Genomic DNA, 57,671 nt, shown 5'->3' with positions numbered 1-57,671 from the left:
CGTTTTAAAGCGCCCTAGCTTGGTATCGTCAAACTTAAGCAGATCAGCTAGGTAATCAAACAACCCAAGCGTGACACCAAGGAATGAGCTGGCAACCGCAAAGTTAGAAAAGAGAGTCAATAATAAGCCCAGAGCAGAACTGTTCAATCCTCCACTTAATGATTGAACTAAAACATCAATATTGCCCCCCTTTGCTATGATTTCGGCAAAATCAAGCCGGGAAATATTTCCCATTGTTCCAATCAACCAGATCAAATAAAGCACCAAGGCCATTGATGTCCCAATAAACAGGCATCTCTTTATTTTTTCTGGCTCTTTTCCATAATACTTCATCAGGCTAGGAACATTGCCATGATATCCAAAGGAGGCCAGACAGAAAGGTAAAGTCATTAATACATAAGGCCAGTAAGTCGGATTTACTTCAATTGTATTAAATAATACCGCCGGTTTAACGTTATAAACCAAACCGCCAAACGTCATAAAGAAAGTTAATACCTTAGCACCAAGAATAATCGATGTTATCCGACTGACAGTTTTAGTACTTAACCAGACAATAAATGCAACAACAAGGGAAAATAAAAAACCAGCAAGCCCAGGTGAAAAATCTATCGATACTTCTCGCATAGCATGTTGAATAATCGATCCGCTCGCGGAAATATAAGCGTAAGTCAGTATATATAAAACAAAAGCAAGGGTAATACCATTAATGATATTCCAACCATTGCCTAATAGATCTTTTGTTATAGTACTGAAACTTGAGCCAATTCGATAATTAAGATTGGCTTCCAATATCATTAATCCTGAGTGCAACATGCAAAACCAGGTAAAAATCAAAGTGGCAATTGACCAGTAAAACCATGCTCCTGACATGACAACCGGTAAAGAAAACATGCCCGCACCAATAATCGTTCCACCAATGATCATGGCGCCGCCAAATAGAGATGGAGACGATTTTTTTATCGGCAAAGTAGCCATATATGTTACCCTAGCGTGGCTTTATATGATAGGAAGTATAATGGAGGATGCCCTTAAACAAGAAGCATCCCGATTTTTATTATTTAATTGGTTTTAATCTTGCAACGAAATGCCGTAATACGGATGGCTCATAAGTAAACGTTAATCCTTTAATCTGAGGAATTCGCTCCTTCAAGGAAATAAAAGCTTCTACAACATAATCCATATGATCATTAGTATAGACGCGACGAGGAATCGTTAATCGCAAAAGTTCCATTGGTGATGGTTTCTGTTTTCCAGTTGTTGGATCACGACCCAATAACAAAGAACCAATTTCCACACTTCTTATTCCCGCCTCCAGATATAATTCATTATTCAGTGCATGAGCTGGGAATTGTTCCCCTGGAATATGCGGTAATAATAATTTAGCATCAACAAATACAGCATGACCACCGGTTGGATATTGAATAGGAATACCTGCATCTCTTAATCTATTACCTAAATAAGCCACCTGATTAATACGATATGCCAGATAATCCTCATTCATCCCCTCTTCAAGACCAATTACTAATGCCTCCATATCGCGTCCGGCGAGACCGCCATAAGTCACAAATCCTTCCATTGGCACACAGCGGGTACGCACTTCATTAAAGAGATCTTCATCATCACGAACACAACAAAGACCACCAATATTAACCAAGGGGTCTTTTTTAGCTGACATTGTTAACATATCGCCATATTGATACATCTCCTTGACGATCTGTTTAACGGATTTATTTTCATAGCCCTTTTCTCTTTGTTTAATAAACCAGGCATTTTCACAGAAACGGGCTGAATCAATTACCACAGGAATATCATGTTGCTTTGCAATCTCATATACGGCTTTCATATTAGCCATAGAGATTGGCTGACCACCAGAGCTATTACAGGTAACGGTTGTAATAATCGCGACAACATTATCAACGCCATGTTCTGCTATCGTTTTTTTCAATTCATCAATATCAAAATCACCTTTCCAATCATAATAGGTGGTGGTATCAAAGGCTTTTGGTGTAACAACATTAATCGCTTTCGCGCCATTTAATTCCACATGAGCCGCAGTCGTATCAAAATGGAAATTAGAAATAAAGACCGGATGCGTTGCACCACCTTGTGCTTTTTTACGGGCAATTAATGTCGGAAATAAAATCTGCTCTGCTCCACGCCCTTGATGGGTTGGAATAGTATATTGATAACCAATCAGTTCATTAACTTTATCACATAGACGATAATAGTTACGGGAACCTGCATAAGCCTCATCCCCCATCATCATCCCCGCCCACTGGCGATCGCTCATTGCTCCGGTACCAGAATCTGTCAGCAAATCAATATAAACCACATCACTGGGCAATAGGAATGGATTATATCCGGCTTCTTCCAATGCTTTTTCACGTTCGGCACGAGTAGTCATGCGAATATTTTCTACCATTTTAATACGGAAAGGTTCTGGAATACGTTTCATATATATATTTATCCAATAGTTGGCTATATTGCATTATTCAAGCAAATTTCCAAAAACAGACAGAAATACGCCAAAATAAATGTAATGATTAAAATATTTAATTTTAAATATAACCAAAACAACTAATCAGGGATAAAATGAGAAATACGGTGATCGACATTAAACCATGCTTGCATATTACAAGAACAAATAAAATAATAACGTAAAAATATATAAATCATAAAATGAATTTATTCCCTGATTAAAATCAGCCATTAAGATATAGATAATATTTAAATTATCCGTGACCAATTCCACAAAAATAGAAAACATCAGAAATATAATTTTCTATATAGATTCAACTTAATGAATCAGATAAATCAATAAGAAAAACAGATAATAAATTGATTTTAATAAATATATACCTTATGGATTTCAAGATGCATCGCGACGGCAAGGGAGTGAATCCCCGGGAGCATAGATAACTATGTGACCGGGGTGAGCGGGGTGAGCGAGTGCAGCCAACAAAGAGGCAACTTGAAAGATGACGGGTATAACAATACAATTAACCATATCAAATAAATATCCCCGCCGCAAGCAGCGGGGTATTAAAATATGAAATCACCCGCTTCGCATCGTTCAGTTTTTATTTATTCGTCGCAAGCGACGGGGAATTCAACCCTGAGAGATTAAATAAATTACTAACACAGAAAACTACCCCATAAGGGCTTAAAAGAACAAGTTAAATAACATAAAAATTAATAGAATTATTTACCAGATTTTTACGGGAATAAAAAATAGCTTTATTAGACTAAGAGCCTATCCCAATAGGCTCTTAGTCAATTAACATGAAAAATATAAACCTTGATAGCTAAAATATACCTCACAATTTACTCTATTTTTAAATCATATACCCTATGGATATAAATCACTTTATAAAATCCCGCCCTTTATTAAAGGGCGGAAAATAGGAAAAAAAGAGGCAGAATTCTGCATAACGCAATAATGTTAAACAATAGTATTACACAATAATTATACTAACTGAATATTAATAGAATTCCATTTTCGATTAGCTATTTTTTTCAGATCCAATAGACATTGGATAATTAGAAGCTAAATGATTAGGCGCTTGAGAACCGATAATACATGTTGCAGTATGAGATGAAAAAATAACACATTTTGCCGCACATATAGGAAAGTGCGGGTACAATATACAAGCATGGATAGATGTAGAAAAAGCAGAAAAGAAAGTCAATGTTAAAAGGGCCAAAATTAACTGGTGTTGTAGCCTATTTATCATCATATCACCTCGTTGAATGGTATATTTTCATTTCCCTATATTCGATTCCTTTAAATTAATTATAGAACAAAATTTAACCACAAAAATTTTTCTATCACTTCGTTGATAAATCGTTTAAGTTATTATAAAAAATTGAATGATCAAATTTGTCCCCCATAATCCAACAAAATTATTCATCAATATCAAACCATAAATAATATTTAAATAAAACCCTATAATGATTCATTAAGTATGCTTATTATATAGATATCTATAATTGACCAATTTGATATCCTATAAGCCTCAATAATACATTAAAAAATTATGTAAAATATTTTTAACACTGGAATTTGAATTTTTTATCAATTCAAATACTCATTTAAATATCTTAAGTATTTACGACTAAATGTATTTACTTACCTATTGGTTTACACTCCCTGGCAAAAAATGTACCGGCAGTATCGTAATGGCAAAACCAACCTGATGTTCATCTTGTCTCTGTTAACGGATAAATAAACCATGTACAATACCTGAATATTTCCTGAGTACGCCGCCATCTCAAGAAACAATTTAATTTACCTTTTTCAATAAGCAGGTTTTTCAAATGCATCAAACTGATGTTACTGAGCGCTCGCTCTTTTCGCTAAGCTGGCCGATTTTTATTGATATTCTTCTCCATCTGGCCACTTTATTAATTAATACTTATATGGTGAGCCATGTTTCTACTTCTTATCTGGCTGCTATGGCTGTAGGTAATCAGGTATTTGATCTGTTTATCACTATCTTCAACTTTATCAGTGTTGGTTGCAGTGTCGTTATTGCTCAATATATTGGTGCAGGCAAACGGGATAAAGCCAGCCAGGCGATCCATATTTCTATTGCATTCAACTTTTTGCTTGGGTTTAGCTGTGCGCTGATTACTATCTTCTTCGGCTATAAGCTCTTATCTATCATGAATATGCCGGAACATCTGATGGAAGATGGTTTTAACTATCTGCACATTCTGGGTATCTGTCTTATCCCCGAAGCTATTTCGATTATTCTGGCTGCTTGTTTGCGGGTTTATGGGAAATCAAAACCGGCAATGTATGTTACTTTGATTGCTAACTTGCTGACAGTGCTAGGTAATATGATCGTCCTGTATGGTTTCTTCGGATTACCTAAATATGGTCTGGAAGGTGTCGCCTGGTCTACAGTCTTTGGCCGGATTGTTGCCGTGATCCTATTATTCTGTCTGCTCAGTTATGGCCTGCGGATCAAATTTACGCTGGCAGGTTTCCTACGCTGGTCACAGGGTATGTTGGGCAAAATCTTATATATCGGTTTACCCGCTGCGGGTGAAAACGTAGTGTGGATACTGCAATATATGGCGGCCATAGCATTCATTGGACTGATGGGTGAAATTCCACTGGCAGCACAAACACTCTATTTCCAGCTATCACTGTTTGTGATGTTATTTGGCATTGCCACCAGCATTGGTAACGAAATTATGGTTGGCCATTTGGTCGGTGCGAAGCGGTTTGAAGATGCTTATATTCGTGGCATTAATAGTCTGAAAATCGGCTGTATCGTCACTATTGGCGTGGTCACTGCTTTCTGGCTGCTCAGAATGCCGATTCTGCATTTTCTGACGCAAGATGAAGCCATTATCAAACTGTTGTTACCACTATTCTTGCTATCCGTTTTTCTGGAGCCAATCCGTACCGCAAATATTGTTATGGTGAACGCATTGCGTGCTTCCGGTGATGCTCGTTTCCCACTTTATGCAGCCATATTCTTTATGTGGTGTATTGCTATTCCAGTGGGGTACTTTTTAGGGATCAAAATGGAAATGGGCATTTTAGGTATCTGGATCGGTTTCTTCTGTGACGAATGGTTGCGTGGACTCACTAATATCTGGCGTTGGAAATCTAAAAAATGGCAAACTAAGCGACTCGATATTTGAATGATTAAAATAATTGTTCAACCAGTCGCCTTAACGTAGTTTCTTCCCGTTAAACTCCCACAACAAGAGGTACCCAATAGGTGCCTCTTGTTAATTTAAAGTCATAAATAAGCACTATCGCCAACGTCCAAAATAGTCAGTCATTAAAGAAAACCAATTCTCAGAGGTTTCTCAGAAGCTGACTGGTACTATTATTGAATAATAACCTCAGGTTAATAAGCGAAATTCTACATGCTAAATGTTGCGATCAATATCATTGTAAATATACAACCATATAGAATCACCGATAAAATTATATTATAAATTATTTTTACCAACAATAAACCATTTTATAAAAACCGCCTATGCAACATGCATATATACAATATAAAAAATAATTCCACAGAATGAATAGTATGTAATTACATATTAATCATCGTTACTATTTTAAACTCTCGGTAATTATATTTCCATTATAACTAAAATTAACCAATCTAATAAACTCAATCATTAATTACGTTTATTTTATATAAATCAGAATATATTATAATAATTACCTAAAAAAACAGATTTATATTATTCTAAATAATTAAAATATTAGATAAATAACACGAAATTTTCCCTATCAACATTAGCGGAATTCATTTCCGACATTCTCTATTCACCTCCCCCTAAATTAACTCTTCTTAAGTAAACATAAGATTAATTGGCTGAACAAAGTTATCCAAATTGTTATATTTAGCTAATAACCTTATTGAGAAATTTTTTCTTTTCACTATTATGAATTAATGAATGGTTATTAAGCTCATTAAATTAACCCCTCTATTCCTGGGCATATTTATTGTGTTACAACTTGTAATTTCATTAATCACAAATGTAATTAATTTTCAAATAATTAATTAGGATCATTTAGGTGCGTTCAATGACAAGTAAGGAAACATTTGAGATATTTCCCTCTGTGGATATTGTTGACGGAATAGCAATGACATCGAATTCCGCAATTCGATTAACCCGAGGTGAAAGCCCAACATTACGGAGACCTTTAGGTACCCCGGCAGAAGTAGCACTAGCCTGGCAAAATGCCGGGGCAAAATGGATTCATGTTGTTGATCTTGATGCTGCGTCAGGGCGTGGCTCAAACAGCCATCTTATTGCCGATGTCCTGGCTGCGGTCGATATTAACGTACAAGTCTGTGGCGGAATCAGAGATGAAACCATCTTGCGCAAAGTATTAGCAACTGGATGCCAGCGAGTTAATTTGGGGACCGCAGCATTAGAAAATCCAGATTGGTGTGCCCGAGCCATTGCAGAATATGGCGATAAGATCGCCATTGCTCTGGATGTAAAAAGCACATCGGAAGGTTATCAACTGGCAACACATGGATGGAATGTCAGCAAAGGTAATCTCTGGGATCTCCTTGAGCGCCTCGACAAACAGGGTTGTCAGCGCTACGTCGTAACCGATGTTGAACGGGGGGGCATGATGAGTTCGCCAAATTTCACGCTATTACAGGAAGTCTGCACGAAAACGTCATCACCCGTTATTGCCGGCGGTGGAGTATCAAGCCTGGATGATCTCCGCGCGTTAGCAGATCTGTCCACTATCGGTGTTGAAGGTGCCATTCTTGGTCAAGCGCTACATATTGGTAAGGTTCCTCTCGAAGATGCCCTTGCTGCAACGCAATCATCGAGACGCTAGATATGCCTGAATATTTATCTCCTGCTTTGGATCTTTGCTCTATTGGTTTACTGGGCGAATTGCGTGGCGTACCTGAAACACGCTATTTAACGAAAGAAGTGATGGCGTTGCCTGGCTTACTCACAGAGAAGCCAGCATTCGTCGGTTCCCGCGGTATCGCCTATTACGAACAAAAACCGTGTCATGAGCTACTGATGACGGCGAAATATTACACAGAATACATCTCTCAACTTGAGTGTAGCGATAAGCTGTGTACTGCCCCATCAAAATATATATTGGCCGATCATAGTTTGGCAAAATTGCTCAGAATTGTTGATAGCTTATTAAGTTCTCCACAGACGGTTAACGAAGATATTGTGCCATTCATCGATGGGATCAAAGAGTGTGCAAAAATCGTCAGTTCAACGCTGATGGGCACACCATTTACTTTTTCACCCTCGCCAATCCATGACCTGAAATTGCCGTTGGCTACGGAACACACCGTGCCCAGACCATTTATTGAAGGAGATAATCATCTGTTAACTTTGGCCGCAGCCCAAATTGACAGATGCTCCAACTCCTCTGTCGTTGGCATCATGTTAGGAGGATCAGCGGCAGCCGCAGTCACAGCCGCAGCATGGAATAGTGAGCTCAATTTAGTGAAAGTTTCACGTTACGATGATACGTCTTGCAAGAGCAATCATCTCTGGGGGCGCAAAATTCCATCAGGGCGAACCGTGACAATTATTGATGATAATTGCGGAACAGGCGACACCTTACGTCAGGCAATCGATCTGGTCATGGCCCAAACCGGACAACGTCCAAAGGCCCGAGCCGTCGAACTACATTGGGAAAAATTATTACGTACTCGCGTTTATGGGCATGCTGATCGTGTATTCAACCCTGAAACTTTAGATGTCTTGACGCCTTGGTGTTTCAGACATCATAAGGTCCTGAATCGCTTAATTGATCAGCCTTTCTCTGATGATAAATATGCTCATACGACCACAGCGGATTGGGTTGCCTATTCATATAGTTTATTGTCCGTCCTTCATGACACCCTGACAGACTCAACATGGGCAGCCAAATTATTGCGTTTTTTATTAAATCTAAAAGCACAAACACCGCTGAATTATGAACAGCCAATTGATGCATTTAAGGCCCTGGCATATCAATGTCCTGAATGTTCAGCTCGAAAAAGTTAGTTTGGAAAAAGGGGATTAACTGATTATGACAACAGCACATATTATTTGGGATTGGAATGGCACATTACTTAATGATGTCAATGTTTCATTGAGTGCAACCAATTTCGCATTGGCGGAAATTGGTATTGAACCACTGACGTTGGAACAATATCGGGAATATTATTGTGTTCCAGTACAAACTTTCTATAAACAAGTGATTGGCCGTGAACCTTCATCTTCTGAATGGTCAGTGATCGGAAAAACATTTAATTTTCACTATCGGCCAGGTATTCAGAAAGCCAGTTTAACGGAAGGTGTGAGTCAGCTCCTCGCTTCCCGCTATGAGACAGGTGCAACTCAGTCATTATGTTCACTGATGGAGCATAATGAATTGGTCCCTATGCTTGATAATCATGGTATTGGTAAATTCTTTACCCAAATAGATGGTAGAAATACGCCATTATTGATAACCGGCAAATCAGAGCAGTTAGCTAACCATCTCAAAAAACTCAATGTTTCTCCTGAGCAAAGTGTGGTTATTGGAGACGCTACCGATGACGCAATCGCCGCATTAGCAACAGGAACTCATGCCATTCTTTATACCGGCGGAACCCACAGTCGTGTCAGTCTTGAAACTGCCGGTGTTCCCATTGTTGATACATTAAGAGAAGCCCTATTAATAGCGGATTCTTTGGTCCGTCAACAGTAATAAAGAAGCTGTTCAACATAATCCGATAAGATAAAGGATAATTTATAACGGTGTACGAATAGATATTTAGCACATTAGTTTTAAAAGAACAGCTTAGTATTTAAAAACAGATTATTCATTTAAAAAATCATCAAAGATAATGATTTAACTACTACTCAAACTAAATCAATAAATAATAAGGAATAGATTTATGTTAACTGCTGTAGTTGGACTCCAATTTGGAGATGAAGGTAAAGGAAAATTTGTTGACTATTTATCTGGCAACATTAATAACATTGCTAGATTCAATGGCGGCGCTAATGCGGGTCATTGTGTGCAACATGGTGATCTAAGAGGCTCATTTTCTCAATTACCGGCATCACTCAACAAAAAGAATTTATATATCTGCCAAGGCGCTTTAGTCAGTCTTCCTGTGCTGGTTAAAGAGATCGATTTTATACAAAAAGAAAAAATTGATTCCAATATATTTATCGACCCACGATGCCATATCGTCTTACCATTACACTCCGAGTTAAATAGAGCATCAGAAAAATACAAAGGTAAACAGAAGATAGGTTCAGTTGGTGTCGGTGTGGGAGCCTGCGTTGAAGACAAAGCCAACCGTCATGGCATTCGGCTTATTGATACCCTTGATAAAGAAAAATTAAGGAGTAAATTAGAATTTCTTTGGAGTATCAGGGAAAAGCAGATTAACCATGTTTTTAATGAACAAACTACGTTAGATTTTGAAGAGATGTTAGAAACAACGCATCAATATGGCAAGAGGGTAGAACCTTATTTCACGTTCACTAATGAAGTTATTGGTGATTTACTTAATTCTGGAGAAGATGTTTTACTTGAAACATCACAAGCCACGTTCTTAGATAATAGTTTTGGCACTTATCCCTATACCGTGGCATATCAGACATTAGTGCAAACCTGCTTTGCCATGATAGGGATACCGGCACAGAAAATACATATTGTCGGTGTGATGAAATCCTATATGATCCGTGTCGGTAATGGGCCATTCCCCACCGAATTATCGACAGAACAGGCTGATTATATTCGAGAACGCGGAAACGAGTATGGCACCGTTTCAAAAAGGCCAAGGCGTTGCGGCTGGCTGGATTTATCCCTGATTAAACACGCAGTGAAACTCAATGGCGTAACAGAACTCGCTATAACGAATGTTGATGTTCTTGCTGATTTACACGAAATAAAAGTCGCTATTGCCTATGAAATGAATGATAAGCTCGTCTGTTGCGATGACGCATTATTGCAGCTCGATAAAGTCAAACCTATCTATAAGACATTTAAATCCTGGAGAGCACTTAACTCATCATATACACATTTAACGGAATTACCTATTGAGCTGATTGACTTCTTATCTTTTATTCAAGACTATGCTGGGGTCCCAATCAAATATATTTCCTATGGGCCAGACAGAAATCAGACATTAATCATGAAATAAAAGCGGGGGGAGAAAATAATGATTAACTATGTAACAGGGTTTATGTTTTCTAAAGATAAAAAACATGTATCCCTGATTTCAAAATTACAACCCAGTTGGCAAAAAGGGAAACTTAACGGGATTGGTGGAAAAATAGAGGCTGGTGAAAACCCTCAACAGGCAATGGCAAGAGAGTTTGCTGAAGAAGCCGGCATTGCAACACGTCCTGAAGAGTGGCGATTATTTACTGTCTTAACCCGCCCTGACGTTTATCAGGTGAATTTTCTCTATATGTATGATGATCGTGTCTATTCTGTCAATTCTATCGAGAAAGAGATCGTCAATATCTATGAAACAAATTCATTACCCGATAATGTGATCTACAATTTACGTTGGTTAATTCCAATGGCGGCCGATGAACATTTACGTTTCGATAAAGAAATAGAGATAACAGAAATGCGAGACTAAATACGATATAGCAAATACTGTATCTAAGCGCTATGCAAACACAGAAGCACCTATACCCAATGGATTTCAAGATGTATCGCGACGGCAAGGGCTTGAATCCCCGGGAGCATAGCGAACTATGTGACCGAGGTGAGCGAGTGCAGCCAACAAAGAGGCAACTTGAAAGAATGGGTATATACCTGAAATAGGTGCTTCTGTGTAGCAAAAAACAGCAGCGTCCCTCGACGCTGCAATAATCGCAACAACTAAGCCGACGGTTCGATGAAGTTAACATCCGACCATACTGAAATAACCGCGACAGCTCTGGCTTGCCCTCCGGCGCCGTCAGTCTTCAACAGGATCGGCTCCACAGACAGTTGCGTTGAGGCGGTATAACTATCGTCCCCGAACTTAACGTATCTCGCGTTCTCCCCTGTACCTCGGTGCCCGGTACTGAGTGATAAGGGTTTATTGGCAAAATCGAAGAACGCGAAGGCAACCTGATCTATTGATGAAGCCAGCGCATTCGGTTTGCCCGGCACGAATGGTCCATCGATCCGGTAGAGCAGACGTGAATTTTGGAATACCTCATCATCGCCAGAACAGGTACTGCTTATCCCTATCTGTCTGGCCGGCGCCAGGGAGTCTCCCACCCGTTTACCCGCTCTTTTCACCGTTCCCCAATCCACCGATGAAGGCGTCAGGACAACCGCACAGGTAGACGGCTTTTTAACTGGTGAAAGAATAACCGTAGTCCACAGGGGTTTCAGCATCCCGTCAGAACCTGAGATGGCCGCGGGAGTCCAGCCGATCGCGCCCACTGACAAATGACTTCCACCCAGTTTCACATTGAAATTGCCGTCATTGTCCGGGTAAATCTCCCCTGTCACAGTACGAACACTGATATCAACCAGACCGTTAGCATCGGGAACACAGGGAATATTAACACCGGCATTCCCCCCGGCCAGATTGGCTGAACGATAGGTACCAGATGAACCATGCGTCTGGCAAGAGAGTGAAGATTGTCCGATATCAACCATAAAGTCACCAGGCAGCCCCACCCGGACGCGACCCGATAACAACGAAGAGGTTGATGAGTTCGCTCCAGACGCCGCCGTGTAGACCATAAACTGCGTTCCAGCCGGAACGCGACAGGTTGTTGACCAGTCAAGAGGACCACTGGTGGTATAACCCACTATCTCATCCCGTGAATAATCACGTTTATCTTTGTTGTTTGGCATCATGGCATAGCCGGTTACGGTGACATTGCTAAGCTTACTCATCAGTTCAGCCTCGCAGTCCTGATAAGTCTCTGCTGCCTGGAGGGGCAAAGCGGTCAATAAAAAGAGCAGTGATACCCCCAGGCCCATGAGGGTTGGAACGGAGTTTTCTACATTACCGCCCCACAAACGTTCAGTGTTTAACATTCTTCTTCTCTCCAAATTACTCATCTGTTCAAATCGCTTATTTCACTACCGGGATAACTTCACTTCTGGCGGTGCCCCGGAGGCCAAAGCGAGACAGGTGATATCTCACCGGGCGCGCCTGTCACGGCGCCCATATAAAGGTAATGCTTACAGACACACGGCATCGGCCTGCACCAGTTGACCGGGAGTATCGGACGACACCTGATAACGCGTGGTGCATTGTTGATTTGCCCCGTTTCCCCATTTAACTTTCACACGACCGGCAGAGGGCATGCCGCTGAGATAAACCCGGCCGTTATCGCCCACAATGCCGCCGCCGGCCTGAGTGGCATTCCCTTCCAGTGTCGCGGTGGCGCCAAAAGGCACCGGTTTGCCATGATGGGTCAAAGTCAACAACAACTGGCTGCCTAAACGAACCTGATAATTGGCCAGCGTCACTGCCCCTTTGGTCGGATAAACGTTCCTGCTGGTCTGGTCAATATCCACCCCGTCCGGCAAGGTGGATGGATCAAGATTGATGGTGTTTTTGTGATATACCGAGCCGCCCGGCAGTACGGCGTAGCCGCGCCAGTCAGTCTGCACATTGCCGTTACTGACCGTGACCCCTTTCGCGCCGGGCGCACGGACTAACACCGCTTCACCACCCAGTGAGCGTGACAGCGTCATGCCGTAAGGATGGATTAGCAGGGCGCCGGAAGCCCCGTAGGTGACATGCTGGCTATTTGCGCTGTCGTTGTAGCCCAGATTAACACTCCCCTGACTGCCCTGATAACCCAGAGACAGGGATCGGCTGTTTTGCTGGCCGCTGTTCCCCCAACCTTGCTGGAGGTTATAATTCAGGCGATTATCCCATAACATGCCGCTGATGCCGGTCTGCTGAGTGGTGTTGCCTTGTGAGTCACGCGAGACCGTATAGCGGGTGTAAACGCCCTGTAATGCCGACGATGACCCAAAGAGACTGAGCGGGACCTGCATATTGAATGACACCTGACGGTTCTCCGGCCAGTGGCCCGCCCCTTTTACGCGATAAATGTTATAACTCAGGTTATAGCTGATCCCCATCAGCATGGCGTTGTAACCCAGACTCAGATTGTTGTCGGTACGGCCATTCCAGTAATCATTGCGCGTCCCGGAGGCGTAAAGACTGCCCCAGCGTCCCAGTGTCTGACGCAGATTGACCTGCCAGGTGCTTTGACGCCGGTCAAGCGCCCACGGCACCTGATAGTCATTCAGGCTGTATCCCATGCTGTTAACATCACCGAAACTGTAATAATGCTGAGTGGAATAGCGGTAGGCGGCCAGATCAATGCCGGTGCCGGTACTGATCAAGTTTTTGGAGTATTTCACCCGATAAGATTGGCCCTGTTGCTGGTTATCTTCCTGCCCCTTAACCCCTTGTAACCGGGCGCGGGCAAACGTCACATCCGCAGACAGGGCGCCGAAAGCCCCCAGTGACACGCCCGAGCCTAATACACCCGACTGGTAGTTGCCTGCGACCAACCCACCGCCGTACAGGGTGATATTGTGTGGCAAACCATAAACCAGCGTGCCCAACGCAAATACCGGGGAACGGCTGCCATCAGTGAGGTTGCCGCCGTGATATTGACCGGCCGTCAACTCATATTTCATGCCGCCGGGCCGCTGCATCACCGGAACAGATGAAGAAGCGAGGGTGGAGACCCGGGTCTTGCCATCTTCCTCTTTGATGGTGATCGTCAGGTCGCCCGCGCCCCCGGTGGTGTACAGATCATTGAGACGAAATGGCCCCGGCGCTACCGTGGTTTGATACACGGTATAGCCATTCTGGGATACCGTCACCTGCGCATTGGAGTTCGCCACACCGGTTATCGCCGGGGCAAAACCGCGCTGACTGTCAGGCAACATAGCATCCTCAGAAGCCAGCTTCATGCCCCGCAACGGGATGCTGTCAAAAATATCCCCACCGGTATAGGTTTCACCGGCGGTGAACTCGCTACGCAGTGACTGGATATCACGTTGCAGGTAGGTATTACTCACCTGCCATTGGGTCTGCGCGGAAGGAGAAAAACCGGCGGGTCCCTCGTTACGCTGACGGTTGTAACTGTAAGTTTGTGTGCTGCGCAGACGCCACGGGCCCAGATTCAACCCATTGCGAAAAGAGGCGAACAGATTGCGGGAGCGTGATCCGCCGCCGCTTCCCTGACCGTCATAACGCCCTTCTGAGCCGTTCACGTTGTAGTTCATCAAAAAGGCTGGTATCCCGTTATCCCACAGTGACGGATCGACCATCCCGGAATGGTGGGGCTGCATGGCGACCTGCGGGACGCTCAAATCCAGACGCAAACGGGCAAAATCCAGGGTCGCGCGGGCATGAGGGATCTGTTTCGTCAGATCCGTAATGGAGCTGTCGCTTTCTTTTCCCTGAAAAGCCGGTAACCCACGGGTATTAACCCCATACTCTTCGAGCTGCGCAACGGTTAATATCGGTTGCAGATGGCCGTTGACCAGCCTGAATTCAATCTCGCGGTTATCCACCTTATTCTGGTTCATGTAGACATCCACCAGATAGCGTCCCGGCGCGACATACCCCGCATTTTCATACGCCGAGAGATCGACATGACTGTGTTCACCGTCAGCGCCCATCAGGAACGCGGGATTAAAGTATTCCCGCGCGGAGGCGGATAGGGTTGTCGCCGTCAGTGAACACAGCAGACATACGTATACCGGACGGGGCCGGAAACTGCCCGGTTGACCGGACGTGCGTTGGTTACCCGCCCGCAGCGCAGACGGAAATAAAATGTTTATTGCCATAGCTCATCTCTGCTTCTAATTAAGCCAATGTTGTTAATCTTGAGGTCACTTTGCCGGTACACCGTCCGCAGGGCGGATGGGTCATAACGGGACGTGGCGATCCTGACTGTCGCCGGGAAAACGCCAGACCAGTGGTCCCGGTGTCCCGGCGGTAAATGAATAGGTTTGCATGCCTTTCGGGGGCACCATTGCCTGACGGGTGTGGTCATCTGCCTGTTGACTGCCGACTTTCAGAACAGAAAAGGTCAGAAAATAGGGCGTGGGATTGTCCACCCGCAACTGCGTCCCTTGAAGGGAAAATTTCACCTGTTTAGCTACCGTGGCGTTATCCCGTGCAGGGATCCCCTGAGGACGATAAAACAGCCGGATATTCATCTGTAGGGCGACCTGCACCTGCGACGCTTTGCCCGTCTGACGGCTGAATGCCGGTGCCTCGGCGATATCCGGTACAGCGACGCCCGGGATAGCCCGCAGCGAGACCACGAAGGCCGATTCCCGATCCTGCAGTAACTGCCCGCCAAGCTGGCGAATACGGAAGGAAAATTTCCCCCCCGCCTCGACCCGCTTTAACGGCGGCAGGACAACAAAAGGCGGGACTGACCCGGTTTTGGTGTCAAAGCGCCCGGTATCCGGGTCCATCGGGCTGACAAATCCCTGTACCAGATAGCCTTGTTCTGTGTGATTGGTCATGCTGAGAGTTACACCCCCCGGGCTATCTTTGGCGACATAAGACAGCCGCATGGGGGAGAACGATAGTCCCTGATTCTCCGCCGCCTGCGCCTTGAATAGATTCCCTACCAACAGAGCGAAACCGAGGGAGGAAAGCATTAACCCCCAGTGTGTCCGCCCATGCTTGTTACTGACTCTCTTCACTCTCCACCTCCATAATTCTCCACCTCCATAGAAAACAAGGGTGGATTTAATGCGCTACCCTAGCGGTAAATAGGTTTGAAGCCCCGCCGTAATCATTAATCATCGACCAGCTCACTGATTTTTTGCCCCCTTGTTCGACATAGGTCACACAGTCCTGCGGCGCTATCATGGAGGGATAGCGGTTCAGATCGAGCGCCTGTCCGTCCAGCGTGAGGCTGTCCAGTGACAGGAAATAAGGGGTGGGATTGCACGCCTTAATGCCATCGGGTTGCGATTGGAAGCGAAGCTGTCCATACGCCTCTTCCGGCAACATCGGCAGGTCACGCGGTCGCCAGAAAAACTTGATCCGCATCCCCACGCTCATCGACGCTTGCTCCCGAACAGGCTCATCCGTCACCGACGGAGTCGCGGGGATAGCGTTCATCTGCACATACCGGAGCGATTCCCGATCCATCGGAAAAGGGGGCCGATTAAACGTCGGCAAAATACGCAGGCTGTTCTGACTGTTGGCCTCCAGCCTGAACAGCGGCGGCGTCACCACAAACGCCGGTGCGGTTTTTTCCTGATCTCCCGTGATCCTCACCTGCACCAGCCACGCCTGAGATGTGGTGTTGACCACCGTCAGCGTTTGCGCCCGTTCCCCCTGGGTAAAAATCACCCGGGTTTTATTCAGGCTGATACCGGCTGCCTGACAGGGTGCTGTGCCGGTCATCCCTAACCCTAGCCAGAACAATAGTGGCACCAGCCTGTATCGCGTTGTGCGTAACCGACCTTTTTCCACAACGCCTCCTGAAACCTGTTACTTGAGCTGCACTCAGTGATAATCAAATTGAAATTGAATGTGCGCGGTCAATTCACCAGGGGTCGGCACCGCCGCGCCAGATTCATGTCGCATATCCATCAGGAAAGTGATTTGACTGTCTTTGGCGGCGTTACCCGGTTGGGCCAAGTCCACATAATCGCCATTTTTCAGGTAGCTCCCCAACCCGCCTCCCGGCGATTGATAGCGCAGGCCAAATCCCACGTTTCCCGCCGCAGTGGAGGCTTCATCCCGAAATAACGTCGGGTGGTTTTCTGGTGTAGGGCCGGCTATTTTAATCGCCGGGGTACGGCCCGCTCTGGCTGATCCCGCGCAGCCTGACAACGCCAGCGTAACAGGCTTGTTGTCCGCTGCGGCGATATGTTCCGCGCTGCGCTGCACTTCATTCAGCGGTATGGATGAAAACTCAACACGGGATGTCTGTACGTTAAGTTCACAGGTTGGCTGTTCCAGCGTCAGCGCCAGCATCAGTTCTGCCGTGTTGAGGCTCGCTCCCCCGGGTAGGGATGCGGTACAGAGCAGGCCAACCAGGGTTGTCTGTCTGATAAGGGGCCACGGTTTTAACATTACGGTATCTCCCCCTGATAGGATGATTCTCCGCCGAGGTCATTAATCACTGTCCAGCTCACTTTGGCCGGGTAATGTGCCCCTTTGAGCGGTAAAGCCAGAGCAGAGAAGGGGGATACCATGTTCTCTTTCTGTTGTTTCGTCATCAGTTCCTGTCCGCCCACTTTCAGGGAGGTGAAGGTGATGTAATAGGGTGACGGATTCGTGACCGTTATCCCCTCGGCTGTTGATTTGAAGCGCAGTGAACCAAATCCCTGTTCCGGTAAAACCGGCAATCCTGACGGGCGGTACATCAATTTAATCGTATGCGCCAGAGCAATCTGTATTCCGCCGGAGACACTCTGCCGGGAATGTTTGTCGGATTCGGTGCTTAACGGGATGGCCTGCGCGGTAAACCAGAACAGGGATTCTCGGTCGGCAGGCAGCGCCTGGCCGGTTTTGATAATACGTACCTGATTCTGGCTGCCCGGCTCCATACGAAACAGGGGCGGCGTCACCAGAAACGGCGCGGACTTCTTCTGCGCAGGATCGGCACTGACCGCCACCTGCATCAGATAGACGGCCTCCTGACTGCTGTTGCGCAGTGAAGCAGTGGCGGCGTGACGGTCCGCCGGGTAGATAATGCGGGTGGCATCAATACTCACCCCTCCCGCTTTCGCAGCGGTGACCGCACCGCCTAACAGACCGGCCACCATCATTGCTGTCATCAATCTTTTCACTGAGTCACCTGAATGTGTCTGGTTTGGTGTTAAGTAAGTAAGAATTGGACTTCCCTGTCCAATTCCACGGCTATGTGTTATTGGTGCCTAACGGCGTTGATTATTTATACTCTATCCCTACAGTCAGGGCCGCAGTGGAGTTTCCTGCTGTTACCACACTGTCACCAATCTTAACCAGCCCTGCCTTAAGTGTGATAGTATTATCCTTATCATCGGCTAGCGCGGCGTTCCCTTTTAGCTCAATCCCTGTGTTTGGTACCACTTGTTTATTATCAGCCTTCAGGCTAACCGCATAACTATCGATTGGAGTACCACTTCCACTCTGAAGCTGAAAGTAGTCGGTTGCTTCTGCTGTACCCTTAACCCTCAACTCAACGCTTGTAATGTTGCTATCACTCTTCCAGTTTTGACTACCAGGGCAATTTTTCACTTTAATCGGGACATCTTTCTCTGCTACTACAGCATCTTTCACACTAATGTTTGATGTCAGAGCTGTAAGATCGACAGCAGGCATTGCGCTAAACTCACAAGTCCCTGAGGTCACTGTTGAGTTCACTGTCAGAATACCAACACCACTAACCATATCAGCCATAGCCTGCGACATTCCTCCCAAGCACAGTGCCGCTGCCACACAAGTCTTCAAAATTTGCTTTTTCATTTCATCTATTCCTTATCTACATCTATTTACATACATTTTGCCTAAAACAACATCACGACAGATTAAACAGACAGGCCGCCAACGCGGTGCGTTTACTAGTCATTTAGAGTTATTTTGTTCGGTTATTAACTAGATGAAATATTTACAAAAAAATATTAACGTCACGAAATGACTTCTGACTTATATCGTTTGGTTTGAGGATTTCAGCCTTTATCATCGGGAAATGAATATCAAATCGCTCAAAAAATAACCTTTAAACGACCTACAATATTCATAATGTAAGAAATAATTTCTCTTTGAAATCAAAAAATTAAGTAATTTTTTACAAAAAAATACAAAAAATCTCTTTTAAGTTATGAAATTTTCCGTATACTGCCCCGGCAGTTGAAGATAACCGAACAAAATAACTCTAAATGTTCGGTTTTTTATCCTACATCAGAAATTGATGTCATCGAGAACTGTGTCGCTACCTTGAGTAACATTTTTCTTTGCGTTCCCTCCCTCTTATCACTGTCCAAAAACCAAACTCCCCGGAATCGAGAAAAAATAAGTTAATTGTTCTTATGAATTTTCGATATTGAGTGTGATTGATTAAGCCTGATATTGGGTTCGTTTTGAGCGTTCATCTTCAACTCACGCTGATTGAAACTGCCCGTCATTGAGCAGGCATATTGAGCTGTGAAAGTAGTTCTTATTTCAACGGACAAACTGACTGTTACATGATTGAACGACTATCTGAATTCTAAGAACTTTTTCAAAAGATGAGATGGATTAAGAATGGGCTATTTATTGGCGGTAATAACGTTGTGGTAATAACATGGCAGACAGAGACATCATAAAAGTGACCGTTCCGTCGGTCACGAAACTCAGTCATCAACTGGTTTATAGATCCCCCGATTGGAGCCGAGATCAGTTAACATCCAAATTTACCCAATGTAGCCTCCGCAATAGGGATATATTGGTCTGTTAATTTATTGATGCTGTTATTGGTTGCAGGATAGTTACAATCAAGGAAAAACCAGTTTATCGGTGTCTCCAATATTGAAGCGATCTGCACCAGATGGGATAAATTAATTCGGTTTATCCCTCTCTCATAACGTGAGAGTTGTTGCTGACTAATACCTATTTTTTCCGCCAATTTGGCGGCAGTCATACCCAACTCTTTCCTTCTTTTTTGAATACGCTTCCCTACTAATAGATGATCTTGTTTCATTTTCATCCCAGCCTTTAAATTAAAAAAACACCTTTTTATGGCATCGCCAAAATTATTGCCCCTGATCCTGAGAAAGGTCCTGCCTCTACTCTGCCATTTTTTTGTAAAATTGATTTCACTGTAACGGGTACATTTCCGCCAGCCGGTACAAACACAGCAACACCATCTTCACCATTTTCCTCATTTAATAGCAATTTAGCTTTCAAGCTACCATCACTTCTTAAAGGTACTAATCCCCTATCAGGACCCGTCGCTGTAACGATAATCTCTATGTCTACATTGCAGGTCACATTGATATTTTCCGCTCTGGTTGCGCCTTCCAGTTTTGCTTCATCAATACTACCGTAATTAAGTTCAACGGAGCCTTCTCTGACCTGACAAAATCCTATCGGTGGTGGTGCAACGCCACATAAAGATCCAGGTAATAATCTTCCATGAAAACCATTTTGATCGGTTTCATAAAATAGCCCGACACACTCCTGATGCGATCGAATCGCAGGGCCGAAATGTTTTGCAACGCCGGTGATCGGAAAACTGGTATATTTCAATATCTCCGCCTGAACTTGTTTCATTGTCTTAAATCTTTCCACGCGAGTATTAAATAGCCTATAGGGCTGCCCTGAATAACCATCAGCAAAATGGCGATGGTTAACCGATATCCAACATGCAGAATAACCATAACAAGGATTTGGCGTAAAATCGTTTTCTGGGTCCCAACGTTCAATGACAAAAGTATAATAGGCATTTGTAGGAATCCCTTCGGATTTAGTGATATATGAAAATATCGATGCAGCCGCACTTGATGAAAACAGCAATAAAAGTACCAAGCAAACAGAAAATAACTTTTTCATTTAAGCTACCTAATAAAACTGTGCAAATTAGTCATAATTTAGATTAAATGTCGCAATCGCATGAAATGCGCCTCGCTTAATCGTCTGGTTAGCTAGTGCAATAGGTTCTGCCTGCACATATGCTTGCAGTGCAATCAAGTTTTCACCCTCTTTTAACGGATAGGCATCTCCCTGTTTATTCAACGACAACCGTTTGCCTTCTGCCGTTTCTATACCAATGGCAATCCCAGCGGCTTGGCTCCCAGCACTTAACGCTAATAAGCCCGGCAATTGCGTATTTTCCATGCCACTGAATGTCAGTTTAATCGATTTGCCCACACTCATATCGCAACCAGATAATCTGAGCAGAAAAGGTTCGCTATGGGTCCTACCATGCAGATACAAATATTTTTCAGAAATTGTTGCAAAATCGAGCTGGATATCTTCATCACCCGATTTAATCGTGCAAGGTTCTTTAACCAGCGCACCGTGAAAACGCATATTATCCGCAGCCTGTACCCCTTGATGACTATAAACCGTGGCAGCAATAACCATAAAACCAACACACAACACGAATAATTTTAAATATTTCATTAAGTTTCCTTTCACTGGTATTCCGCCAGCAATGTCGCCGTCACTTCAAATGCCCCTTCCGGCAACGTACTTCCTGGTTTTTTCACCGGCACCGCTTGTATTACCGGCTGTTTCTGTGATGTCACCGGAATACGCTCATTAAGGGTGAATGCTTTACCATCCAACGTCAGACGAATGCCTAAATCCGTAATATTGGTTTGCAACGCAGCGGCATCAAATGAGGTTGGTGGGCCAATCACTGTCAATCCTAAACTCCAACCTGAGATATTAGGCGCACATACCAACTGGTAATTCACGGGCTTGGTATAATTCACCCCGTCCACCTGATAGATGCCAACATTGTGACCAAAATAGACATCAATCATATTACCGTCATTAATAACGCAAGAAGGCGCTTCAAGCAGTGTGCCGTGAAACCACATATTATCGGCTGCCCGTCCCGGCATCACACTGATTAATCCCAAGCACGCACCCCAGAAAACACGATAGATCAAATAGTTCATTGCATGTCTCCCGTTCACTGGTATTCAACCATCATGGTCGCACCCGCGCCAAAGTCGCCGCCTTGCAATACCGCAGCCATATCTTTTACCGGCACCGCATGTAATTCAGGAAAATCAGGATAGTTAAATTTCATCCAGTCATTGACGGGCAATTTTCGTCCGTTATGAATGACAGCGATACCAAGCCCAGTGTGATTGGTTTGCAACACCGCTGGATCAAAACTGGCAGTGTTACCCGATATCATCATTTTCATTGCATTAGCTGGCATTTTTTCACATTTCACGGTGTATTTGACGGGTTGCATATAATTAACCCCATCAATCCGAGTAATCATCACGTCGCCAAAATTTACATCGATAGTATTGCCATTATTAATCACACAAGGTGGAGGTGCGATAACCACGCCGTAAATATTGACCGGTGTTTTACCCGAAAAATTGCTGACAGGTCTTGCTGCTATATTTCCCCTTTTTGTCAGCAAATCAGCCTGAGCATTTACACTTAACAAACAGCCAAGCAGTAATACACTCCATTTTTTCTGCCTGCGATACTGTCTTTTTATTCGCAGAGAACACAGAGAAAGAGAACACAGAGAGTTAGTCATAATTCACCCTGAAATCCACCACCGCGCGATATTGCCCAATCCCCAGCGCTCCCGGTGTCCGCACTGGCGTCACGTAATATTCCAGGCTGTCCTGTCCCGCTGCCACAAAACGTGGGCGTCCCCGCTCTCCCAACCGGATATCATTGTTAGCGGTATCTGTTATCTGTAACCCCAACCCGGTGATACCGGTCACCCGCACCAGATGTGGATAATCGCGATCCGCCGGCGCCACAAAACTGACTGTCACCACCGGCTGTAACTGATTCCACGTCAGATTGCCGGTCCGACTGTCACCTACGGCCCCTTTGGTTCTGAGACAGTCACGAAACTTCAATGTGAACGGTATCGGTGTCCCTTTATCACCTGGCTCGCGTAAGTCACTGTTTGGCGTGCTCCCCAAATTCACCTCCTGCCATGCAGAGGTCATGTCCAGTCGACAAGCCGCCTCAGTCAGCCCACCAAACACATGCAGTTCGCCGTGCAAACCTTCGATATCTGCTGCTCGCTTTTCCACCGCCTGGCTCTCTATCACCGGTATCAGCCAGATCGCCAGTGTCAGTCCACAGCCTATCCGCTTGATGTTCATCGTCGTTCCTCCCGGCTTCGCCCGTCACGACGAACGTTTGGTCACCTGACAATGGTTGCCTGCACAACTAAAAGTTAATTGCGGCCGGCCACCATAATCATTGACATACGTCAGTACCGGCGCACTCCCTAATGCCCCTGCACTACCACTCAGCACCGCATTACTTTTGGGCGCTATCATAAATGGCTTAAAGTCTGCCACCGTTTTACCCTTAAGCTGGCTTGCTGCATCCACCACGGTGATGTAATAGGGTGTCGGGTTGTTCACCTGATATCGGTCCCCCTGACACGTCAAAGTCATCTTCTCTTGCCACGGATTATCCAAATCGGTACGGCTGGCAAAAATGGCTTTCGGACGATAGAACAGCTTGATCCGGGTTTGTAGCGCAATCTGCAAGGTATTCGGTTTCTTGCTGCGTGGCGGAATTTCACGCAAATTAAAATAGAACAAGCTTTCCCGATCCTGTGGTAACTGCGCGATTGTTGGCAATGACTGTATTTTCACCTGGCTCTTAGCGCCCGGCTCTACCCGCTGCACCGGTGGCGTCACCACTAACGGACCATTGATTTTGTTACCCTGTTCATCTTCTATCCATCCCTGCGCCAGATACGGCAACTCTTTGTTCTGGTTGCTAATATCCATACTGGTGGACTTATCCTCACCGTTAAACACGATCCGGGTACGATCCAGCGCAATCGCCGCCATTGCCTCACTGATCACCGACAGACTTAGGATAGCGATCGTGACTACATTGATTGTCTTCTTCAATTTCATGCTCTCAATTACTCATTCTTAGAATAATCATTACAGGTCACCGCGATACACTTCGGTGACAGCAACAAGGTTTTTACTCTGCCAGTCAATGAAAGTTATGGCTGTTTATTGCCGTCGGCTAACTGGCAGAGCAGTAATAACGAAGCCATCTCTTCTACTTTTGGTAATTGATGTGGCAGCTCAATCACACATTGCAATTCCCCATCCCAACGCACATCCAGTTTCTCTCCCGGATTGATCCCACTCAAATAGGTGTTCCCACCATCACTGACAATACCGATCTCCCGTTGATCCTTATTCAGTACCGTTGCCCCAAACGGCGGCGTGCTACCATCCGGCAAGCGGATCATACCCATCGCTTTTTCACCGGATATCACTTGGAATTTACGATAACCTATCGCCCCTTCCGTCAGCGTCGCTTGTTGTACCGACCGGATTGCCTCCACATTGTCCGGCAGTTTGTTCAAATCAATACTCGCACTGTTACGGTAATAGTTGTTCACATCAGAGATCACCGCTTTACCGAACATATTGGTATGGGTAATCGCGCCAAAGCCTTTCACCGGTACGCCACCGACACCATCGGTATCCACCATCAAACGGGTGGTACCCGGCATATTAATGCGATGCAATGCCGCGCCTTTCGGCGTCACGGTCATCCCCCCCTGAATAGAAAGCGCTCCCGTGGTATAACGCCCATCCTGATAACTTGCACTGGTCGTTAGTTGAGCACGATCGCCGTAATGGGTTAAATAACCGTTAGCCGCAGCCTTGCCATCAATACTGGTGCCAGCCGCTAAACGATAGTTACTGTTTTCATTAATTCGGTCGTAATAACCTACCGTGTGGGAGTTACCTTCCCGGTTGACCATTGCGTTATAACTGACAGTTCCTGAATTACCCCACGGCAGGGATAATGTCATATACATCCCGTCGTCGTTTTTACCTTCATATTTATTACGGTAAGCAGACAGATTCAGGTTAATATTCTTATAACTTCCAATATCAAAATAACGTGATATCGATAAGTTATAGCGATCGTTATTCGAACGGTTCCAATAAGTCTGGTGGCTGTAATTTAAGTAGATACTGGTACCAATATGCGTAAACTGCTTATTCAACATAATGGTGTAAAGTTCTTTATTACTCTCCGCATCACCATCGTGATAACGGCGATCCAGATACTGGCTCATGCTCATAAAGTCACGTTCCGAGAAACGGTAACCGGCAAAAGTCACCTGACTGTCATACTCCTCAAAACGCTTGGAATAACTGAGACGATAAGAGCCACCAGTCAACGTTTGGTCCTCAGCCGGTAAATGGGCGCGGGATTCAGTGACATCAAAGGAAAGAGCGCCAAAAACCATCAGATCACGCCCAACCCCCAATGACAACGCGTTATAATTCCCGGCCCCCAATATCCCACCGTACAGCGACCAACCATTGTTTATTCCCCAGGAAAACTCACCAATACCAAAGCCCGATCCCTCACTGTGATGTTTCCAGTTAGTCGGCTTACCCGCCGCCAGTTTGTACTGAACCCGGCCCGGACGAGTTAAATAGGGAATATTCGCAGTATCGATCTGAAATTCCTGTAAACCGCCATCCTGCTCCTCTACCCGCACATCCAGTTTGCCGCTCACTGCATCATTGATGTCCTGAATACGGAATGGACCTGGCGCAACTTGGGTCTCATACAACACCCGCCCCTGCTGACGAATAGTCACTCTGGCATTGGTTTTCGCTACCCCCGTCACCTCTGGCGCATAGCCTCGCAGGTTCGGAGGCAACATATTGTCATCCGTCACCAGACTCAAACCGGTAAAACGGAAGCTGTCAAAGATATCTGAATTAAGGTAATCCTCACCCAACGTTAGCTTAGCCTGCCAATGTGGTATTGCCCGGTACAAGTAATAACGGCTCCAATCCCAGTTTTTTTCTGTGCTCCCTGCCCGCCCCGTGACGTGGTTATACTGTGATTGCCAGTCTGCCCGCAGGCGCCACGCCCCCAAATTTATCCCAGTCGTACCATTAGCACTGACATTCTGATTTGCACTTCCCTTCGCCGGCTTAGAGATCTGAGCATTGACGTTATAATCAAACATCATTCCGAAAATCCCCTCATCCCAACGTGACGGCGGGTCCCAGTCTGGTGAGTTATATTCGAGATAGGCTTGAGGCACACTCAGGTATAACGTGTCACTGCTCAGATCACCGCGCACTGTCATGCCAGGCAGCGTTTTAGTCTCCAGACACTGGTTATTGTTCCACCAGGTAATCTTTGATTCCCATTCCGCCCGCAGCCCCAACTGCTTGACCAGCTCAGGCGGCAAACACGCCACACTCTCCTTCGGATCATCCGGTGGTACCATAAAAGTCACAGGCATCTCCGGCAGTTCGCTTTTATTCAGACGCACCGTCATCTGATAATTCCCCGGCATGATATAACCCGCACGGGAAAACTCTTTTAAATTAATCCGAGAACGATCCTGAACATCCAACACGTCCGTATTAAATTCAATTTCCTCTTCCGCATACACCGCATGAGTACCCATTAAAGCAAGCAGTACCGAAACAATAAGAGGTTTCAGGACACACCGAACCGAGACCACCCTGTCATATTCAGTGGTCAAACCCAAAAACAAAGCCATAACATTCCCAGATCGATGATTAGTGATAATCCAGCCTGAACCGAACCGTGGTTCGATACTGCCCCGCTTGCAATAACTGGTGATTGCCCACCAATCGCATCACGTAATTAAGCTTCATCTGCTCTGCCTGTAAGTCCCCCACCGGTAGTGGAGTTCCCGGATACGCCTGATTGCCGTATATGTCTGTAATTTGTAATGCCACTCCTTGAGCCACACCAGATAACCGGAAATTGTTCCCATCCGGCACGCCATCAAACATCACCTGAAAGTGGCGCCAATCGGGTTTACCCAAGGCGGCAGAAGTCAGTACACAGTTAATCAAACGGATGGAAAAGGGGCGCACGGCTCCCTGTCCATCATGCATCATCCGGCTTACCGGGATTGTGGCTAACTCAATCGTCTGGTCACGGCTACCTGCATCAATCGCACAGGCCGTATCAATGATGGTGCCTTGCATGCTAACGCGACCATATCCTTGCGTTCCTTGTGGAGCAGCCGTTTCAGCTTCAATAACACAGGAAAACATTAACAGGCAGGGCACTACAACAACGGCAGAATATCGGCTCATGACTTCTCTCCAGCTAAACTTATTCAAAACTTTTGATTAGGAAACGCCCGCCTCCTTGTAAGCGTTTCCGTGCATGAAAAGACTTATTGGTAAGTCAGCTGGAAGTTGGCAATGCCGGTGAAATTACCCGGAACAACGGCATCAGGTGAAGTATCACCCTGAAGATAGGCAGCAAAATGCAGATCATTATTACCATCATGCAGAGCTACAGCCGGTGAGGGGGTACCTAGTTTTATTTTGTTACCGCCCGCATCAGTGATCGCAATACCCGCACCTTTAGCAATTCCTTCGATACCCAGCAAACCATCACCGCCGGCGATGCTAGATTTGGCGCCAACAAACGTCGTGGTGACTGTACTTATCGTTTCAGTCGTACAGTTATCTAAAGAAATTTTGAATGGCGTGGAAGAAGAACGGCCACCGTTTTTCAAAGATGCGCTAGAAATAGAGCCCATCGGTACTACCTGATCAACCGTTTCCGGGGTGATAGAACAAGGCGCATCAGTAATAGACCCGGTAAAAGTCACCGTTCCGTGACCTTGGCTAGGATTCGCTGCATTTACCGAACCGGCAGCCAAAGCCACACCTAACCCCAGGGCCATAACCAATTTATTCAATCTCATGTGAACTAATTCCTTGAATTTAAGGATAAAATACCCATAACCATAAAAAAATAACCGTGCAGGACTCCAGCCCCATGCACCTAATATTCAGCGCAAAATAGTTTAAAAATCTCGGATTAATATTTTCTAAACCAAACAAAATGCACCAAACTGTTTTTTTCAGTCAAAAAAACTAAGAATGCATGATATTTCGGAGTTAATATTCTAAAAAAGACATTAATTTGAACTTATAATCTAATTAATGAATTAATATTTGATTGAATTCAGATGAACCCACTAATTTTTTACAATAATTTGATGGTAAAGTATGAAAAATAGTAAAAAATAATGAAAAAAAGCCATATATTATAAATAGTTAAAGATTAGCAATTTGGAATTACACAAAATTTGACTTAATCAGTCGTTTTATAGGAACATATTTACAGTTTGGTGCATTCTGTTTAGTTTCTTTTTGTTGTTAAATAATTTCCAAATATATAATTGCAAAGCTTACAAGCTGATATTTTCTATTAAAAAATGGCTATTTATAACTATCTAAAAACGGTATTTATAGATTTTTGCCAAAATAAATAGAGTTATCAGCTAATAATTTTATAAAAGTTCTATTAATTGATATATTCCGGTAGATTAATATTATTTCTCTACCTATAACTATCCGCCCCAATTTCACAGGAATTATTTTCATGAAGAAACGTAAGTTTTTAACCAGATATGAAATTAATGCGATTTTAGAAAAAGCACGTCAAGGATATCATGCCGAGCGAGATTATTGCATGCTACTAATGTGCTTCATTCATGGATTTAGAGTGAGCGAGTTATGCAATCTAACGTTATCCGATCTTGATCTTAACTCAGAAATTATTCATGTCAGACGATTAAAAGGAGGATTATCAACAACACATCCACTAATACCAGAAGAAATTAAAGCTTTAAATCAATGGTTTAATATTAGAAAGAGTTGGAGAGAATCAGATACAGAGTGGGTCTTTTTATCACAAAAATCAGGTGCTATTTCACGCCAACAAGTTTATGGTTTATTAAAGCGTTATGGCAAACAAGCATTAGTCAATATTTCACCTCATCCACATATGTTAAGACATTCCTGTGGTTATGCTCTCGCTGATTTAGGAAGAGATACACGCCTTATTCAAGATTATCTCGGTCATCGAAATATATCCCATACCGTTATTTACACCGCAAGCAATGTAAAACGATTTTTCAAAATATGGGAGGCTCCTGCAAAAGGACTCGATTAATTTCAATATCTCTTTTCTATGTAAGACATGTAGTATGAGAAACTATTTCTCTCTAAAACAAAAAAATCATCCAATCATTCGATTATAAAAATCCTTGTCCATATACTGATGAGGGTTTTTATCCGATAAAATGGTTATTCACATTATAAGATCTACCCATTATTTCTTATAATTACTTTTAAAATAATTTTCTTGGAAATTAAAAGATAAAACAATTAAATAAAAACGTGTATTTAATGAGAGTTTTAATAAAAAATTCCATTATTACATGAATGGATACTTTCTCAGGAATGAAGAAAATAAAATCACTGGAAATTATACCCTGTTTTCCAGTGATAGCCTGCTGACTTTTAATATTTCATGGTTGATTTATTAAATTTTCAGGTAATGTTAAATTTAATCAACTATTTGGATATTTGGAGAATGAGCGAGATAGCCAACAAGATTACCAATATTGTCTTTAACATTCCATCTTTCAAAAATGGATATATACCATGAATACTTGGCTGTACCTGGAGTACGTAATTTAGATCCTTGATTGAAAATATTACGAGTTTCCAGCACTACAGGATAGTCTTGGTTAGTCCCTAACGTTGCCTCTTTACTTGGGGCCGCAACTTGAGATACAGCCGAAGTTAGAGTTGGTGGCGAAACTAGTGATTGGGCACCTACTCCTGCCATATGATATAGAAATACCTGATCATCAAATTGAGCCGATAAAGTTGAAGCCCGCCATCTAATTATATCCCCTACCTTACCTTGAATTAAAAGTGTACCTTGAGCATTATTTTTGGGAACATAGATATTATTTTGAGAGGTAATGTAATAAATGTATTTATCATCCATTACCGTTGGTTTGCCAGAGTCCTTACTAATAGAATTGCCGAGATCATTTGTGATAGCTTTTACATCAACAATAGCAAGAACATCAATCAGTTGTACACCAACAATGGACCTTGCATCATCCAGTTCTGTATATTCAATATTATTCATAATACTATTCCTATTTTTATATATTAGTTTTCTAAGTATTTAGTCATCTAGAACTCTAATGAAAGGATCATGACAGACATATCCAATGAGTTGTTTTTTACGATATATTTTTATATACCAAGTATATTGACCGTACCCCTCTCTTTGAGCCGTTGATTGATGATAATATCGTGTTATTAGTCCACCATGACTTTCTCCATCTCTTTTATATACCACACTATTGATATTATTATTATCAGCCTTAGCCAAATAAGGAATAGAAATATCACCATAATCAAGTTGCGGTAATGTTATAAGCGTAACATCATTACCGCTAATCGCGGTTCCTTTCATGTGGCATAAAAGTACTGTATATTCAAATTGCTGTGTCAAAGACATTGGCCTCCATCTAATGTCATCAGCAACATTGACTGTTATCTCCAATTCTCCTTGAGCATTATTTTTAGGAGCATAAAGATTCCCAGTACTTGTTATATAATAAAAGTAATTATTAGATACCACTTTCGCAGTTTCTAATGTTTGTGATTTACTTAAATCATAATGACTAACGATAGCTTCTGCATCGACACAAATCAGAATATCCACAACTTGATATCTAGAACTCTCTATAGCGTCACTCATTATCTATTCTCCTTCACAATAAAGTGTTAGATTGTTTAACAATCATCTTTTATATTAATAATTAAGATCAAAAAAACCACTAATATAAATCATAGTTTTTAAAATAAAATTACTTGTATTTTTACAATAAATTTTCAACATATAAATGAAATTCATATTAATATTGAATCAAAAAATTATTATTTTTAGTATTAAATCACAATTTGTAAACATGAGTAATTCAACATTTTCTTTTGCGTTAAAGTGATACTTTCCTGATATTTAACTACGCTCCCGGGGATTCGCTCCCTTGCCGTCGCGATGCAACTTGAAATCCATAGGGTATATATCATTTAGTTGAATAATTAGATGACGATTAATCATCGTAAATAAAGTAAAATCACTGGAAATTATACGCTGTTTTCCAGTGATTACTTACCAACTTTTAATATTTCATGGTTGATTTATTAAATTTTTAAGTAATGTTAAATTTAATCAACCACTTGAATATTTGGAGAATGAGCAAGATAACCAACAAGATTACCAATATTATCTTTAACATTCCATCGTTCGAAAATGGATATATACCATGAATATTTGGCTATACCTGGAGTACGTAATTTAGATCCTTGATTGAAAATATTACGAGTTTCCAGTACTACAGGATAGTCTTGGTTAGTCCCTAACGTTGCCTCTTTACTTGGAGCCGCAACTTGAGATATAGCTGAAGTTAGAGTTGGAGGCGAAACTAGCGATTGGGCACCTACCCCTGCCATATGATATAAAAATACTTGATCATCAAATTGAGCTGATAGCGTCGAGGCCCGCCATCTAACGATATCCCCTACCTTACCTTGAATTAAAAGTGTACCTTGAGCATTATTTTTGGGAACATAGATATTATTTTGAGAAGTAATGTAATAAATGTATTTATCATCCATTACCGTTGGTTTGCCAGGGTCCTTACTAATAGAATTACCGAGATCATTTGTGATAGCTTTTACATCAACAATAGCAAGAACATCAATCAGTTGTACACCAATAATGGACCTTGCATCATCCAGCTCTGTATATTCAATATTATTCATAATACTATTCCTGTTTTTATATATTGGTTTTATAAGTATTTAATTATCTAGAACTGTAATGAAAGGATCATGACCAATATATCCGATGAGTTGTTTTTTACGATATATTTTCATATACCAGACATACGAACCACGCCCCACCCTCTGCGCTGTTGATTCATGATAATATCGTGTTATTAGTCCACCATGACTTTCTCCATCTCTTTTATATACCACACTACTTATATTATTATTATCAGCTTTAGCCAAATAAGGAATAGAAATATCACCATAATCAAGTTGCGGTAATGTTATAAGCGAAACATCACCACCGTCATCAGCTTGTAATCTCATGCGGCATAAAAGTACTGTATATTCAAATTGCTGCGTCAAAGACATTGGCCTCCATCTAATGCTATCAGCAACATTAATAATTACCTCCAACTCTCCTTTAGCATTATTTTTAGGAGTATAAAGATTCCCATTGCTTGTTATATAATAAAAATATTTATTATGTACTGATTTTGCCGTCCCTAGTGTTTTTGATTTACTTAAATCATAATTACTAAGAATAGCTTCTACATCCACACAAATAAGAATATCTACAGTTTGATATTTCGAAATCGCTATAGCGTCGCCCATATCTATTCTCCTTCACAATAAAGTGTTAGATTGTTTAACAATCATCTATTATATTAATAATTAAGTTAAAAAAAACCACTGATATAAATCATAGTTTTTAAAAATAAATTATCTATATATTTGCAACAATTATTCAATATATAAATAAACTTCATGTTAATATTGAAATGAGTAATTATTATTTTTAGTATTAAATCACCATTTGCAAACATGAGTAATTCAACATCCTCTCTTAAGTTAATATTATATTTTTGTGATATTTAACTGTAAAATTAATTTTTTATTGTTATTTATAATAAATTAACAATAAAAACATGTAGTAAAAAAAATAAAATACCGAATAATTAATTTAACTATAAATTTCTAGTTTAATAATAAAATGAAAATAAATTTGATATATTTATTAAGTAATATGGCAGTGAAACTTTTAATTTTTATATTAAATGCAATTCTGCCTATCCTTGGCGTAACACGTATATTAATTCGACAAATTAAAATACTAAGTTACATTAGCTGGTTAAATGGTTAAATTACAATTAATCCTCAGAAATAACGATACTCGTTAATGGCGTATGATAGCAATAACCAACCAGCTTATTTAAGTCATCATAGATAGATATATACCATGCATATTGAGTTATACCTGGGCTACGCAGCGTAGATTTTTGATAGTAAATATGTCTTTTTTCATAGATAAAATCGGATAAAGGCGCTTGTGGCAATTCAATAATATCTTCTTCTGGAGGTATTAGCGCTTTTTTAAGCTTAGGGACAACAACATTAGTTAATGTATATACCGTCATTGGTTGAGAAATGCAATCATTAGCATCCTTTTTTTCCATACGATATAAAAACACCTTATGGTTAAATTGAGCAGATATGCTAGAAGATTGCCACCTAACTACATCACCTACCTTACCTGTAACCTTAAGTGAATTTGTAGCGTTTTTCTCGGGAGAATACGCTTGATTCTCAGTGGTAATATAATATAACAAGTTATCATCAATTTTAGTCGGCTTTTTATAATCCTGGCTCAGACTGTCAAACTTATTTAAGATAGATTGCACATCGATACATATTAAAATATCTATACTCTTAGAAAATTCAGCATTATCAGTAGTATTCATAATGTTATCCCTATTATCTTATATTAATTTTGTAGTTTACAAAACGTGAATAAAAGAGCTATGAGAAATATACCCAATTAACTCAAGGTTATAATGTATGCTTATTATAAAAGTCAATCTTTCTCTACCTGATTTCTTACCTTCTGATTCTATACAGGATTGTGTTACAGATTCTACTCCATATTTAAACGGTGTACCGGGTAATTGATTATCATCTTGTTCTGGGTAATTGACCCTTGTTACTTCTTGAGTATATTTTATCGGTGCTATCGCTTTATAGCTATTTTCTTTAGTTTTTTTGTATAAGTTTACTGAATGTATCAACTGTTGAGTTAAAGATATTACTCTCCACCTGATAGTATCGCCAACACCCATTTTTACTATCAATTCACCCGTAGCATTGTCTTTAGGTGTATAAGCATTTTCATTATTAGTAATGTAATGAAAATATTTATTATCTACCATTGTAGAGTTGTCTGGATTTGCTCCCAGTTTATTATAATCATTAATGATACCATCAACATCCACACAAATAAGAACATCTACAGCTTCATTCATTTTTGTACCCCTTCATTGGATTAAGTTGCACTAAGAGTCCTCTATCATTCTAATAATTAACTACTAAACCTGAAATAACTACTGGTATAAATCACAGTTTAGATAAGAAAATTACTTATATATTTATCAGAAGTCTTTTTAGATACAGCCAAATCCCACCGATAATTTATTGTTTAAAAAAAAGAATTTATATCAAACTAATATCATGACGATATTAGTTCATAAACAGATTAGTATTCTTTTAAGATGTCGTTGTTGGTGATATTTAACTTGATCTCAACGAGATTAACCTTATCGATATTTTTTATATTAACAAACTCTACATTATGACCTTCCTTATATTTTACTTATATACCCGTCATCTTTCAAGTTGCCTCTTTGTTGGCTGCGCTCACTCACCCCGGTCACATAGTTCTCTATGCTCCCGGGGATTCGCTCCCTTGCCGCCGCGATGCATCTTGAAATCCATAGGGTATATATAACAGCAAATTATCATTTATTTTATTGATTCAAAAGTTTGACACTATAATATATTCTTCGATTCATTATCAATATTATAAATTATTTATATAGCATCGAATAAATATTCATTTATCATACACCTCCCCATATAATATTGATGTAGATGCTCGTCTTGTAGCGAAGGTTTGTAAGCTTTTAAAAAATCCTCAGCGTTTAATTTATTCCCTCTGGTATTAAAGATACGCTTTCCTATATCTAATCACAAAGTGTATTTTTTTAGCTAAAGCAGCACCAAAGAAGCAAGCTATATTATTGGAATCAGCCTAAGAATAACAAAATACCGATAACATAAGATGAAACATTATATCTCATCAGCACTCAACTAAAGTGTGGACGATTGTAAAAGGGATCTCTTCTTTAGAAGAAATCCCTTGTGTCATTTAATTTTACTCAATGATTAAATCATCACTATAATAATTAATTAACATAAATTATCAATTGATATTCTTCGACAAGAATTGTGTATCGGGAAGATCTTCATTTAATTCATCATAATCTTTAACTTCATTTTTAAAGGTAACAATCTTATTTTGCCCACTACATTGACTATTAGACATCATATTACAATCATCGGGAATATTCTTTTCTCTTATTCCAAGCCACTCAGAAAATAGAGTCAGAAAATGCAATCCACTTCTTTGTGCCGTTATCTCTTCACGATAAGAATAATTACTGCCAGTAATAAAAAACGGCACCTGAAAACTCTGTTTATTTTCATCATCATGTGTCAGGTTTTCCTGATCGGTTCCTTTATCAACATAAGAAAGCCCATGATCCGAAAAATAAAGCATCGTCCATCTTAAATGATGATTATTAGCCTCAGACGCAATTTCAGAAAGCAATTTATCTGTATTAGATATACTTTTTACATAACAAGAAATTTCTTCCGATTGTAAGAACAGATCATATTTTCCATTCGTTCTGACGCACGCCTGTGGGTGAGATCCCATCAGGTGAATAACAATCAGTTTCTTCTTCTTTTCTGGTATCAATGCTTCTTTAATATAAGGCATCAATTTATCATCAGGCAAATAATGCCGGTCATCAGAACTGCCACTTTTCAGGAAGTGGACGCTATCTGCCTGTTGTCCAATCAACGCAACTGGAGAATCAAAAGCACTCTTCATCCCCTGATTAGATATCCAATAAGTATAAAACCCGGCTTTTTTCGCCAATGTTATGACACTATCATTCAAATTGATCGCATTCTCACCTTTCAGAGCCAGTGAGTTAGTCAAAGATAACTGAGTCGATGCCGCTGATGAGATGTAATTTGTAAATATCTTGCCATTCGCCTTGTCCAGCCACGGCGTATTGTTATAAGGAAAACCATACGCATTCATAAAGTCCTTTCGAACACTTTCACCAATGACCATGATATAGGTTTCATATTTATCCTCTTTTACCACCGGCTGCCAAGAGTCTTTCTGTTTTATTATTTCAGCGAACCTCATTCTTTCTGAATTAACTTCTTTATAGCTCTCAACGACATCACTAAAAAATCTAACTTCGGGTAATCCTGATGCCAATAGATTAAAGTCAGGATTGAAACCGGAATTTATATATCCTTTTACCGGTGACCAGAAAGCTGACAATACAAAAAATAGTGATAAAAATATTGTACTCTTTCTCTTCAGCGTCGCTTTTATCTTAAAAGATAAAATCATTAATATAATAATAGCTGACACCACTAAATAGGTAAAAATAGGCAGCCCGCTGATAAATTCGAACGCTTCATTTTTATTCGTATAAATTAAAGATCCCACTGAATTTATATCGGGATAACCATAATTCAATCCAACAGGAGAATAGATCACGCCAACTAATCCAATCATGAATACAAAAATATAATATATATATTTGTTAAAATTAGATAATAATATCAGAATTGAAAAAGCGCTAAATACATATATAAACTTTAGCTGATATCCAAGGCTTAAATGGGCCAATGAAATAAAACCAAATAAGCATATCAAAGTGAAATTTTCTTGGATTTTTTTACTCAACAGCATACTTACTCGTTTCCTTTAATCTATGCAATAAAACACCAAAAATTCATAACCTTTTCTTATTAATAGGAGTGGTTTTACAATAAGAAAATCCGTGATTAATCAACTACTATCCATGATACAACTTCAAGCAGCACCATTCAGATTGCTACACTGAGCTATTAAACTAACGCATAAAAAAACACCTTACTCATTTATCTGTAATTTAGTTAAGGATTTCCTGAGTCAGGACAGTTATTAATCTTCTATATTTGATTAACGGTATGTAAATAATATGCGTTTTTTTTGTTAATAGCAAAACTTCTGAATATATCGATCCTGCTCGTAATTTTAAACTATACTGAGTAAGTAACTTATGCACGAAGGCATATATCCGAGGAAACTGATAACTAACTGAAAAATAGTTAAAATATCTACCTTAAGCACTGTGTATCTTAAAGAAACATTATCCTCTCAATCGATATTCAGTAAAGAGAAAACGAGTCAGGTCAAGTTATCCGTTGTTAAAAGCTATTATGAACATTAGCCGCTGAAATTGATGACATGGCCCAAGCTTTTCATACAAAGCTAAACATGCTGGCATTCCAGTAAATCCAGCCAGGAAAATCCAATAAAATATTGACAATAGATGGCACACATGGAAAGAATCATCTCAAAACCATTAGGAGGTTAGTGATGAATGAAAAATTCTATCAATTAAAAGTAACGCTCACAGACTCAAAACCCGCTATTTGGCGGCAATTTGTCGTTCCCGCCTCTATTTCATTTGACAGGCTGCATGACGTGATACAGATCATTATGGGATGGCAGGATAGTCATCTACATGAATTTCGTATTGGCAAATTGCGACTAACAGAAATGCCAGAAAGCCCATCTGATGGCAAGGAAGAAGATTTATACCGTCTGGCTGATCTGATTAAACAAAAAGGGCGATCTTTTACCTATCTCTATGATTTTGGTGATGAATGGGAACACGAAATTACTTTAGAAAACAGTGATTATCCGGCAAATGATCTTCCGCTTCCTTTTTATTGTCTGGATGGTGCTCGCGCCTGTCCCTTTGAAGATACCGGCGGGATTGATGGTTATGAAGATTTAATCGCAATACTGAATGATCCTTGCCATGAGGAATATGCAGAAACGCGGCTATGGATAAGCGAATTACTTGATTTGGATGAAGATGAACATTTCGACTTCGAGCAATTTCCCATTAACAATATTAATGCTTTCTTGGCGCTCTATTATCGCTGGTCACGAGATCGTTACCATCTCTTGTGGGATTGGGAGTGAATTTAACAAAGAGACAAATCTATCATCATTGGGAAAAGTTTCAGATGAGTCACTATGACAAACATCGTGACTTGATTTGAATTAATTTTTCCCATGGAATTAGATGATACTTAACTCAGTATCGAGTGCAGTTTCTGCGGTATTTTCAGATTAGCCCTATCAAGCTGCACTGGTATTTAACACCATTATCATCACTCATTTGATATTAAATACAGTAACTATCACAGCAGGTATTACTATTGCCGGCGATTCTTATCAATCAATAGGAAATACAAACCGCATGCAAAAACGAAGCATGCATATAAGATTCTCTTCTTTCACCACTCCTTTCCGGCTGCATTAACAAAGTTATTAAAACAACGACTAAATAGATAATGCCATTAATCATCATAACAGATTGTAATAAAAATATTTTTTAACTAAAGATTAATATAATGACTTCGAGATAGCTTGATTTTATATTGAATTTATAACACTTTCTTACAAATTTATATTTTTGTAAATTTGAAAAAAACGCTTGCTATCTGATGAATGTTTAATTACTAATTAACCTCCATCATATGGACTATATTTAAAAAAATTACCTCCCTGTTCCCCTTATTCCTGGGGATTAACTGATCAGGATTGATTTCTGTCTTCCTGTCATCAACTCGCCATTATTCACGCGATAAGCGCTGTTTTTATCGGTGATGATGGGATTTTTACTACATTATTTCTTTAACAAAAGAATTGATTATTTCAACTCTGGGCAAAATATGAAACCCCTGTGGGGCCACACTAATCGTCTCACAAACATATTTCCAGATAAAAAACTTATAGCTGTCATTCCGCACCTCATTCCTGATTTAAAAACAGTGTGATCTTACGCATACTTTATATCTTTAATAGCGCCAATGAGATTGACGGCGATCGCGCGTTTTGAGCTATTACTTTTATTTGCCGGAAAGTGACTATGTCCATACCTGAGCCTGTCATTAAACGTCTTGATCACCTGGGTTTGTTGGTCCTGTGCATAAACCCGCTTTCCGGATCAGTGGGACTAACCTTCGTCTTTCTCTGCCGTTTCTTTAGGGCTGGCTTCAGGCTTTTTTTCCGGCTGCCGCCCGGTCTTCAGTGACGGCTTTATCCAGTGCGTCAAAATAGGCACCGGGGGGAACCGGCCGCATGACATTCTCCGATTTATGCGGATTGGCGCTGGCTTTCAGGTGGGTGCTGTCGGTATAGAGTACGCGTCCGCCTACGAATCCTTTGGCCATCGCCTGTTCAACAATGTGGTCAAAAATCTGCTGGAAGACCGCAGTATGATTGAAACGACGGCGGCGGTTCTGACTCAGGGTTAAGGCATCAGGGACCTTCTCTGTCAGTCCGAGGCGCAGAAACCAGCGGTAAGCCACATTAACCTGAATTTCCTGTACCAGACGGCGTTCACTGGGGACACCAAACAAGTAGCCGAGTAACATCATTTTAATCAGCATGACCGGATCGATAGCAGGACGGCCATTATTGTGGCAATACAATGGGGCGACTCATTCGCGGATAAATTCGAAATCAATGGCGGCATCGATTTGACGGACCAAATGATTTTTAGGAACCAGTTCGTCAAGCGAGAGCGTTTCTGGCGGGAAAGTCTGGAGAGGGGGTGTTCTTAGCATGGCGGCAAGCTCCGTTGAATGAACGGAACTTAATTAAAACAAAGTGCCGGATAAAAAACCAGCACTTTGTCAACAATCTGAAAGCCCAAAGGGCTGTCCCCGTAAAAACGGGGAACATTTCTACTTCAACTATCATCATGAAACCTGAATCTGGTTTATCCCCATCAATTCAAGGAACTCTGACCTTTTACGTCAATTATCTTTCCGGATGACGGTTGATCCCCGTAGATTACGGGGATCAAATTGCAACAGATGGAGATAGTTCTGTATTTAGCGGTTTACCCCCGTAGAAACGGGGAACAAGTCCATCTCTGCCAGCTCAAACGCTAACTGTTCGGTTTATCCCCGTAAGTACAGGGAACACGCTTCCAAATCCAAAACACAACAGTATCAGTTCGGTTCACCCCCGTGGACACAAGGAACACCAATTACTACCGACTCTATCACTGTTACTGTCCGGTTTATCCCCAGAGAGATAGGGAACACCAAGGAAGCCAATGATCAGTGTCATTTTCGTACGGTTTATCCCCGTGAGTACAATACAGGGAACTCATCCTTAGCTATATAACTATTTGGAGCACTGCTAGGTCCATCCCCGTAAGTACAGGGAACATTTAGTGAACATAGTAAAGCATCACTCATGCCGCGGTTTATCCCCGCAAATACAGGGAACACTTAAATTCTCTCTTTGACGAGATTTATCGAGTTTGGTTTACCCCGGTAATGACCAGGAACACTCACTAACACGATATCCTACCACTAATTATAGCGGTTTATCCCATTAAACACAGGAAACATATTTTTCCCTGTGCAAATGTATACCAAAATTCGGGTTTATCCCCACAGAGGTGAGGAACACGGTAATTATTTTATCAATATTTCCGAGAGTAACGACCACGCCTTACTCTACAGGATGATATTAGTTAGCAATATCACTTTTTACCATGCTTTTGAAACATAACACGAACGCCTAACAACAGCGAATTTGCTACCTTTAACATCAATATCCTCATACAACAAAGAATATTGCATTACGATCTTCAACAAAAATAAATTTAAATGACATCAATGCCATTATACTGTTCTGATTAACATCAATCCACATCCCATCGCTTTAGCACGACCAAAGCCTTTTGCATACTGTTCCAAATATAGCTCACCGTTGGTAATCGTCAGAAGCCCTTGAAAATCAACACTGGAAAATTGTATTTTTTGCCCCTGCTTTTTTACACTTCGATGCTGAGTATAACCTTCAATATCCAGTAAATCGTCAAACTGAATACCCCACTGCTGCATACGACGATGATTTAACAGCCAATTACGGGCAGCATTCTCCATCATAACTTTTATTTTCCCCTGTTCCGTTTCACCTTGCTGTTTTGCCTGAAACTTAGCATGCATCAAGACATCATGACGCTGACGTTTTCCAGAAGGATCAGTAATACAGATTGTTGGATTAACGCGTAATTTGAAAGCTAAACGCTGCCCCTCCTTCAATTGAGGATAAAATGCTTTCGTTTCCACCTCAAACAATGGTGACTGAGTTTGAGGTGAGGTTTTAGATAAAACATAGAATACAGGTAATCCCATTATTCCGATCTCTTCCCGAAATAGAAATTGCCGTTTTTCGTCTGCTGAAAACAATTTCCATAACAATTGATGAGAAGTATAAACGCCATTTGCACCCAATTTTGCTAATATATTTGCTGTTTGACTCGATTGCCGAAGCACAATTTTAGACAAATACATCAACACCCTCCTCGATAGAAAGTTGATACATAGTACGTTGCCGGAATTGCCAACGCCCTCGGTTAATCGGCTCATCCCAAGGATGGCTGATTAAGATATTTGAAGAGATAATTTCATCTTTATTTCCCTCCCAAAAATAAGTCACAATACCGTTTGCGCCTAGCCACAACTTATCTTCGCTATCAGAATGAATCAACGGTGGAAAAGAGATATCCAATGCCATTTTTAATGCCGATGACGTAATGAGTTTAGGGCTGAGAGGCAAAGCAAGCGGGCAAGATTTACGTCCAAGATGCAAGATAAATACGGGTTTAAGTAAAGCATCCCGGAATTGTTCAAGCGTAAAACAAGCGTGTTCAGTTAATGTAATAGCAACGATCCAAATACCATCACAACGATAATCACGATTAGACAGGATGGTATTAAGTTTATCTGACCTTAATTCACTTTTACGGTTCTGATGAACCACATTATTATTGTGCGTCGGCACCTGTGTCGTATGATAATCACGCATTAAAGAGCTAGGAACTGTCTGCTTAATTGCAATTAACACACTTTTTTGTAATTTTGCTAATTCAGACTCATTATCTCGTCGAATACCTAACGCTGCTCCTAATAACCCCAAAATCGCAGAGCGACCAGGATACAATTCCGTTGGCCTCTCCCCCCCAACCGCAGGTTGTCCCCAACTTGCCATCGGGCCATATAATCGGAAGACTAAATATGCTTTCATTCTGCCCCCATTACTGTGCAACAAATTCAAGCAGCTCGGTCAAAGTTCCTTCCCCTGTGAATGTGTTGAATTTATAGCGGGCATCGGCACAAATACCGTAAACCAGATCAATATTGCGCATTTGGCTTTCTAATGCATCAATTGCCGATGAACCTTGGTCGCTGTCGTTAATGGGCTTTAAAAATGCAACAGATAAAGAACGAGGTTGTTGTTCGCCTTTCTCAGCGAGAGCAAAACTGGCATAAGCACGAGAAGCAAAACTATTTTGTTTACCCGTAGGCGATATTTTCACAGCGGCTTCTGTTAATGCTTTAATCGCTTTATTAGCAAGGGCTTCATCACCATCCAAATTTTTTATTAATTGCGTTTTATTAATGCAGATATAACTGTAAAACAGCGCGGCGGCAAAACCCAATTCCCCTATATGGGCCGACCCCGTATCTTCCTTACCATCATTTAAATCATCCACCGCTGTAAAATAATCATCTTCAATAACCACACTATGTACACTAATAGCATGAGCGACCTGACAGGCAGCCTCGACGTTAAATGCCGGACTTGAAGCTAACATCCGACCAAACAAAGCAATATCCACCGCGGTTTGCTTAGTTTTTAATAAATTAAGCTCTTCAGCCGTTGGTGTCCGGTTTTCTTCCGTCAGCACCGCAATCAACGACATGACAGATTGTTGCTCTTCCGGGCTGATATGTGCCAATTGTTCAATTTCTAAAGCATCTTTTTTCGTTTTTCCAAAAACACCAGCAATAGTCGTAGCCAATGCTCTAGCAGATTTTTCGTTCACGCCAGCATTGATCAACGTTTCAAACACCTTGATACCAAGTCGCTTGGTGCGAATACCCATATTCTCTGATAGCACCTGTTCAAACAATTCAGAAGTACGCCAGTGACGTTTTAAACTTTGAGAACTCACGCGTAAACGTTCAAAACCGCCCATTTTCGCTGTCTTAGGCCGGCCTAAATCATCACGATTCAGATTAGATGGCGCATAGGAAGTTAATAGGTGTAATTGAATAAACTGACTCATAATAATCATCCTAAACTCAATTAATAAAAATCCGATAAATCAACTGATTTACCACTAGCAGCACGGTAATAATCCATAACCCACCTCACTTTGATACGCCTATCCGCCTTACATGGCTGTAATTGTCCATATTCAGCAAACCACTCCTCAATATCCCGCGCTAAAGCCAAAACAGAAATATTGCCTTTGATTTGCTGCAAAACCCGACGTAATCGACGTAATAATTCATTCGGTGTTTTAGCATTTTGTAATTGTGAAAATCTTAATTCACTGACCACCGGTTTATTTCCTCCTCCTTTCTTACCCGCCGCTACCGCCAATTTGATATCACTGTTGTTTTTAACATAAACTAATGCCACCGCCATCGTGGCCCAATATTCCAATTTTGCCGGATTATCTGATAAGCTAATTTCATCAGGTAAGCTGAGCCATAAAGCCCGAAAGCCTTCAGTTAACATGGCCATCTCAACACTTTCACAGCGTTTTAACTGGGCTCTATAAGTAGAAGGCGCTGGAATAATACCTTTCTCTTTTAGCTGTTTTGGTGACATAAACATACTTTGCCACCAATGCAATAATATGATTTCACTCTTACTGTCCATTACACCTCCTCTTTCCCGGAGTGAATATGATGATTAGTGATAAATGTTTTGATCTCTTTTAACGCTTTTTGTCCATATAACCCGATAATTAACTGCTGACGCGCTTTCATACGTTTCGCCATTGAACGCTCATTACCTAATTCAGATAAAGAAACATATTCATCAAATAAATCTCTACAGAGATAACGCAAGGTATTGAGCCAATGTTTGGCCTGTTCTGGTGTCAGAAACGGCACATCGGAATTTGCATTATTGATAAGTTGATGCACCACAGAAAAGAATAGGGATTCACTTTGTTGCCAAAAAGTCAGGTCAATAAAGGAAGTGTCTCCTTTCACATCAATGGGCTTTTCAAACCAAGCCGCTTTTATTTGATTCCGGCATAGCCAAATCATATTGATTGCCAGTTTTTGCAGCTCTTTGACTTGATATAGAATCTTTTCCTGTTGTTCAAGTAAGACAAAAAACAACGGCACAGTGACAGAATACCAACAACGTGCTTTCATATTATCCATATCGTAGCCAAATACCCACAGACGAGGCATTGCCCTTCGGAGTTCAGCAAAATGACCACATAAAGAATAAAAATGACTCACAACCGGCGCACAACGCTGTCCTCTCTCATGGCTGGTAAATACTAAAGCATCCCAAATTTTATATGTCACCCCTCCCGGTTGGCCTTTAATAGATAAGGGTTGTGTTGGTTTTTTAGTATCCCATTTATAGGGCGTTAACGGATGGGTCCAATTACCGGTATAATTGCCGCCATAGTTTTGTGTCCGATATTCAGAGACAGTGAACTCAGAATATTTACCTGAAATTTTGCAAATATTCTCACCCTTTTCCACTACAAGACGTATACGTCTCGGCATTGCCCAATACATATGTAAGGGATGTACATCCGTAGCATGAATTTCTGTCCCTTCATTAACACTCACTTTTGTTGGCGCTAACCAAGGAAAAACCTGAGCACTGGTTAAATCAGGTTCCGAATAATGCCATTCACTTCGACTAATAACGTTTAACCACAGTTTTTGCCATAATGTGGCATCCGTTTGTTGCGGCACCACTAACGTGGTTAATGGTCCCCCACCTCGTAATCCTACTCGATGTCCCACCCCTCCTGACGGTGCATTAATTTGTAAGGTAAACAGTGCCAAAGTTGCCATTTCAAGAGACATCACATCTCCGATGCCACGTTTAATGAAATGATCCGTATTAAGTCTTAAACCATTCGCTCCCGGTGCTTCAATTAACAATCCAGCTACAGTGGTTGATTTTACTGTTTGCAGCGGATCGAAATCCTGCATAAAAAGAGGCCCTATACCGGTAACATTAAAAGCATGTATCACTTTATTAAAAGTTTGTTGTAATACCTTCTTATCAGGTGATATTTCATACAGAGCATGCCATTGATATTTATCTTCCGGCGCAAAAACGGTTTGTAATAAACCAATGGCAAATTGGCAAGCTGCTCCTTGAAAATCAGCTCGCGGTAAAGCAAAGTCCATAACATCATGATCACATATCGCATTAATGGGCAGTACTTTTTCACTGCCATCACGTAACCGAAAGGGCAACCACGGGTCCTGAACTAAGTTCATAACACCTCCTGCTTTTATCTTTCACAAAAACCTATTGTTGAAGAATAAGTAAAATTCGGATCTTGATCTGGCAACCAAGGTTGCAAATATCTAATTTGGTAATATCTCTGCTGCAATGCATTGAGAGCAGGTATTAATTCTGTTGGAATTGGGGCTAATTTATCCGCATACTTATTTCTGGATAATTTAATCGTACTCAGTGACACTGAAAATTCGTCTGAATTTACCCAAGGTACAAGTTGTCCTGAATCACCTTTTTTCAGTAATAATACCTCAACGGTTTCAATATCACTGTAGCGAGCATTAATATCTGAATCATCCTCATACCAATTATCAGCACTTCGATCACAATAACCATATAATTGCCACTGTAACCAATAAGACTTAGCTTTAGCTGCCTGACTTCGCTCCTCATCAATTAATTCATTCTCTTGATGTTTCAACACTTCAAGCGTTTGCTCATAAGCATGACCATAAACCGCGTCAATTAATTGACGCGTTTCCGCAGGCATACGTATAGCACCCAGTTTTCTCAACACGCGCATGGTTAACCACAAACGCGCAGGCGAGCGATAAACATATTGTGTGTTACGAAAATTATGGCTTAGCCAATCTGATCCAGGTTGCTCCCTCCATTCAGGCGCATAGATACACAATATTGGTGCAGGGCGTGAATCTTTAATACCCCACCGATAAATACCATCACTATCGCGAGTATGGCGATGCAAACGCCCAGCTCGCTGAATGAGATCATCAATAGGACAAATATCTGAAATCATGACATCGGCATCAGTATCTAAACTCTCCTGGAATATCTGTGTGGTAATTAATGCTTTGCCCCGCCGCAATTCACCATGACTATTTTTATCAAAAATAGTCAATACACGATCTTCAATCTCTTTTCGGTGTTGCAATATAAACTGGCTATGAAATAACAGACAACGCTCAGGTTCAGTAAGTAAACTTCGCAGTGTCTGATAAGCCTCAATAGCATCATCTACTGTATTTCGTATCCAAACAACACATTGCCCTTGTACAATGGCGGCTAATACCTTTTCAACACAACTGCCAAAGCTATTTAAGAAATCAACTTTGACTTCCCGGCTAACATCTTTTCGGCTTGATAACGGTTGTTCAATAACGGGCAATGTGGCATTTAAACTTATTTTGGTTGCTAAAGGAAAATCGGTTTTTTGCAATAATTGAGAACTCAATCCGCCAACATTTAGCCAAATATCCGTTAAACGTTGACGCTGTTTAAAGGTCAATGTTGCTGTCAATAAAACAGCTGAACCACCCTGATAAAGATGCAGCGCTAATAAATTTTCCAGTAAATTAAACATAAATTCATCAGCCGCATGAACCTCATCAACGATTAATACTTTACGATTAAGCCCAAATAATCTTAATGATTGATAGCGCCTTGGTAATACAGCCAATAAAGCCTGATCAATCGCTCCGATTCCGGCAGGCGCTAACAACGCCTGCTTACGTGGGTCAGCTAGCCATTGATTACACTGCGCTGAAGCAGCGATATCTGTTTTACCATCGTTTCTATCTGGGTGACCTAACGCTAAAACGGGTTCACGAAATTGATTATTCATCCCCCACGTACCATGAGCTAAAACGATATTTGGTTTACCGTCATCCTCTATCGAGAACATTTGCTGGTAATGTTTAGCAATCCGGCTAAATATTGCATTAGAAGACGCCATTGTAGGCAAACCGAAATAAAAACCATCAGCGGCTTTTGCCTGCATCAAACGGTGTGTAAGAGCAAGAGCCGCTTCTGTTTTACCAGCTCCAGTAACATCTTCTAAAATAAACAACTGAGGAGAATCATCTACAGGTATTGATTCGGCCCACTGTTGCAATGGTGTTGCAGCAAAACCGTAATATTTCTGAATGGAAATAAACGGTTTGATTACCGGCGTTCTACCTAAATTTATCGCCATAACCGCTTTTTTTGCCATTGCTTGAGCATGTTTCCAATAATCTGTTAACGGCATAGGTTTAGATTGATACGTAAAATAATGGCTATCAGAACCAATCCAATCCGCCAATATTGCAATACCAGCAAACTGCCAACTCACTTGTTCTAATTGCCGTCGCCACTCTTTGGATTGTAATTTTTCAATGGGAAACTCAGGTTGAAATAATTCAACCAAATGATGTGCAAAGAGTTTGGCAGCATTAAAATTATGAGGTTCAGTAAAATGTTTAATCGCTTTATAGCCTGTTTTCTCAATTGGCCGGCCGTGATGCCCTAATACACAATCAATGAATACCATTAAGGTATCAAACATCTCTCGCTGTTCTCTTTGTTCAGCGCCTTCAATATTAACAAGTCTATTAAGTAACCCCGTTTTGATATTTTCCCAGAAATACAATCCTATACGATCATGACAAAAATAACGGCCATCATACTCTTTAGGGCAATCTGGTCGATGCAGACCTACTGCCAAACCGGGAAGTAATTTTTGAAAAGCAGATGCAAATTTACCAATATCGTGCAAAGCCAATATAAAAGAGACCATGCTTCGTAACTGCTGTGTAGATAACGCTAAAAAGTTAGCAAGATCTCTAGTTAGCGACCTTTCTAAAGAGAGCAACTGCATTCCTACCGCAGCAACATCTAAACAATGGTAAGGAAGTAGATGATAATCTGCACTATCAATCTCTAAGACTCGCTTCGCCTTACCCCAGTATTGAAAATAAATCGGCATTTCCATCTAAAATCCTTACTTAAACATCTCTTTTACCTATTTTTAGAACATAATGCGAAAATTTAGATCAGAAAAATACTAGTTTCTGTTTTTTTAGGATAATTCTGTATAAAAACTCACTACCTAAACAGATGAATTTTTGTCCTACTTCTGAGCATAAGCCAGAATTAAAGTGACATCGTAGTGCAAGGCGCAGTTTGACTGGGTAGCCAACCTATATTCATCTATCTGATAAATAAAGATAATTATATTTTAAGGTATGTACCCGTTTTACCAAAGGTTCATTTACACTGATAACCCTGCGTATATGATGTCAGGCCAAGGTGAGATGAAAGTACTGATGGGTGTTTAGCGATGTCAATTACAATTATTCCACAAATCGCTTTTAATCCTTATCTGTATAAATTTAAGCTCTGATGCGACGGCATAACAAAAGAGCTAATTAATAGCTTATCTAAGATAATGATGTAATTAATCCAGAAATTTTTTATGACCATGCGGCAATTCAATAGCGTGAATACAAAGACTATCGGTGTTTTCGCTTCCATTTTTCAAATTGTGGAGGTCGGAGGCCATACCTTGCCAACACACCTTCATATAATCGCCGTAGTTCTTCAATAACCAATGCCTTTAACGTGTCACGCTCAGATTGGCTTAATTCATCGGAAATTAATTTATCTATAACGTCAATTGAATCCGTCTCCGGCGTGGCAACTACCCGATAAACGATCTGCTTAATCACATTTCGATATTGTAATCTTAACGGATCTGGTGTGGTGATTCCCTGCGTGACAGCCAAATATTCTCGGGCAGAACGCTCATAAGCCCATAGATAAAGATCCCGTAGTAATTCAACTCAGGTCATTTCATAAATACCAAGCATTGCACGGCTATATGCCTCTTCCGGTATATCGACAAAAGTTAACGGACATAGATTTGAACGAATCAACGGAAAATTAGCTGCCAGGCGGGAAGTTCGCTTATTTACATCAGCAATAAGGCTGTAAATACGGTAAGTGGATCATCCCCAGTAAGAATACTGGCACGATTATGGCGCGATTAATGTGGGCAATACATCTGACTGTAGCGTTAAACCTGTTTAGCTGAAAACAGGACAAATGAACATGACGGCAGTAATCTTATTTACGGAGTAAGATTGCACCAACTATATCCAGCAAACTTTCAATAGCGCCGCTACGTAAGAAACGTTGCGTCTTAGGTATGACATGTACTTTTTCACTTACAGGAAGAACCTCAACGCCCTCACCTAAAAATACCGGAATCGTGGTTAAGAATATTTGTTGTAATTCACCAGCCTCAGCAAAATATGCAGCGGTTTTACCTCCCCCAACTAACCAGACATCTTTACCATTAGCCTCTTTCTTCGCTCTGGCAGCAATAGCTCTTACTGTTTCATTGGTTATGGTGATATTCAACCCTTCAGGCGTTGACAGCGCCCTATGAGAAAGAATAAAGGCGGGAACATTTTTGTATGGCCAATCATCCGGTGAATTTGTCATTATCCATTCGTATGTTTTTGCTCCCATAATCACAGCACCAATACCTCGATAAAAATCATCATAAGGTGTTGCATCATCCCCAAGCATAAACTCATACAACCAATCCAGTTCATTGTTTTTATTAGCAATATAACCATCTATTGTCGCAGCGACGTAATAAATTAATTTCGGCATTATTACCTTCCTATTAAACACGATGTTAAAACGCTATACACCCGGATTGATGATATACCCGTTATCTTTCAAGTTGTTGGCTGCACTCACTCACCCCGGTCACATCGTTATCTATGCTCCCGGGGATTCGCTCCCTTGCCGTCGCGATCCATCTTGAAATCCATAGGGTATATACCCTTCATCCTTCAAATTGCTGCTTTGTTGGCTGCTTTCACTTACCCCAGTCACATAGTTATCTATGCTCCTGGGGATGCGTTCACTTGCCGCCGCGCTGCAACTTGAAATCCATAGGGTATAGTTAAAATATTTTCAAACTTCCGTCAAAAGATAACGCGTATTTTCTAAGAAATTATACTTTATAAGATATATATTACCACACATATTCACTTCCGTTACTTCATATTTTCTCCAACACAATACATGAAAAAGTAAAACACTAAAACATTGCTTCCATACCCTAAAACCTAAATTCCATCATTCAATATCACTTAGTTACAGATATGAAAAACCCAAGAAATTAAAATAAAAAGTAAAACAAACAACTTAGCCAATAAAATAAGACCAGATACAAAAAGATAATATCTATTAGCACTTTAACACTTGATGATGAAACATAGCTCATCCATAAAAGCTAACTTTCATCATCTATAATATTGTTATAGAAGCGATATTCAGGAACTTTAGCTTCATTAATCGTGCCAATTCTTACTGGCAAATGACCATGCGAATGACATAATAATTTTATATAATTCCAATACTCCCTCTCTGTTTCTATATGCTCTATCAGTGGATCAAAAGCACTATCATAAAATTCAACATTTAATTCTCCATCATCATTACCTCCATTAATATTTCTACTATTATTTTCTTGTTGATTAATACACCCTTTATTATCCTTTTCGTGATTCATATTTCCGCGATCTATAATTTCTAACATCTCCTTTATCATCTCTAAGCTATGGCAAGCTGTTTGTGGTGAATTGTAGAATAAACCATCATTAAAAATAGCTTCCATCAATTCATAAAACGCAAACGAGGTTGTTCCCTGTATATATTTGATATTTCTATTATCATATATACCAAAACATTTATTATTCAAAATATCCGTATTATTATCATCATAGCCAATTAATATTTGTCTGTCACTGGCAATAACTGGGATATTTTTAATTTCATGGATATATTCACTGATACTGTAATGTTCTTTATCGCCTTTTCTATAACCCGATGCCATACAAACTGATTCAATATTAAAATATTTTGTTGGCGTATGTTCACGATTAAAATATTCAGACAGTTTTTCATTATCTTTCATATCTTTTCGCTGATATACCCGATGAACCGATGTGATTCTTTGAATACTGATCCAATCAAATATCGGTTCTTCTTGCGAAGGCTTTCTAATCTCTGCAATATAAGCAGCAATATCAATTTCCAACCAAGTGCTTAGCATAGCCTGCCACGGTTCTATCGCGAGAAATATATTTGATATTGTCACTCCTTTTTCTATTAGGACCTTATTTCTGAAATATTTCAGGAAAAATAACGGATCATTTTTCCCTAACTGTTCCTGGACTGATAACATCGGTACAGCTATTGTCGTATCGTAATCTGAACGAAATCTCAGAATCGAATCAATACAAATAATTAAAGTACCTTCCATCTTATCCCTCGTTCATTTAAGCTTTTAATATATTAACCACTGTAATGATCGTATATATAATCATCTATTATAGCTATATATCTGAATTTTGCTATTTTTGAACGTCAAATTTATTATTCCAACCTCCTACATTAATCAATATTAAAAGATAATTACATGATATATTAGGCACTCATCAATAACCCCAACATCATATTACCTTACCCCTAAATCTAAAATGATTTAAAATTTTCCCTTGTGAAAATATTTTTAATATTAAATTCAATTTGAAACTATTAAAAAAATAACAATTCAGATATTCTCAACACCTTAAACACTCTACTAACAGTAAAACTCAATAGAGGATGAACAAGAGATCAAATCAATTAGGCCATAAATAAGAATCAGTTTCTCCATTGATTTAACCTTAAAATATACGTTATTAACGCCTTAATCATCATCTTAATTGCCTTGAAGTACTACTCATATTCTATAGCACTATAAAGGAATGTTTAGTTTAAATTCTCGATCTCTGTTTAAGGCACTTATAATTTATCCCTGTCAATCACAATCAAAACTACAAATTAATTCATTAATTTGCTTTATAGTAAATAAAAATGCATTTGATCAGCCGCTTCGCATCCACTATTTATTGGTAACGGAAAGTTATTGGTAACGGAAAGCAATTACCTGTAACATACAAAAATGATAATGATTTGCATTTACATTGATAGCATAACATGAAAATGACCGTTAATGTTTCTGACACTCAACAGATCCAGTGCATGTACATCCACAATCATGATTGGCTATTTCGTTGGCTTAAGCATCGTCTTAACTGCGATGAAACTGCCGCAGACCTGACCCAAGATACTTTTGTTAAGTTACTTCGTTCACCTTTACCACAACCACTCAATGAACCTCGTGCCTACATCGTCACTATTGCCAAGGGGTTGATGGTTAACTGGTATCGCCGCCGCTCACTTGAACAATCTTATCTGGACTTACTCGTCAGTCTGCCTGAACCGCTTATTCCCGCACCAGAGCAAAAACTTATCATCCTCGAAACACTTCAGGAAATTGACATTATGCTTAGTCAACTCCCCGCGCCAGTGCAAACTGTCTTTTTACTTTCCCAGATAGAAGGGATGAAGTATGAAGATATTGCAAATCAGATGAATATTTCGCTGTCCACAGTAAAACGTTATATGAAACAAGGCTTTTATCAATGTCTGATAGCGATGGCATAAGAGGGATTGGTATGGCTTCCACCGACACATCTTCTTCATCAAGTACACCTTCTGAAACGATACTTGCCGAAGCCGCAGAATGGTTGACCGTTTTGCATGATAGTCATGCCAGCGAAGCTGATCGGAATGCCTGCGCTGCCTGGTGTGCACAAAGTCCAGAACATGCTCAAGCCTGGGAACGGGCACAATGTCTGTTAGCACGGTTACACCATTTACCACCGCATATCGCCTCACCTCTGTTAAACAACAAACAGCCCCTTTCTCGTCGAGAAGCCATCAGAAAGCTTACACTCATGTTGTTAATACCGGCTGGCGCATCATCGCTCTTCTGGCACTCTGAGCAATTTCAGCTTCTCACCGGCGATTATCACACTGCAACCGGGCAAATTCAGTGCTGGTCATTACCGGATAACAGTCAAGTGACTTTAAATACTCAAAGCTCAACAGATGTTCATTATGACGATACCCAACGGCTTATTGGTCTAAAGCTAGGGGAAATCTATATCGAAACTTATAAAGATAGTCGCTATCCGGCTCGCCCATTTAAGGTACAAACTAAGCAAGGCGTTATTGTGGCATTGGGCACAAAATTCAGCGTCCGCCAACAAGCCTCACACACTCAGGTGGAAATAGTAGAAGGAGCGGTTCGCATTACGCCAGATAACGGTTTGCCACACATATTGCATGCCGGAGAGGCAACTCATTTCACTCAATTTGCCGTTGCCCCACAACATCCCCGTTCAACAGCATCCCTAAGCTGGTTACAGGGCATGATGGTAGCTGATAACTTGCCGCTGGCAGCAGTGGTTACTGAGCTGAATCGCTATCGTTCCGGTGTCATCCGTTGTGATGATGCAGTCGCTAATCTGCGGGTTTCTGGTGCTTTTCCCATACGGGATACGGATCTGGCGCTGCATATGCTATTACAAACTTATCCGCTCTCAATGCGCAGCCTGACCCGCTATTGGATTATCCTCTACTCACCTCACCCAGTTAATAAAAATAATCATTTTTACTGACACTTTTTTCAATCTCATACGGCATAGAAATAAAAGAAGTTTAAAAAGTTATGGAGAACTTACTATGTCATATCAAGAATTTACTATGCCATATCATGTTGACTGCCGAGATTCACAACCACGTTGGCAGAAAAAGTCTTTAGCCACACTGTTATTGCCATTAATACTGCTACCGGCACGCCCCCTTTACGCTACCACACCAGCAGATACACTCTATTCTGTTCATATTCCGCCAGGTTCATTAGGTAATTCTTTGTCCCACTTTGCGGCGCAAACCGGTACGGCGCTCTCTTTCGATCCAAATTTAACCAACGGGCTAACAGCACCGTCATTAAACGGCAGTTTCAGTGCTCATCAAGGTTTAGTACAACTGCTCACAGGCAGCCATTTACAACTGTCCCAACATACCGATGGCAGTTATACGCTGGTAAAAATGACAAAGAATATGACCAACAAGGGTGTAATCGTACTAAACCCCCTTACGGTAGCAGGCAATCGCGGGTATTCAGGTAATGAACCATTGCGATTCGACAGTACTACCATCAAAGGCAAAGATATTGAAAAATTCGGCGTGATCCACCCCGTTGATATTTTCAAAACAACACCGGGGGTATTATCCGGCGAAGCACGCAGTTCAGGCAGCCTGGATGTGAATATCCGGGGCTTGCAAGGACAAGGCCGAGTCCTAACTACCGTTGATGGTGCATCTAACCAGACCGCGCTATACCGCGGCTATCAAGGTGTCTCCAACCGTTCCTTTATTGATCCCGATTTCATCGGCCGGGTAGATATTAGTAAAGGCCCGACAGGAAAAGGCGGTATGGGTGCCATTGGGGGAACGGTGGAGATAAAAACCATTGAAGCCAGTGATATCCTCCTCGATGGACAAAAGGTAGGAGTGCGCCTGAAAGGAAGTCTGTTGAACAACCACTCCAATCCTGACGATTATCAACTCAATGATTGGGCTTCCCCATCAAAAACCTCTCTTTTCGACGCAAAGAATCGCAACGGGAGTATTGTTTTCGCGATAGCCGAACCTTCCTATGAATTGCTGTTTGGCGCTTCTCAGCGCAAGCGAGGTAATTACCACTCTGGCAAACACGGACCGGGTGCTAAGGAACGTGGCATGCCAGGCTATTTGTGTGAGAGTGATCCACAAGATTGCCGCATTCCACAATTCAGTGAACAAATGGCCGGTTATTCGCTGTACGCAATGGGAGATGCCGTACCTAACACTTCTGAAGATAGCCAGTCATTACTGGGTAAAGGAAAAGTTCGTTTTGGCGATGGCCATGAAATCTCCGCTATCATTAGCCATTACCAAAATCTCTACGGAGAATCCTATGTCGCGGATATGGCAAACCTAAGCCAAACATTTATGATCTTGGAACAGGGGCCACTGACACGACTCAACATGAACAGACACAGCCTCAACTATAAATGGGAACCTGGGTCAAATCCCTGGATTAATTTGGATATCGGAGTATGGCAAACACGGGTTAACGATCGCCCTCGAACCGCAAATAATACCCTCGGTGATAAAAAATTCATGCGTACAGTAGGGATGAATTTGAGTAACACCTCATTATTTGAGCTTTCAATGCAAGATATTGAGTTAAACTACGGCACCAGCTTTATTCGTGAACGCACAGGCCCAAGCGCAGGTAAATGGAAATATGCCGTTAATCGGGAAGGAGAGCGTAAAGAAGGCCGTTTTTTCCTAAACGGGAACTATATGCTTGCCGACCGTCTGACCCTAATGGGCGGATGGGATTTTAAATCCTACCAGATCGAAGATGACAGTCCAGCTCGTCCGGGTAGCTCTTGGTTACCACAGCTCACCTCTGGGAAAATAAACAACAAGCGAGATCACGCTCACGGCTATTGGGTAGGCACTAAGCTTGAACTTAATCATGAAACAGCATTACATGCCAAATATACCTATGCCCCACGTTTTCCATCAATGGTTGAAGGTATTCGTGGCTATATGATGAGTGTTGACGACCATATAAAACCTGAAATTTCAAAAAATATCGAAGTCGGGCTGACATCACGCTTCCAGAATGTTATTGCTCAAAATGATAGCTTCGATATCGCAATGTCCTACTTTGATAATCGGATAAAGGACTATATCAGCCGCTCATGGATGGATGATTACTGGAGTATGTACATCAGTAATATTAAAGAAGCAAAATTTGCCGGATTGGAATTGGCGAGTGTTTACCATGGTGATCACTTTGATGCGCGTTTATCGATGAATTACTACACAAAAGTCAAATTCTGTACGGAAAATGACGGGTGCATCGCACGTAGCCTCCCTTCAGATTATGCGACTAATCACATTCCTCCTAAATATGCGGTATCACTCGATCTGACACAGCGATTCTTAAATGACAATGTATCTGCCAACGCCAGAATTTCCCATTATGGTCAACGATCTGTGCCAGCAGGAAAACCAGGACGCGGTTCTGCTCCTCTGTTGGCGCCCATTATCTGGCGGCCTGCAACTGTGGCCGATATCTCTCTGACTGCTCGCATAAATAAGCATGTCGAATTTGAGTTTGGTGTGGATAATGTGTTCGACAAATATTATATCCAGCCTCTTAGCCTCGGTTATATCCCTTCACCGGGAAGAACGTTTCGTGCCGGTATCACAACTTATTTTTAAATTCATTCGTTAAACTGGTGGCATATCCATGATATGCCACTTTCTGGCAAAAGAACGTAATTAGGGTGAAAGCAACATATCAATATACATTATTTTCTCTTATTTCTCTGGAGTTAATACAACCTCCAAAATTAAAGCTCGGCACTGGTTTAAACTTTCACATAAATATAATATGCCATCAGATATTTTTAATGAAATTAAAACAACTTTAAAAGTATATTTAAAATAGAAATTAAATGAAACTTTAAAATAATGAAATAGTTTACATGTAATTAATTGTTTTTAAATGATTGTATGTAAAAATATATATCAGCCTATAGAGATTTATAATATACAATCATATCTTATCGATAACTTAATTATCATAAGTTAACTTCAAATAAAACATTATTCATTATTTTTTAAGAAGAAATAAGAACATAAATGAAAAGATTAATTTTAAAGAATTAAGACATTAATTATTAAATGACTATTTGGTTAATCTAAAAAATTATTTTTAACAAGGATATACATATGAAAAAAGAGCCGATTAAAACATCAAATCCAGATAATACTGAGTTATCTGTTACGGACAAAGTAGAAATCGAAAACCCTACCATCGCGGTATCTGGAATTGTCTCAGTAACGAACACCTCTGATGGTCGGCTTGAAGTCTTTGCACGCGGCGCCAACAAAGAACTTTCACTCTACCACATCTGGCAAACTGACACTCATTCCGGTTCATGGTCAGGCTGGGCCTTATTAAGTGGCGGACTCACCAGCGCCCCAGATGTCACGAAGAACGCTGATGGCCGACTTGATGTTTTTGTGCGCGATAACGGTAATGGACTCCACCACATCTGGCAAACTGTCCCCCATTCCAATCAGTGGTCTAATTGGACATCCCTAGGGGGAACCTTAATCGACGCCTCAGCTATAAAATAATCTGAAAGGAGCTAGATTCGCACAATACATACGTCATTTTCTGGCCCAATGCATTAAAGAAAACATTCACTGCGCTGCATCGGGCCAGTAGTACCCAAAATAGATTCTTAATTGAATATGTCTGGAAAGCAATCTCTAACAGAATAACCGATTGGTTATCAGATGCTTTGAATAAAATTAAAATAGCTATGACAAAGATATATTTTCAAACACAAGAACAGTGAAACTTTAAAACAGCAAAACAATTCATTTATAATTTATTATTTTTGAATCGCTGTATGTAAAAATATATATAAACGTATGGGGCAGATTCGACTAATAAGTGCAATTTTTCAGAAGGGCGGTCAGTTGCTATAGTAGGCATCTTTCTCGCCAAAGGAAAATGCACTATGGCCTATACACAACTGACCGAAA

The 57,671-nt window shown here is 41.1% G+C and carries 48 protein-coding genes and 1 pseudogene (1 of these 49 running past the window's edge); 12 read left to right on the top strand and 37 right to left on the bottom strand.

Annotation, left to right across the window (positions count from 1 at the left end):
* The 3 genes from mtr to tnaC all read right to left on the bottom strand — a co-directional run.
* Positions 1–975 carry the 5' portion of a tryptophan permease gene (gene mtr, locus ACGF5R_RS11590; RefSeq protein WP_387690935.1) on the bottom strand. Its footprint begins 270 nt before the window's first position, so the window shows 975 of its 1,245 coding nt (coding positions 1–975); the start codon lies at positions 973–975; its stop codon lies beyond the left edge, outside the window.
* A 79-nt stretch (positions 976–1,054) separates the two neighbouring features.
* On the bottom strand, positions 1,055–2,455 hold the full coding sequence (gene tnaA, locus ACGF5R_RS11585; RefSeq protein WP_112877066.1) for a tryptophanase: 1,401 nt from the start codon (positions 2,453–2,455) through the stop codon (positions 1,055–1,057).
* Positions 2,456–2,577: 122 nt separating this feature from the next.
* A complete protein-coding gene (gene tnaC, locus ACGF5R_RS11580) occupies positions 2,578–2,676 on the bottom strand; it encodes a tryptophanase leader peptide (protein WP_112877067.1) in 99 nt (32 codons plus the stop codon).
* A gap of 1,641 nt (positions 2,677–4,317) precedes the next feature.
* On the opposite strand from tnaC, the gene ACGF5R_RS11575 reads away from it, so the two are divergent.
* The 6 genes from ACGF5R_RS11575 (at position 4,318) to ACGF5R_RS11550 (ending at position 11,105) form a co-directional block, all read left to right on the top strand.
* Positions 4,318–5,658 carry an MATE family efflux transporter gene (locus tag ACGF5R_RS11575; RefSeq protein ID WP_112877068.1) on the top strand — a complete coding sequence of 447 codons (1,341 nt, stop codon included), beginning with the start codon at positions 4,318–4,320 and terminating at the stop codon, positions 5,656–5,658.
* A gap of 901 nt (positions 5,659–6,559) precedes the next feature.
* Positions 6,560–7,336, top strand: coding sequence for a HisA/HisF-related TIM barrel protein (locus tag ACGF5R_RS11570; protein WP_387690933.1), 777 nt, complete (start codon positions 6,560–6,562; stop codon positions 7,334–7,336).
* Positions 7,337–7,338: 2 nt separating this feature from the next.
* Entirely contained in the window at positions 7,339–8,520 is a 1,182-nt protein-coding gene (locus ACGF5R_RS11565) for a phosphoribosyltransferase (protein ID WP_387690931.1), read from the top strand.
* A gap of 25 nt (positions 8,521–8,545) precedes the next feature.
* Positions 8,546–9,208, top strand: a complete 663-nt coding sequence (locus ACGF5R_RS11560; protein ID WP_387690929.1) for an HAD family hydrolase — start codon at positions 8,546–8,548, stop codon at positions 9,206–9,208.
* 190 nt (positions 9,209–9,398) lie between these two features.
* The gene (locus ACGF5R_RS11555) at positions 9,399–10,658 is read left to right on the top strand and encodes an adenylosuccinate synthase (protein WP_262980550.1); all 1,260 of its coding nucleotides are present in this window, start codon (positions 9,399–9,401) and stop codon (positions 10,656–10,658) included.
* 18 nt (positions 10,659–10,676) lie between these two features.
* Entirely contained in the window at positions 10,677–11,105 is a 429-nt protein-coding gene (locus ACGF5R_RS11550; protein WP_387690927.1) for an NUDIX domain-containing protein, read from the top strand.
* A 245-nt stretch (positions 11,106–11,350) separates the two neighbouring features.
* On the opposite strand, the gene ACGF5R_RS11545 is transcribed toward ACGF5R_RS11550, so the two are convergent.
* The 17 genes from ACGF5R_RS11545 to ACGF5R_RS11465 all read right to left on the bottom strand — a co-directional run bounded on the left by ACGF5R_RS11545 (position 11,351) and on the right by ACGF5R_RS11465 (position 27,885).
* The gene (locus ACGF5R_RS11545) at positions 11,351–12,511 is read right to left on the bottom strand and encodes a hypothetical protein (protein ID WP_262980549.1); all 1,161 of its coding nucleotides are present in this window, start codon (positions 12,509–12,511) and stop codon (positions 11,351–11,353) included.
* A gap of 147 nt (positions 12,512–12,658) precedes the next feature.
* Entirely contained in the window at positions 12,659–15,301 is a 2,643-nt protein-coding gene (locus ACGF5R_RS11540; RefSeq protein ID WP_262980548.1) for a fimbria/pilus outer membrane usher protein, read from the bottom strand.
* A gap of 81 nt (positions 15,302–15,382) precedes the next feature.
* Positions 15,383–16,129, bottom strand: coding sequence for a molecular chaperone (locus ACGF5R_RS11535; RefSeq protein WP_387690924.1), 747 nt, complete (start codon positions 16,127–16,129; stop codon positions 15,383–15,385).
* Between the two features lie 91 nt (positions 16,130–16,220).
* Positions 16,221–16,886 (bottom strand): molecular chaperone, encoded by a 666-nt coding sequence (locus ACGF5R_RS11530; RefSeq protein WP_262980547.1) that lies wholly within the window; start codon positions 16,884–16,886, stop codon positions 16,221–16,223.
* A 102-nt stretch (positions 16,887–16,988) separates the two neighbouring features.
* Positions 16,989–17,561, bottom strand: coding sequence for a fimbrial protein (locus ACGF5R_RS11525; RefSeq protein WP_387690922.1), 573 nt, complete (start codon positions 17,559–17,561; stop codon positions 16,989–16,991).
* Positions 17,561–18,280 carry a molecular chaperone gene (locus ACGF5R_RS11520; RefSeq protein WP_387690920.1) on the bottom strand — a complete coding sequence of 240 codons (720 nt, stop codon included), beginning with the start codon at positions 18,278–18,280 and terminating at the stop codon, positions 17,561–17,563. The genes ACGF5R_RS11525 and ACGF5R_RS11520 overlap by 1 nt, the downstream gene beginning before the upstream one ends.
* Positions 18,281–18,380: 100 nt before the next feature.
* Positions 18,381–18,938 carry a fimbrial protein gene (locus ACGF5R_RS11515; RefSeq protein ID WP_387690918.1) on the bottom strand — a complete coding sequence of 186 codons (558 nt, stop codon included), beginning with the start codon at positions 18,936–18,938 and terminating at the stop codon, positions 18,381–18,383.
* Between the two features lie 913 nt (positions 18,939–19,851).
* A complete protein-coding gene (locus ACGF5R_RS11510) occupies positions 19,852–20,157 on the bottom strand; it encodes a helix-turn-helix domain-containing protein (RefSeq protein WP_112877081.1) in 306 nt (101 codons plus the stop codon).
* Between the two features lie 29 nt (positions 20,158–20,186).
* Positions 20,187–21,002, bottom strand: coding sequence for an adhesin (locus ACGF5R_RS11505; protein ID WP_112877082.1), 816 nt, complete (start codon positions 21,000–21,002; stop codon positions 20,187–20,189).
* Between the two features lie 27 nt (positions 21,003–21,029).
* Positions 21,030–21,575, bottom strand: coding sequence for a fimbrial protein (locus tag ACGF5R_RS11500; RefSeq protein ID WP_387690916.1), 546 nt, complete (start codon positions 21,573–21,575; stop codon positions 21,030–21,032).
* Positions 21,576–21,586: 11 nt separating this feature from the next.
* On the bottom strand, positions 21,587–22,078 hold the full coding sequence (locus ACGF5R_RS11495) for a fimbrial protein (RefSeq protein WP_112877084.1): 492 nt from the start codon (positions 22,076–22,078) through the stop codon (positions 21,587–21,589).
* Between the two features lie 14 nt (positions 22,079–22,092).
* Positions 22,093–22,683, bottom strand: a complete 591-nt coding sequence (locus ACGF5R_RS11490; protein WP_262980542.1) for a fimbrial protein — start codon at positions 22,681–22,683, stop codon at positions 22,093–22,095.
* Entirely contained in the window at positions 22,676–23,269 is a 594-nt protein-coding gene (locus tag ACGF5R_RS11485) for a fimbrial protein (RefSeq protein WP_387690913.1), read from the bottom strand. The genes ACGF5R_RS11490 and ACGF5R_RS11485 overlap by 8 nt, the downstream gene beginning before the upstream one ends.
* A 24-nt stretch (positions 23,270–23,293) precedes the next feature.
* Entirely contained in the window at positions 23,294–24,043 is a 750-nt protein-coding gene (locus ACGF5R_RS11480) for a fimbria/pilus periplasmic chaperone (RefSeq protein ID WP_387690911.1), read from the bottom strand.
* A 95-nt stretch (positions 24,044–24,138) separates the two neighbouring features.
* The gene (locus tag ACGF5R_RS11475; RefSeq protein ID WP_112877088.1) at positions 24,139–26,694 is read right to left on the bottom strand and encodes an outer membrane usher protein; all 2,556 of its coding nucleotides are present in this window, start codon (positions 26,692–26,694) and stop codon (positions 24,139–24,141) included.
* Positions 26,695–26,713: 19 nt separating this feature from the next.
* Positions 26,714–27,262 (bottom strand): fimbrial protein, encoded by a 549-nt coding sequence (locus ACGF5R_RS11470; protein ID WP_112877089.1) that lies wholly within the window; start codon positions 27,260–27,262, stop codon positions 26,714–26,716.
* An 83-nt stretch (positions 27,263–27,345) separates the two neighbouring features.
* Positions 27,346–27,885, bottom strand: coding sequence for a fimbrial protein (locus ACGF5R_RS11465; RefSeq protein ID WP_112877090.1), 540 nt, complete (start codon positions 27,883–27,885; stop codon positions 27,346–27,348).
* Between the two features lie 683 nt (positions 27,886–28,568).
* Between ACGF5R_RS11465 and ACGF5R_RS11460 the strand changes: the two genes are divergently transcribed.
* Positions 28,569–29,141: a tyrosine-type DNA invertase gene (locus ACGF5R_RS11460; RefSeq protein ID WP_112896199.1), complete on the top strand. Its 573-nt coding sequence runs from the start codon at positions 28,569–28,571 to the stop codon at positions 29,139–29,141.
* 396 nt (positions 29,142–29,537) lie between these two features.
* Here the strand turns inward: ACGF5R_RS11460 and ACGF5R_RS11455 are convergent, their stop codons facing one another.
* The 7 genes from ACGF5R_RS11455 to ACGF5R_RS11425 all read right to left on the bottom strand — a co-directional run bounded on the left by ACGF5R_RS11455 (position 29,538) and on the right by ACGF5R_RS11425 (position 36,662).
* A complete protein-coding gene (locus ACGF5R_RS11455) occupies positions 29,538–30,134 on the bottom strand; it encodes an AidA/PixA family protein (protein WP_112877092.1) in 597 nt (198 codons plus the stop codon).
* Positions 30,135–30,173: 39 nt separating this feature from the next.
* The gene (locus ACGF5R_RS11450) at positions 30,174–30,755 is read right to left on the bottom strand and encodes an AidA/PixA family protein (RefSeq protein WP_112877093.1); all 582 of its coding nucleotides are present in this window, start codon (positions 30,753–30,755) and stop codon (positions 30,174–30,176) included.
* 470 nt (positions 30,756–31,225) lie between these two features.
* A complete protein-coding gene (locus ACGF5R_RS11445) occupies positions 31,226–31,822 on the bottom strand; it encodes an AidA/PixA family protein (protein ID WP_112877094.1) in 597 nt (198 codons plus the stop codon).
* Positions 31,823–31,861: 39 nt separating this feature from the next.
* On the bottom strand, positions 31,862–32,443 hold the full coding sequence (locus ACGF5R_RS11440) for an AidA/PixA family protein (protein ID WP_387690909.1): 582 nt from the start codon (positions 32,441–32,443) through the stop codon (positions 31,862–31,864).
* A gap of 536 nt (positions 32,444–32,979) precedes the next feature.
* Positions 32,980–33,570: an AidA/PixA family protein gene (locus ACGF5R_RS11435; protein ID WP_112877096.1), complete on the bottom strand. Its 591-nt coding sequence runs from the start codon at positions 33,568–33,570 to the stop codon at positions 32,980–32,982.
* 36 nt (positions 33,571–33,606) lie between these two features.
* Complete coding sequence (locus ACGF5R_RS11430; protein ID WP_112877097.1) at positions 33,607–34,128, bottom strand: AidA/PixA family protein; 522 nt, start codon at positions 34,126–34,128, stop codon at positions 33,607–33,609.
* A 956-nt stretch (positions 34,129–35,084) separates the two neighbouring features.
* Complete coding sequence (locus ACGF5R_RS11425) at positions 35,085–36,662, bottom strand: sulfatase-like hydrolase/transferase (protein ID WP_387690907.1); 1,578 nt, start codon at positions 36,660–36,662, stop codon at positions 35,085–35,087.
* Positions 36,663–37,334: 672 nt separating this feature from the next.
* Here ACGF5R_RS11425 and ACGF5R_RS11420 point away from each other — a divergent pair.
* Positions 37,335–37,949: a plasmid pRiA4b ORF-3 family protein gene (locus tag ACGF5R_RS11420; protein ID WP_112877099.1), complete on the top strand. Its 615-nt coding sequence runs from the start codon at positions 37,335–37,337 to the stop codon at positions 37,947–37,949.
* Between the two features lie 990 nt (positions 37,950–38,939).
* Here ACGF5R_RS11420 and ACGF5R_RS11415 read toward each other — a convergent pair.
* The 10 genes and pseudogenes from ACGF5R_RS11415 to ACGF5R_RS11370 all read right to left on the bottom strand — a co-directional run.
* Positions 38,940–39,601 (bottom strand): annotated as a pseudogene (locus ACGF5R_RS11415) (transposase); the annotation flags it as partial.
* A 1,074-nt stretch (positions 39,602–40,675) separates the two neighbouring features.
* On the bottom strand, positions 40,676–41,350 hold the full coding sequence (cas6e, locus tag ACGF5R_RS11410; RefSeq protein WP_112877100.1) for a type I-E CRISPR-associated protein Cas6/Cse3/CasE: 675 nt from the start codon (positions 41,348–41,350) through the stop codon (positions 40,676–40,678).
* Positions 41,337–42,083 (bottom strand): type I-E CRISPR-associated protein Cas5/CasD, encoded by a 747-nt coding sequence (cas5e, locus tag ACGF5R_RS11405; protein ID WP_112877101.1) that lies wholly within the window; start codon positions 42,081–42,083, stop codon positions 41,337–41,339. Before cas5e ends, cas6e begins: the two co-directional genes overlap by 14 nt.
* Before the next feature lie 10 nt (positions 42,084–42,093).
* Positions 42,094–43,128, bottom strand: a complete 1,035-nt coding sequence (cas7e, locus tag ACGF5R_RS11400) for a type I-E CRISPR-associated protein Cas7/Cse4/CasC (protein WP_112877102.1) — start codon at positions 43,126–43,128, stop codon at positions 42,094–42,096.
* 20 nt (positions 43,129–43,148) lie between these two features.
* Complete coding sequence (casB, locus tag ACGF5R_RS11395; protein ID WP_112877103.1) at positions 43,149–43,730, bottom strand: type I-E CRISPR-associated protein Cse2/CasB; 582 nt, start codon at positions 43,728–43,730, stop codon at positions 43,149–43,151.
* Positions 43,730–45,334 carry a type I-E CRISPR-associated protein Cse1/CasA gene (gene casA, locus ACGF5R_RS11390; RefSeq protein ID WP_387690905.1) on the bottom strand — a complete coding sequence of 535 codons (1,605 nt, stop codon included), beginning with the start codon at positions 45,332–45,334 and terminating at the stop codon, positions 43,730–43,732. Before casA ends, casB begins: the two co-directional genes overlap by 1 nt.
* A 14-nt stretch (positions 45,335–45,348) precedes the next feature.
* Positions 45,349–48,066: a CRISPR-associated helicase Cas3' gene (gene cas3, locus ACGF5R_RS11385; protein WP_112877105.1), complete on the bottom strand. Its 2,718-nt coding sequence runs from the start codon at positions 48,064–48,066 to the stop codon at positions 45,349–45,351.
* A 520-nt stretch (positions 48,067–48,586) separates the two neighbouring features.
* Positions 48,587–48,859 (bottom strand): hypothetical protein, encoded by a 273-nt coding sequence (locus tag ACGF5R_RS11380; protein ID WP_240000735.1) that lies wholly within the window; start codon positions 48,857–48,859, stop codon positions 48,587–48,589.
* Positions 48,860–49,199: 340 nt separating this feature from the next.
* The gene (locus tag ACGF5R_RS11375; RefSeq protein ID WP_112877106.1) at positions 49,200–49,754 is read right to left on the bottom strand and encodes a dihydrofolate reductase family protein; all 555 of its coding nucleotides are present in this window, start codon (positions 49,752–49,754) and stop codon (positions 49,200–49,202) included.
* A 631-nt stretch (positions 49,755–50,385) separates the two neighbouring features.
* A complete protein-coding gene (locus tag ACGF5R_RS11370; protein ID WP_112877107.1) occupies positions 50,386–51,417 on the bottom strand; it encodes a hypothetical protein in 1,032 nt (343 codons plus the stop codon).
* A 719-nt stretch (positions 51,418–52,136) separates the two neighbouring features.
* On the opposite strand from ACGF5R_RS11370, the gene ACGF5R_RS11365 reads away from it, so the two are divergent.
* The 4 genes from ACGF5R_RS11365 (at position 52,137) to ACGF5R_RS11350 (ending at position 57,257) form a co-directional block, all read left to right on the top strand.
* Positions 52,137–52,646, top strand: a complete 510-nt coding sequence (locus tag ACGF5R_RS11365) for a sigma-70 family RNA polymerase sigma factor (protein WP_112877108.1) — start codon at positions 52,137–52,139, stop codon at positions 52,644–52,646.
* Positions 52,625–53,665, top strand: a complete 1,041-nt coding sequence (locus ACGF5R_RS11360; RefSeq protein WP_112877109.1) for a FecR domain-containing protein — start codon at positions 52,625–52,627, stop codon at positions 53,663–53,665. Before ACGF5R_RS11365 ends, ACGF5R_RS11360 begins: the two co-directional genes overlap by 22 nt.
* Positions 53,666–53,729: 64 nt before the next feature.
* On the top strand, positions 53,730–56,333 hold the full coding sequence (locus ACGF5R_RS11355) for a TonB-dependent receptor domain-containing protein (protein WP_387690903.1): 2,604 nt from the start codon (positions 53,730–53,732) through the stop codon (positions 56,331–56,333).
* Between the two features lie 513 nt (positions 56,334–56,846).
* A complete protein-coding gene (locus ACGF5R_RS11350) occupies positions 56,847–57,257 on the top strand; it encodes a hypothetical protein (RefSeq protein ID WP_112877111.1) in 411 nt (136 codons plus the stop codon).
* Positions 57,258–57,671 lie beyond the last annotated feature (414 nt).

Source organism: Photorhabdus sp. RM71S, assembly GCF_042879355.1.
Lineage (GTDB): Bacteria > Pseudomonadota > Gammaproteobacteria > Enterobacterales > Enterobacteriaceae > Photorhabdus > Photorhabdus kayaii.
Note: the sequence above shows the minus strand (reverse complement) of the source record. Positions and strands in the feature narration are given on the sequence as shown.

Bases quoted from the DNA above. Each gene is read 5' to 3' on its own strand.
- ACGF5R_RS11525 (WP_387690922.1), bottom strand. From the start codon at position 17,561: ATGTTAAAACCGTGGCCCCTTATCAGACAGACAACCCTGGTTGGCCTG.
- ACGF5R_RS11565 (WP_387690931.1), top strand. From the start codon at position 7,339: ATGCCTGAATATTTATCTCCTGCTTTGGATCTTTGCTCTATTGGTTTA.
- ACGF5R_RS11430 (WP_112877097.1), bottom strand. From the start codon at position 34,128: ATGAATGAAGCTGTAGATGTTCTTATTTGTGTGGATGTTGATGGTATC.
- ACGF5R_RS11535 (WP_387690924.1), bottom strand. From the start codon at position 16,129: ATGCTTTCCTCCCTCGGTTTCGCTCTGTTGGTAGGGAATCTATTCAAG.
- ACGF5R_RS11530 (WP_262980547.1), bottom strand. From the start codon at position 16,886: ATGACCGGCACAGCACCCTGTCAGGCAGCCGGTATCAGCCTGAATAAA.
- ACGF5R_RS11485 (WP_387690913.1), bottom strand. From the start codon at position 23,269: ATGAACATCAAGCGGATAGGCTGTGGACTGACACTGGCGATCTGGCTG.
- ACGF5R_RS11575 (WP_112877068.1), top strand. From the start codon at position 4,318: ATGCATCAAACTGATGTTACTGAGCGCTCGCTCTTTTCGCTAAGCTGG.
- cas5e (WP_112877101.1), bottom strand. From the start codon at position 42,083: ATGAAAGCATATTTAGTCTTCCGATTATATGGCCCGATGGCAAGTTGG.
- tnaC (WP_112877067.1), bottom strand. From the start codon at position 2,676: ATGATTTATATATTTTTACGTTATTATTTTATTTGTTCTTGTAATATG.
- ACGF5R_RS11425 (WP_387690907.1), bottom strand. From the start codon at position 36,662: ATGCTGTTGAGTAAAAAAATCCAAGAAAATTTCACTTTGATATGCTTA.
- casB (WP_112877103.1), bottom strand. From the start codon at position 43,730: ATGGACAGTAAGAGTGAAATCATATTATTGCATTGGTGGCAAAGTATG.
- ACGF5R_RS11480 (WP_387690911.1), bottom strand. From the start codon at position 24,043: ATGAAATTGAAGAAGACAATCAATGTAGTCACGATCGCTATCCTAAGT.
- ACGF5R_RS11505 (WP_112877082.1), bottom strand. From the start codon at position 21,002: ATGAAAAAGTTATTTTCTGTTTGCTTGGTACTTTTATTGCTGTTTTCA.
- ACGF5R_RS11465 (WP_112877090.1), bottom strand. From the start codon at position 27,885: ATGAGATTGAATAAATTGGTTATGGCCCTGGGGTTAGGTGTGGCTTTG.
- cas3 (WP_112877105.1), bottom strand. From the start codon at position 48,066: ATGGAAATGCCGATTTATTTTCAATACTGGGGTAAGGCGAAGCGAGTC.
- ACGF5R_RS11455 (WP_112877092.1), bottom strand. From the start codon at position 30,134: ATGAATAATATTGAATATACAGAACTGGATGATGCAAGGTCCATTGTT.
- ACGF5R_RS11555 (WP_262980550.1), top strand. From the start codon at position 9,399: ATGTTAACTGCTGTAGTTGGACTCCAATTTGGAGATGAAGGTAAAGGA.
- casA (WP_387690905.1), bottom strand. From the start codon at position 45,334: ATGAACTTAGTTCAGGACCCGTGGTTGCCCTTTCGGTTACGTGATGGC.
- ACGF5R_RS11495 (WP_112877084.1), bottom strand. From the start codon at position 22,078: ATGAACTATTTGATCTATCGTGTTTTCTGGGGTGCGTGCTTGGGATTA.
- ACGF5R_RS11460 (WP_112896199.1), top strand. From the start codon at position 28,569: ATGAAGAAACGTAAGTTTTTAACCAGATATGAAATTAATGCGATTTTA.
- tnaA (WP_112877066.1), bottom strand. From the start codon at position 2,455: ATGAAACGTATTCCAGAACCTTTCCGTATTAAAATGGTAGAAAATATT.
- ACGF5R_RS11545 (WP_262980549.1), bottom strand. From the start codon at position 12,511: ATGTTAAACACTGAACGTTTGTGGGGCGGTAATGTAGAAAACTCCGTT.
- ACGF5R_RS11540 (WP_262980548.1), bottom strand. From the start codon at position 15,301: ATGGCAATAAACATTTTATTTCCGTCTGCGCTGCGGGCGGGTAACCAA.
- ACGF5R_RS11420 (WP_112877099.1), top strand. From the start codon at position 37,335: ATGAATGAAAAATTCTATCAATTAAAAGTAACGCTCACAGACTCAAAA.
- ACGF5R_RS11370 (WP_112877107.1), bottom strand. From the start codon at position 51,417: ATGGAAGGTACTTTAATTATTTGTATTGATTCGATTCTGAGATTTCGT.
- ACGF5R_RS11375 (WP_112877106.1), bottom strand. From the start codon at position 49,754: ATGCCGAAATTAATTTATTACGTCGCTGCGACAATAGATGGTTATATT.
- ACGF5R_RS11365 (WP_112877108.1), top strand. From the start codon at position 52,137: ATGAAAATGACCGTTAATGTTTCTGACACTCAACAGATCCAGTGCATG.
- ACGF5R_RS11470 (WP_112877089.1), bottom strand. From the start codon at position 27,262: ATGAGCCGATATTCTGCCGTTGTTGTAGTGCCCTGCCTGTTAATGTTT.
- ACGF5R_RS11440 (WP_387690909.1), bottom strand. From the start codon at position 32,443: ATGGGCGACGCTATAGCGATTTCGAAATATCAAACTGTAGATATTCTT.
- ACGF5R_RS11475 (WP_112877088.1), bottom strand. From the start codon at position 26,694: ATGGCTTTGTTTTTGGGTTTGACCACTGAATATGACAGGGTGGTCTCG.
- ACGF5R_RS11450 (WP_112877093.1), bottom strand. From the start codon at position 30,755: ATGAGTGACGCTATAGAGAGTTCTAGATATCAAGTTGTGGATATTCTG.
- ACGF5R_RS11510 (WP_112877081.1), bottom strand. From the start codon at position 20,157: ATGAAAATGAAACAAGATCATCTATTAGTAGGGAAGCGTATTCAAAAA.
- cas6e (WP_112877100.1), bottom strand. From the start codon at position 41,350: ATGTATTTGTCTAAAATTGTGCTTCGGCAATCGAGTCAAACAGCAAAT.
- ACGF5R_RS11445 (WP_112877094.1), bottom strand. From the start codon at position 31,822: ATGAATAATATTGAATATACAGAGCTGGATGATGCAAGGTCCATTATT.
- ACGF5R_RS11570 (WP_387690933.1), top strand. From the start codon at position 6,560: ATGACAAGTAAGGAAACATTTGAGATATTTCCCTCTGTGGATATTGTT.
- ACGF5R_RS11490 (WP_262980542.1), bottom strand. From the start codon at position 22,683: ATGACTAACTCTCTGTGTTCTCTTTCTCTGTGTTCTCTGCGAATAAAA.
- ACGF5R_RS11435 (WP_112877096.1), bottom strand. From the start codon at position 33,570: ATGAATACTACTGATAATGCTGAATTTTCTAAGAGTATAGATATTTTA.
- ACGF5R_RS11550 (WP_387690927.1), top strand. From the start codon at position 10,677: ATGATTAACTATGTAACAGGGTTTATGTTTTCTAAAGATAAAAAACAT.
- cas7e (WP_112877102.1), bottom strand. From the start codon at position 43,128: ATGAGTCAGTTTATTCAATTACACCTATTAACTTCCTATGCGCCATCT.
- ACGF5R_RS11515 (WP_387690918.1), bottom strand. From the start codon at position 18,938: ATGAAAAAGCAAATTTTGAAGACTTGTGTGGCAGCGGCACTGTGCTTG.
- ACGF5R_RS11500 (WP_387690916.1), bottom strand. From the start codon at position 21,575: ATGAAATATTTAAAATTATTCGTGTTGTGTGTTGGTTTTATGGTTATT.
- ACGF5R_RS11355 (WP_387690903.1), top strand. From the start codon at position 53,730: ATGTCATATCAAGAATTTACTATGCCATATCATGTTGACTGCCGAGAT.
- ACGF5R_RS11350 (WP_112877111.1), top strand. From the start codon at position 56,847: ATGAAAAAAGAGCCGATTAAAACATCAAATCCAGATAATACTGAGTTA.
- ACGF5R_RS11360 (WP_112877109.1), top strand. From the start codon at position 52,625: ATGTCTGATAGCGATGGCATAAGAGGGATTGGTATGGCTTCCACCGAC.
- ACGF5R_RS11560 (WP_387690929.1), top strand. From the start codon at position 8,546: ATGACAACAGCACATATTATTTGGGATTGGAATGGCACATTACTTAAT.